Genomic DNA, 57,461 nt, shown 5'->3' on the forward strand with positions numbered 1-57,461 from the left:
GAGCGCGAGCCCCGGGCCCGTCTTCACGAGATCCACCGCGAAGAGGAGCGCCGCGACCGGGATGATGATCACCTCGACCGCGATCACGAACGCGCAGAGCCCGAGCGCCTTGCCGGCGAAGAGCGCGCTCCTCGCGATGGGCAGCACGAGCAGGCCCGAGAGCGCGCCGTCCTCGCGCTCCCGCTGCCACGTGCGGCTCAGCGCGAGCACCGACGCGAACGCCACGCTCACCCAGATGACCCCGGGCGCGACCCGCTCGGCCGCGTCCTGGCCCGCGTAGAACGCGAGCGACGCGATCACGGCGACGAGCACCGCGAAGAACCCGCTCGTGGTGACGATCTCGCCCGTGGCGAGCTCGATCGCGAGGTCCTTCCGCGCGACGAGCGCCGCCTGGCGCACCCAGCCGGGCCGGCGCCGGGGGAGCGACGCGCGGACCGCGGGCGCCGTGCTCTCCGACATCACGTCGGGGAGGTGAGGCTCAGGTACGTCTGGTCCTTGAGCCCCCGCTCGTAGTCGGCGAGGAGGCGCATGCCCTCCGTCGGCTTGAGCAGGTCCTGCTTGATCGCGCCGTCCACCTGGGCCTTCACCTTCCCCACGAGATCGCGGTTGTCGTACTGGGTCAGCGCCAGCACCTCGTGGATCTTGTTCCCGGCGATCGTCTCCTCGATGTAGTACCCGCTCTCCTCGTCCTCATCGAGGAAGACGTGCACCTCGTTGACCCGGCCGAAGAGGTTGTGGATGTCGCCCATGATGTCCTGGTACGCGCCGGTCAGGAAGATGCCGACGTAGTACGGCTGGTCGCCCGAGATCGGGTGCAGCGGGAGCGTGTCCTTCACGTCGTTGAGATCGATGAACTTGCTCACCTTGCCGTCGGAGTCGCAGGTGATGTCGACGAGCGTGCTGTCGGCCGCGGGGCGCTCGTTCAGCCGGTGGATCGGCACGATCGGGAAGAGCGCGCCGAGCGCCCAGTGATCGAGCAGTGACTGGAACACCGAGAAGTTGCAGATGTACTGGTCGGCGAGCTGCTTGCGGAGCTCGCCCAGATCGTCCGGCACCTCCTCCGGCTCGAGCGACGACGCGATCTTCTGCATGGCCTCGGCGATCTCCCAGAAGAGGATCTCGACCCGGGCCTTCACGTCGAGGTTGAGGAGGCCGAGCTCGAACATCTTCTGCGCCTCCTCCTTGATCTGGAGGAGGTCGTGCCACGACTCGCCGAGGTTCGGCCCGGAGATGTTGTCCTTGATGTAAAGGAGGTTCTGGATGAGCTTGTGCTCCTCGGTCTGGATGTCGATCGGCGACATCGGCGTCTTCTCGATCGACCCGAACGCCTGGACGACCAGCACCGAGTGGTGCGCGACGATCGCTCGCCCGGACTCGGAGACGATGTTGGGGTGAGGCACCCGCTCCTCGTCGCAGATGTCGGCGATGTTGTGCACGATGTCGCGCGCGTACTCCTCGACCGAGTAGTTCATCGAGGAGTGGAAGGTCGAGCGCGAGCCGTCGTAGTCGATGGCGAGCCCGCCGCCGACGTCGATGTACTCGATGCGCTGCCCCATCTTGCGGAGCTTCGCGTAGTAGCGCGTCGCCTCGCGCACGGCGCGCTTGATGATCAGGATGTCCGGCACCTGCGAGCCGATATGGAAGTGGAGGAGCTTGAACGAGGAGCTCATGCCCGCCTCGTCCATGATCCTGATCGCCGCGAGGATCTCGGCGGTGGAGAGCCCGAACTTCGCGTTCTCTCCGCCCGACGTCTTCCACTTGCCCGCCCCCTCGGTGAGCAGCCGCACCCGGAGCCCGATCATCGGCTCGACGTTCATCTCCTTGGCGACGCGGGTGATCATCCGCACCTCGGAGAGCTTCTCCGCGATGAGGATCACCTTCTTGCCGAGCTTGCGCCCGATCAGCGCCGTCCGGATGAAGTTGTCGTCCTTGTAGCCGTTGCAGACGATCAGCGACTCCGGGTCGCTATGGACCGACAGGCCGGCGAAGACCTCGGGCTTGGAGCCGACCTCGACGCCGTAGTGGTAGGTCTTTCCCGCGTCGAGGATCTCCTCCACGACCTCCCGGAGCTGGTTCACCTTGATCGGGAACACGCCGCGGTAGGTCCCGCGGAACTTGCTCTCGGCGATCGCCCTGTTGAAGGCCTCGTTGAGCGCCCGCACCCGGTGATGGAGGAGATCCTGAAAGCGGATGAGCAGCGGCGTGCGGAGCCCTTGCTCGAGCGCCGCGTCGACGACGTCGCGGATCGCGATCTTGCTGCCGCGCTCCTGGAGCGGCGCGACCGTGAGGTTGCCGTTCGGGCTCACGTCGAAGTAGCCGCGACCCCAGCGGTCGATCATGTAGAGCGACTTGGCGTCTTCGGTCGTCCAGACGTCGGTATCGGTCTCGTGCGCGCTGCTCACGGTCGTTCTCCTTGGCGGGGGCCGCGGCCGGCGGCGCCCACACCTTCTCTGGGAGGGCCCCCACGAGGGGGCTTCTGGCTCATCAGGGGGGACGTCAGATCGTCGGTCCGACGCAGGACGGCGGGAGGCCGCGCGCTGGCGACGCGGCTCATTACGATAGGAACGCCTGACCTTCAAGGGCAGGCAGCCCGGTCACGACCGGCGGGAGGGGGGCTCCGAGCAGCGCGCGCTCAGGCCTGGGCCTTCGAGGCCGCCTTCGCCCGCTTCGAGGCGGACTGGTAGAGATCGTAGAGGCGCGGAACGGGGTACGCCTCGAGGCGCTTCCTGTACCCCTGGTCCTTCGACCGGTTCAGGACGGTCAACGTCTCGTCGATGAGCTTCGCCCGCGTCCCGAACTTCTCCTTCACGACGCTGAACGTCGCGTGGAGACGGAGGAGCTTGGCGTTCGAGACGTGATCCAGGCCCTTCGTACCGCCCCGATCGGAGCTGACGCGCCCGAGCCAGAGGTCCTCGGTCGCGAACCCTTTCACGGCCTCGACGAGCTTCGCCTTGTCGCCGAAGCGCTCCTTCACGATCGCAAGCGGATTTTTGCTGGCCATTGCTGAGACTCCCACGGGCAGGCGAGGCCTGCGCCGGACATGCGCGAGATGACTCGCGCGGCTTTAGAAGAAGGGCGCGATCTAGCAGGTCGGGGCGGGGCGCCGCAAGGCCGCGCTGCGGAGGGGCGGCGCCGCCGGCGGTCGAGATCCCGCGTCGCCCGAGCGTCGCCGCTGTGCTGGGCCGCGGATCGTGGTACACGCGCGCCGATGCTCAACCTGGGGAGCTGGCTCGTGGCGCACGTCGACCGGCTCCGGCCGCTGCAGCCGCCCCTCTCGGACGTCAGCTCCCGCCTCGCCGCGCCCTCGTCGGCCCTGGGGAGCACCGTGCTCAAGGCCCTGTTCCCGGTCGTCGCGTTCATCGCGCTCGCGCCCGTCCTCTGGCTCTTCTTCCGGCGCACCTGGCGGGAGCTCGACGTCGAGGCCCACGAGCACCAGCGGCGCACCCTCGCCGCCGGCGGCTACGACCGCCGCCCCGCGGTCCTGTTCACCATCACCGCGGTCGTGCTCATGCTGCAGCAGTACTACGGCGGCCGCGCCGTCTACGACGAGCACATCCGGCCGTGGCTGCGCGAGCTCGAGCTCGCCCAGACGCTCTCGCCGGCCGGGACGCTGCTGCCCATCTCGCTCCGCCGCTACGACGAGCTCTACGGCTACGTCTGGTGGTCGTTCACCCGCGTCTTCGGCTACGTCGCCATCCCGATGGTCGCGTGGAAGGCCTGCTTCCCGAAGGACAGCCTGCTCGACATGGGGCTGCGCGTCCGGGGGCTCGCGAAGCACGCGTGGATCTACCTGCTCTGCCTCGCCGTCGTCGTCCCGGCGGTGTTCGTCGTCGCGAGCGCGCCCGACTTCGGGACCTATTACCCGTTCTACAAGCAGTCCTCCCGCTCCTGGTTCGACCTCATCGCCTGGGAGGCGATGTATTTCGCCCAGTTCTTCGCGCTGGAGATCTTCTTCCGCGGCTTCTGGCTCGCCGGCCTGCGGCACACGCTGGGCTCCGGCGCGATCTTCGCGATGATCGTCCCCTACTGCATGATCCACTTCGGCAAGCCGTACCTGGAGGCGGCCGGCGCCGTGGTCGCCGGGATCGCGCTCGGCTCGCTCGCGATGCGCACGAAGAGCATCTACTCGGGCTTCCTGGTCCACGTCACGATCGCGCTGCTCATGGACCTCGTCGCGCTGTCGAACCGCGGCGCGCTGCCGCGGACGTTCTGGGGGACGTGACGTCTCCTGACGTCTTCTGACATGTTCGCCGGCCGGCCGGCGGCGCGCCCGATGACGCGCCCTCGCGCCTTGGCTCAGCCGAGCGTCCGGGTCAGCTTGCGCATGATCTCCGCCCGGCTGCGGTCACGGATCCCGCGCCGGTAGAGCGCCTCCAGCCCGCCCGCGGCCGCGCGCACCGCGTCGCGGTGCTCGCCGTCCCACGGGAGCACCGCGAGCCTCCGCCAGAGGATCTTCTCGAGGAGCCGGGGTTTGCGCTTGGCCAGCGCGCCGCTCGCGAGCTCGATGACCCGAGCCGAGGTCGGGTCGGCGCGCATCGCGCGCACGAAGAACCCCACGGCCGCTGTCGCGCGGCGGCCGCCGTGCATCGCCTGTACGCCAGCGTCGCACAGGGCCTCGGCCCGCTCGCGCGGGGTCGCGGCGCGCCGCGCGCGCTCCCGCGCGGCCTGCACCTCGGCGCTCAGCGCGTCCCGGCGCCGCCGGGCAGGGCGCATCTTGACGACGAGGAACAGGATGAAGAGGGCCGCAACCCCCGCGAGCACATGCCGCCAGCCGATTTCCATGGCGCCAGCCTTACTACAGCGCCCGGGACGTGCTCACCAGACCGAGCTTCCACGACGGGGGGCGGCGCGCCGGATCGCCTCACGACGGCGTCCTCGGAATGACGGCGCGTGCCCGAAGCGTTGCTCTCCAATCCAGCTTCAGCTTCCTCCGATTCCACCGGCACGATTTCCGCCGATACGGTGCGGTTTGCGCGAGCGGACGATCGCAACCTATGCTGAACCGAGAGATGCCTGCCCCGTCGACCTCCGGGCCTTCCCTTCGCGTGCCCCTGCGCGCCCTCGCCGCCGCGCTCGGGCTCGCCGTCCTCGCGCTGCACCCGGGCAGCGCGCTCGCCGACATCTTCACGTACACCGACGCGGATGGAACGGTGCACTTCGCGAACCGCCCCAGCGGCGACGCGCGGTTCAAGCTGTACATCAAGGGCGACGGGCGCCGCTCTTCGACGACGCGCGCGGGGGTGACGCCCGTCGCGCCGAGCGACAAATCGCTCGAGCGCTTCAGCCGCTACGACGCGTGGATCCGGCAGGCCGCCGCGCTCTACCAGATCCCCGAGGAGCTCGTCCGCGCGGTGATCAAGTGCGAGAGCGACTACGATCCACGGGCCGTCTCGCCCGTCGGCGCGCAGGGGCTGATGCAGCTGATGCCAGAGACCGCGCTCCGCATGCAGGTGCGCGACGCGTTCGACGCGCGAGAGAACATCTTCGGTGGAACGCGGTACCTGCGCATCCTGGCCAACCTCTTCAACGGGGATCTCGATCTCACCATCGCCGGCTACAACGCCGGTGAAGGGGCGGTCATGAGGCACGGCGGCATCCCGCCGTACGAAGAGACCCAGGCCTACGTGACGCGCGTCCGGACCTACTACGCGCGCTACCGCACCACCCGGGACACCACGGTCGCATCGATCGAGCCCTGACCGGCTCGCCCGCCGCGCGCACGCGCGCGCCAGCCAACCAGCCAGCCAACCAACTACCCGCCCGCCCGCCAGAGGCGCCGCTCGGCGACAAGCGGCGCACATCGCCCCCGGGCGGGGTACCGCGATGCTACGCTCCCAGGAACCGCTGCCGCAGCCTCTCCCGGGCAGGCCCCGAGACGCGCAGGCGCAGGCACGCGGCCATCCCTCGACGCTCTCTTTGCTCCGCGCGAGCAAGGGTCCACGACATGACGATCACCTCGAGCCTCATCGAACTCAGCAAGCGAAGCCACGACATCGCGCCCCTCAAGCCGCCGGTGGACCCGGCGTCCCTCCAGCACGCGAACCTGCTCGAGCTGCCCGATTTCCGGAGGATCCCGGCCTACGCCGACGTGACCGACGAGCAGTTCATGGACCACCGGTGGCAGGCGAAGAAGTCGATCACCCGCCCCGACAAGCTGCTCGACACGCTGCGCGGGATGGTGTCGGACGACTTCATCCGGGACGCGACCGAGGGCTTCGCGCACGCGCCGATGAGCGTCCGGGTCTCGCCGTACATGCTCTCTCTAATCGACTGGAACGATCCGTACGGCGATCCGCTCCGCACGCAGTTCATCCCGCTGGCCTCGCGCTTCCTGCCGGATCACCCGAAGCTCGGGCTCGACTCGCTGCACGAGCGCGCGGACGCGCCCGTCCCCGGGCTGACGCACCGGTACGCCGACAAGGCGCTCTTCCTGCCGCTCGACACGTGCCCCGTGTACTGCCGCTTCTGTACGCGCAGCTACGCGGTGGGCATCGACACGGAGGAGGTCGAGAAGACCCACTTCAAGGTCGACGAGGAGCGCTGGAAGCGAGCGTACGCGTACATCGCGTCGCGCCCCGAGCTGGAGGACATCGTCGTCTCCGGCGGCGACGCGTACAACCTGCGGCCGGAGCAGCTCGGCGCGATCGGCGAGACGCTCCTCAGGATGCCGAACATCCAGCGCATCCGCCTCGCCACGAAGGGCCCGGCCGTGATGCCGCAGAAGATCCTGACCGACGACGAGTGGATCGACGCTGTCACGCGCACGGTCGAGCTCGGCCGGAAGCTGCACAAGGAGGTCGTGATCCACACGCACTTCAACCACCCGAACGAGATCACGGGCGTCACCCGCGACGCGATGAACAAGCTCTTCGAGCGGGGGATCACGGTCAGGAACCAGTCCGTGCTGCAGCGCGGGGTGAACGACACGCCCGAGACGATGAAGCTGCTCGTGAAGCGCCTGGGGCACGTGCACGTGCACCCCTATTACGTCTACATCCACGACCTCGTCCGCGGCGTGGAGGACCTCCGGACCACGCTGGCGACCGGGCTCACGATCGAGAAGCACGTGCGCGGCTCGACCGCCGGGTTCAACACGCCGACGTTCGTCGTCGACGCGCCCGGCGGCGGAGGCAAGCGCGACGCGCACTCGTTCGAGCACTACGACCGCACGACCGGGATCTCGGTGTTCGAGGCGCCGAGCGTCAAGCCGGGGCAGCGGTACACGTACTTCGATCCGATCGATCTGCTCCCGGCCGAGGGGCGCGCCCGCTGGGCGGACCCGGCGGAGCACCAGAAGATGATCGACGAGGCGCTCCAGGCCTCGCGCTGAGGCGGGCCAGCTCCGTGGGTCAGGGATCCCACCCGGGATCGCTGGACTGCGGAGCTAGGCCTCGGCCGGCGGCTCCTCGTAGCGGGCGAGCGCGCCGGCGAGCTCGCGCTTCACGCGGTCCACGAGGTCGGGCGGCTCGACGACGCGCGCGGTCTCGCCGAAGCCGAGGACCCACGTCGCGAGCTCCGTCATGTCGCCGATGAGCATCGTGAGCCGCACGCCGCCGCCGGACAGCGGCGTGAGCTCCTGAGACGGATGCACCTTGCGCGTCCGCACGAACTCGGTGACGCGCTCGTCGAAGTCGATCACGACGCGCCGGGGCTCGCCCCCGCGCCAGATGCCGAACTGGCCCTGGAAGTAGTCGTCGATGGAGAAATCCGGGGGCAGCTCGAACCGCTCGGTGACCGCGCACTCCGTGTCGCGCATGCGATCGAGCAGGAACGTGCGCACCTCGCCGCGCCCCACGTGGAGGCCCACGCAGTAGATCGCGTCCTTGTAGAGGACGAGCGCGTACGGGTGGATGAGCACCCGCTCCTCGCGCCCGTCCCGCGAGCGGCGGTAGCGGCACCGCAAGGGGCGGAGGTCGGCGACGGACTGGAACAGGTCGTCGAGCTCCTCGGTGCGCGCGGCGTAGTCCTTCGGGGCGAACGGGAGATAGAGGAAGCGCTCCTCCAGCCGCGCGTCGGCGACGCCGGCGTTCGGGCCGCGCCCGGGCCTGCGCGCGACGCCGAGGAGGCGCTGCGCGGCGAGGTCGATCTCCTCGAACAGGGTCGAGCCGCGCATCGGCTCGAACAGCCGGCGGGCGGCGAGCAGGGCGTACGCCTGCGTCCGCCGCACCTCGACGCGCCGGGGCGCCTCGCTCGGAGACAGCCGCCAGAGGCGAGGGCCCCCGGGGCGCGTGGCGACCGACACGAGATCGAGCTCGCGCTTGACCTCGACAAGGTAGCGCCGGAGCGAGCGCGGCGTGACGTTGAGCTCGCGCGCGAGATCGTAGATCGTCAGGCCTGCAGGGTGCTTCTGCAGCAGGCTGCGCAGCGAGTCGAGCCGCCGGTGCTGGGTGAACGGGCCGCGCGGCCGGCCGCGCTGCGCACCGCCCCGCACGTCGTCATCGTCGTCGTCGTCCGGCGGAGGAGGCCTCTTCGAGGCGGCCGCAGGAGCCCCCGCGTCCGCCCGCGGAGGGCGCACGCTCGGCGCGGACGCGGCCGCTGGAGGGCGCACGCTCGGCGCGGACGCAGCCGCTGGAGGGCGCACGCTCGGGGCCGCTGGAGGGCGCACGCTCGGGGCCGCCGTGCTCGATCTGACGTCGAGGGCCGCGTCGCCGGTGAGGCGCGGCGCCGCGCCCGCGCGCGGCTTGGAGGGCGGCGTCGCGCCGCTCGAGAACGGGTCGGCGGTCTGGCCGCCGCGCGGGCGCGGAGCAGCCGCTGCTCCGCTCGATTTGCCGGCCCCCCGCGCGCGAGTGGACGCGGTGGCAGGCGCATGGGCACCCCCAGGGCCTGTGCGAACAGCGCGCGCCATCAGCTCAGCGCTGTATCGCATCACCCCCTCCCGTCCAAGATGTTTGTCCCGCGCCCTGCCGGCCGAGCAGCGATCGCCGAGCGGGCGCGCGGCGGCGACGCTGGCCGCGCGCGGCGCGCCCGGAAGCGGCGCTCAGCGCTCGCCACGACGCCGTGTGCCCGCGAAAATGCCGTTCGGTTACGGGAACTTCGCCGCGGCGAGCCGCGGGGACGCAGCGGCGAGCGGCGCGGACCGGCGCGGACCGGTGCGGATCCGCCGCGCCGCCGGCGGGCGGCTCACCAGGGACGATCGCGCATCGTCTTCTTGTACTGCTCCTTGTAGAGGTCGTGGCACTGCTTGCAGCTCGCCTTCGCGCCGTCGACGTCGCCGGCCTTCGCCTTGGCGATGCCCGCCTTCGTGATCGCCACCCAGCTGCCCATGCCGGGCGGCGGCTTGCTGGCCACGTATTGCAGCGCCGTCGCGATCTTCGCGGCGTCGCCGCTCGAGGTCGCGGAGGCCATCGTGCTCTTCATCCAGGCCTGCATTGGGCACATCTTCTGGCCCTTCGCGCCGCACTCGAACTTCTTCTCGCCCGCCGGCGCGGCGCCGGTCGACGCTGGCCCCGCGGCCGCGGCGGCCGTCGCCTTCGGCGCGGCCGTCTCCGCCGGCTCGGCGGTCGCCGCGGCTGTCTCCGCCGGCGCGGCCGACGCAGCGGCCGTCGGCTCGGCGGTCGCCGCCGCCGGCACGGCCGCGGTCGCCACCGGCGCGGCCGTCGTCGCCGCAGGGGCGGCGCTCTCGGTCGGCTTGCCCTCGGCCACCGCTCCGGGGGCCGTCGCGTCGCTCCCCTTGCTATCGCAGCCGAGCGTGGCGAAAGACAGGCTCGCGAGCAACAGCGCGAGCGGCGTGATCGTTCTCCTCATGCAGTCTCCTTGGGTGATGAACGGAAGCGCTCCTGACGAGCGCGAGGCCGAGGGATGCGTGCCGCGGTCCTCTGTGCGCCGCGCAGTGTAATCGGGTCGCCGTCCGTCCGCTGCGGTCGCGCGCCATCGTCCCGCGCGGCGCTTCACTCGCGCGTGCCGGGCGTCGAGGCAAACGTCGACCACTGGAAGTTGTCGAGGAGGGCCACGGAATCGTTCCAGGGATCGCCGGTGTCCCAAAGTACGAAGCGCAGCTCCATGATCTCACCCGGGTTGACATTGCCGTTCATGACCAGCCATCCGGTCCCGCCGCCCGCGAGCTCGCTCGCTCCGCACCAGCCGGGCTCACCTCCGAACTGGGCGGGCGGCCTCGCGGCATCGAACCCCGTCCCGCGGAGCTGGGTGATGCTCGTGCAGGTGGTCGTCGTACCGGGGGTGGCGCCGCCGCCGCACCCGGTCGGCCCGTTCACGCACTGGGCGAAGAGCCCGGTGCCGCCGAACGCGAGGTTCGTGCCCAGCGGGTAGACCGGCGCCCCGGCAGGCGGCGGGTCATAGAAGGCGAGGTTCCCGTCCGCCGGGTTCGCCGTCTCGCCTGGAAAGGGCTCGAACGTCGAGTCGAGGAGCGCCAGAAAGAAGTCGTTGAACCGGCTGCACACCCACTCGGGATACTCGGAAGAGAGAAAGAACGTCGAGACGCTGAACGCGCTCGCGTTCGTCGGCACGCGGACGCGCAGCTTCAACATCACGGGATCGTAGGCTGTCGCGCCGCCCTGCGGGTCAGGGCACCCGGGCGCGTTCGGGAGGTTGTCACCGTTCGCGCCGAGCCAGTCCGCGGGCACCCTGCTCGACGTCCCCATGTCCTGGCCGCCCTGGAACGGGGCGAAGCTCGGCCTCGTGTCGTTCGGCGCCGCCTCGGCCGCGGCGACGCCGGTCGAGAGCACCGCGAAGCGCGCGCCCCGGAGCGGCGTGATGCCCGAGCCGAAGCCCTGGCGGATCGAGCGCTGGGCCGCGGCCGGCGCGCCCGCGCCGTCGGCGCGGTGGAAGCTCGCGGAGAGGACACCCCAGGTGCGCTGCGAGCGTGACGGCGGGCTCGCCGTCGTGGTGACGCAGAGGTCGATCGCCTTCGCATAATCGAGCGCGGCCGGCGAGTCGCTCGTGAGCCCGGCGTCGCAAGGCGCGATGTTGTCTGCCGCGCCGTCGCAGTCGTCGTCGATCCCGTTTCCCGCCACCTCGAACGCGCCGCGGTTCACGAGGGCCGGGGTGCCGCACCCGTCCGCCGGGGAGTCGCAGCAATCGCCGTCGCAGATCGTCCACCCGTCGCCGTCCCGATCGGGTGGGTTGTCGACGGCGCCGTCGCAGTCGTTGTCGATGCCGTCGGCGCACACGTCGAGCGCCGGCAGCACCTGGTGGAGGCACGGCCCCCACGAGAGGCCGCTCGGCCTGCAGGTGGAGACCCCGGCGGCGCAGGGAGCGACCCCCTCGGTGCCCGGCGGTCCCTCGTAACACACCCTCGTGTCGCCCGGCGCGCACGAGCAGGGCCCGCGCGCTGCTTCGTCGTGCTCGCACCCGTCCGCCGGGTCGTGGTTGCAGTCGAGGAACCCGTCCTCGCAGGCGGTGAGCGCGCACGCGCCCGAGACGCAGGCGATCCCGGCGTGCGAGAGCTCCGGACAGGCGCGACCGCAGGCGCCGCAGCTCAGCGCGTCCGCCTGGAGGTCCCGACAGACACCATCGCAGCACGCCGCGCCGCTCTCACACGGGTGCGCCGCCGAGCAGCCCTGAACGCACTCGCCCTCTCCGGCGCACAGCGCGCCCAGGGGACAGTCGCCGTCGACGATGCAGGCAACACAGGCGTGCTTCGCGGGATCGCAGGTGAGCGGAGCTGCGCAGTCGGACTCGGCTTCACAGCCCACCACGCAGCGCTTCGCCTCGGGATCGCAAACCTGACCGGGCGGGCACGCCAGAGGGCCAGGCAGACAGGCCACGCAGTCGCCCGTCTCCCGGTCGCACAGCGGGGCGCTCGGGTCCGCGGCGCAGCCGGCCGGACAGCCGGAAGCGCCCTCGCCTCCGGCGCCTCGCGGGATGTCGGGGCCTGCCGCGCCGGCGCAGGACGGCGCCACGCCGGACGCCAGCGCGAGCCCGACCACGGCGGCGAGCCCTCCGCTCCAGGCCAGCGGGCGGCGACGGACTGCCCGGGTTCTTGTCGACATCGGCAAGCGGCTCCCCTCCTCGGCGCGACGCACCCGAGGGGCGGCCGACCGCAAGGATCGTAGACTACCCGGTCGGTGCCTGGAACGACGGCCGATCGGCGGGGAGGACGCGCCTCGCCTGAACGTCACGTCATCGTCATCGACGCGCCCCCCACGACCACGGCGCGCATTGCGACGCGCGCCACACGACCACGGCGCGCTCGGCTGTGCCGAGCGGAGGGTGCGACCGGGGCGTCGCTCAACGCGTGTGCTCGTAGAGCGTGAAGGCGCCATCGCGCTCGATCCGGCGAAACGAGGGGTGCGCCGCGGTGAACACCGGCTTATCCGGCCGCTCGTTCCGGAGGATCACGTAATCGTACGCGACGCCATGGACATCCGGCTTGAACCACTCACCACGGTTCGACGGCGGCGCGGGGAGGCGACGCTTCAGCGTGAAGGGGAAGCCCACGTTGTGCCAGCCGTCCGCGCTGAAGCCCCCGTGCATGATCTGCACCCACGAGGAGAAGTGGTTCGTGCCCTCGATGATCAGCGATTCATCGGTCCGTGGAGGCAGCGTCAAGAAGAGGACCTCGGCGCCCGGCGGGATCCGCTCCACCATCCGGGCGAACGGCGCGACCCGCTCGTCGAAGCGCGCGTATTTCTCCGAGAGGTGGAGCGGCAGCACGAGCGCGGCCGCCACGGCGGGGGCCATCAGGAGGCGCGAGCGGCCCTGGAGCGGCGCCGTGATGGCCAGGAAGCCGAAGAAGCAGATGAACGGCGAGAAGCGTCCGCTCACGAACCACCAGTCGAACGGGCGAGCCAGGTGAAGCGGCACGAGGAAATAGCAGGTCGCCATCGCGGCGCAGAGGGCGAGAGAGCGATGGCGGTGAAGCCGGTCGAGGAACGAGCCGGCAGGCGCGGCGGGCTCGCGCGCGGGAAGGCTGCGGCCAGGGAGGAAGCGCCGGGCGACGCCGGCGAGGCCCAGCAGCGACGCCACCGCGACGAGCACCCAGAAGACCCGGGTGTCGAGATCGCCCGACACCGAGTCGAGCGTGTACTCGGGGAACGATCGGAGCATCTCGTGCCATGGCACCCAGACGCCCTGGAACCGCGGGCCGCTCCGCAGATCGACCATGGGGCTCTTGAAGGCGACGAGCTGCCACAGGACGAGCGCGACGGCGGGCGCGAAGAGCGGCAGCGCGACGGCGATCCGCGACCACCGGCGCAGGTGGCAGAGCATCAGCACGGCGACGCAGACGTAATAGCCGAAGAGGATGAGCGGATGGCTGAGGCCGCAGCCGACGCTGAGCAGCGCGACGGCGGCCCCCCGCAAGGGGCTCGGCCGATCGAGGTAGACGTCGAGCGCGACCACGCCGGCGAGCAGCAGCGCGACGCCGACGAGGAACGGCAGGAAGCCGCACGCCCAGGAGAGGGTGAAGGCCAGCGGGAAGGTGAGGACCGAGAGCCAGGGGCTGCGCCGCGTCTGGCGCGCCCAGCCGAGCGCCGCCGCGGGGATGGCGAGCACATAACCGGAGAGCACGACGCGATTCGCGTTCTCGAGGCCGACGCCATAGGCGATCACGTGCGTCAGGATGTGATAGGCGCCGTAGGGGGCGGGACGGAGGCTGAGCTCGTAGAAGTCCCTGAAGCGCGTCCACGGCTCATCGAAGCTGTGCCAGATATGGACGGCCGCGAGGTGGTTCGGCAGATCGAGCAGCGGCAGGAACCGCACCCGCCATATCGGTACGATGGCTGCGACGGCGAGGAGCACGAACGTCGCGACGAACGCCCTGTCGCAGGGCCAGCGATTCCCGCTCCCGACCGCGGGAGGCGCCTCCGCGCCGGGAGGTCGGGGCGGCGGGGCGGCGGGCGCGCCGGCCCGGGGCGTGGGATCGCTGTCGGACGGGCTCGAACCGGGCATTTCCATGAGAAGTGTGGCGCTCCCCTTCCCTCCGCTGCTGCGCGAGGAGCGGCTCGCGCGCCGCGACGACTGAACGCCGGTCCCCGGGAGCGCGCTTGCGTGGGACGCGCCCGCGTGGCCGGGCCGAACCCAGTCGGCGGTGACGTTTGCGTGCGCATGCCGGGGCACGTGCACGCAAACGCCGCTTGATCTCGGGGGAGGATCGGCCGGCCGCTCCGGCTGGGGCTTACCGGCCCTCGATCGTCTGCGACTTGATATGGAACTCGACGCGCCGGTTGCGCTGCCGGCCTTCCGGCGTGTCGTTGGACACGAGCGGCCGGCGGGAGCCATAGCCGATGGAGGTGAGCCGCTCCGACTGAACGCCCTTGTTGATCAGGTAGACCCTGACCGCGATGGCGCGGTTGTGCGCGAGCCGGTCGTTGTAGTCGATGGTGCCCTGGTTGTCGGTGTGCCCCTCGATGCTGAGCAGCTTGATCTCGGGGTTCGCCTTGAGCAGGCGCACGACCTCGTCGAGGATCGGATAGCTCTGCGGGAGGATCCTGGAGCTGTCGAACTCGAACTCGACCTGCTTCATGATCTCGATCTCGGCGGAGCCCGTGATCCTGCGGATGTAGAAGGGGCAGCCGTTCTTCTCCGGGTCTTCGACGACGACCTGCCCCGGCTCCTTCGGGCACTTGTCCTCGGCGTCGGGGATGCCGTCCTGGTCCGCGTCCTCCTCGGGGCAGCCGTCGCGATCGTCGATGCCGTCCATGTCCTCGGGGTCGTCCGGGCACTTGTCGACGACGTCGGGGATGCCGTCGCCGTCGCGGTCGGGCATGTCCGGGCATCCGTCGCTCGGCTTGGGCTGCTTGCCGTCCTCGGGGTCCTCCGGGCAGAGGTCGATGACGTCGGGGTAGCCGTCGCCGTCGGTGTCCTTCTCCGCCGTGATCACGTAGTTGAAGCCGGGCGAACGGGCGTCGGAGTCGGCGATGCCGAACGAGCCGCCGACGAGGGCGACCCCCCGGAAATCGGGCGCGTAGCCGCCGCTCATGCGGGTGCCGACGCCGGCGCCCACGTAGACCGCCTTGTCCTTGGTGAGGAACATCTTGCTGTTGAGCTGCCACTCGATGGGCGAGGCATCGAGCTCGCCCGCGGTCTCCTTGAGGAGGCCGAACGAGCCGAAGATCTCCGCCCCGAGGCGGAGCTTGCCGTCGAGGAGCGGGACGTAGCCGCCGACGCCGTACGTGAGCTCGCTGCCGACGACGAGCTCGTGGAGCTGCACGCGCGGCCGGATGGCGACACCGGTGTTCAGGGTGACGACGAAATCCTTGAAGTCGTACTCGGCGCCGAGGCCGAACGAGCTGCTCACGCCCCGGTCGCCGGCGAAGGCGTACGTGTTGCCGATGGGCGCGAAGACCGCGCCGGTGACGCCGAGCCGGAAGCGGCGCTCGTCGAGCTCGAGCGCGACGAAGCGCGCGTCGATCCGGAGGTCCATGGGGGCGGCAGTTTTCAGGTCGACGCTCTGGTTGAGGCCGAGCTCGCGGTGGTAGGTCTGGTTGCCGTCCTGGAACAGGACGATGGGGAACGAGACCTGGAGGGCGCCGCGGCCGAGGATCTCTACACCCGCGTTCAGGTAAGTGATGAGCTGGGAGGTGACGGGCCCGTCGCCCTCGACCCGCTCCTCGATGGCGAGGTTGTCAACGTAGTTGTCGTCGCGGAGCGGGTGGACCGACACCCCCAGCCCGAGCTGCCCGAAGAAGCGCGTCCGTTCCCCCATGTGCGGGCGCCAGACGCCGATCCCGTCGTCGGGGGCACCGGCCATCCTGAGGCGATCGAGGTAGAAGGTCCGATCCTGCGCGCGGGCGGCGGAGGGCGCCAGCGCGGCGAGGGCCGGTGCGGCCAGGGCCGCTGCGGTCAGCGCGCAGCGAAGGCGCGACGGGCGTCGCGGCGCACGGCCCGGCAGGTTTCGTCGATCCATCACGGTGAGCTGTCCTCCAAGCAACGCTCGAAAAACGAGGTTGACGCGGGCGTTCCGCCGCATGCGGGCCGGCGTCCGGGCGGGAGACTACTCGGGCCGGGGGAGGATGTCTCCTGGGTCGAACCAGGAGGTGCGAGGACCGCGGCGGAAGCGGGCGGCTGTGTCCGGGGCGCGCGGGGTTGAGGCGCTGGGCTGGCACGCGGTGCTACCGCGTTTTCAGCGCGGTGTGTAGCGTGGGCTGCGTGGCCAAGGTGAAAAAGCGGCGAACGGGCCACGGCGCGGGCGCGTGGATGGCTCCGCTGGCGATTGCGGCCCGGGATGACGAGCTGCGGCCGGGTGCTCGGGCTTGACGCCTTCAAGGACGCTCCGCGGGCGAGCGCCGGGGGAGGCGGAGGCCGGTGGCGACAGAGACTCGAGCCCCGGCGCCGGCGGTTGCGCGCACGGCGAGCGCGACTGCGTCCGCGATGCGCCCCGGCAGTGCGCAGATGGGGAGTGGGTTCACCAGCGGCCTTGCAGTGGAGAGACGCCAGTCTGTGCAAAGGGCCGATGCATACCATGCACCGAGGGCGAACGCGGGTGCTCCGGTGAGAGGCCGCGGCGATGCGAGGGGGGCGCATGGGTCGAGGAGGCGCCGTGCGCGACGCCGTTCCCGGAGTGCCGCGACGGGATCTGCGTCCCGACGAGCTGCCAGGGCGGCGACGCGCCTGGCACGGGACTGAGCTGCGGGGCCGACCGGGACAAGGATTGCTGCGCCGCTGACGTCGTGCCGGGAGGAACGTTCGACCGGAGCAATGATGAGAGCTATCCAGCCACCGTCAGCGACTTCGGGCTCGACCGATACGAGGTCACGGTAGGGCGATTCCGGGCGTTCGTGGAGGCGCTGAAGGGGACGCGCAGGGATCCCCCGGCGCTCCGAGCCGGGGAGCGCCCCGGCGTGACCGATAGCGGGTGGCGCTTCGACTGGACATCGTCGCTCTCTGCAAACACCGAGGAGCTCAAAGCACAGCTCGAATGCGACTACTACCCGACCTGGACCGCCGCGCCGGGCCCCAACGAACACCGGCCGATCCATTGCGTCACGTGGTATGAGGCCTTCGCATTCTGCGTATGGGACGGGGGCTACCTGCCCACCGAGGCCGAGTGGAACTACGCCGCCGCCGGCGGCGCGGAGCAGCGGATGTATCCGTGGGGTGCGTCGAGGGAGCGCGGGTTCGCTGCCAATGAGTGCAGAGGGAACGGTTCTTCCAGCGGATGCAGCGTCGCCGCGTTCCTGCCTGTTGGCTCGTTCTCGCCGTCCGGCGATGCGAGGTGGGGCCCCGCCGACATGCTAGGAAACGTCTCAGAGTGGACTCTGGATTGCAGCGATGATTATCCGGTGCCGTGCGACGACTGCTCGAACCAGCGCTGCTCGGGCTCAACAGGATACGTGGTTCGCGGTGGGAATGCCATCGCTCCGCTCTACGATACAGCGTTCAGAAACAGGGAAGATCGCACAACCCGGACCCAGGGCGTGCGCTGCGCCAGAAAGATCCAGGCTGAGTGACAAAGCCGGCCCATGAGGCAGAGATTTCGGATGTCAGCGTCGACACCTCCTACGAGAGCCGCGGACAGATGCTGACGCGAACGTTCCGCTGCATTCGGGCCGGCCGCCGGCGGCAGCCTTCTGCGTCGGCGAAGTCATCGAGCCCGAGGATCATGCCGCAGGCTTCCGCCCCCCTGATGGCCGTCGCGGTGGGTTCGGCTCACGCTGGCGATGGCCGTCTCGATGCTCGGCAGATCATGCGAGGACGGCCACCATTCACACAGCGATGAGCATCAGTCAAAGAGCTGACAGCAACATTGCCTCTCACTGAACCGTCGGGGGCACAACAACATCGTTGATTGGCTGAAAGCCGGCCCCTGCAGGATAGGCGTATGAGACCAACTGGTGGTTCTGGATCGCGCCCCACCCCCAAACAGTAACACCGAACGGAAGCTCACTAATCATCTCGCGGCGTCCATTCGAGCAGTCCGCAAATCCTTCGAAGTTCCCGCTGACGAGATTGACACGCGTATACTGGAACTCACCGATATCCTCCCAGCCCGTGAGCGGCCCAGCGCAATCGAGCTCCACGTCGGCAAACGAACCATCTCGCTTGGAAGGCGTCCGAACGACGACGAGGCTCGTCTCTGGAAAGTTCGGGTCGGTGAAGAACACGTAATAATCCAAGAATTGGCTCGGAGGCACAACGTTCACCCACTCAGGGTCGCCTTCTCTCTGGAACGGCACACCGCCTGTCATGTAGCCCCCAAGATAGAACGGGTTGTTCGGACTCTGGCTCTTGACCGTAAACGGCCCCCGCGCATTAAACTGGTATGTTTCCCCCAGCTTGAGCGACGTGGGAGCGCCTTCGGGAGCGCTCGGAATCCATGTCAACTCCGTGTCATCGACCATGCCGACAATTCGCCAAGGGGGCGCTTCCTCATCGTCCCCATTGCGCCCACGATAACGAACGCCTACATACTCATTACCCGTCGCGCGGACTGGGGCAATTTGCTGCTGAGCGGAATCACAATCATTTACATTGTCGGGCACCTTCATGCATTCATGCCCACCAAAGACCCCCACAGGCTTCGTTGACGCGATCGGGCTCCCAGTCAGCTCATCTTTCTGAGTGAGCTGCAAAAATTCACCCGCGCCGAGAGTGTACGTCACGGGCTCATTCGCTTCTGAGCCTGCCACATTCTCTCCTTCTTCTATCTTGGCTCGGGGCAAGATAGTCACCTCGGTATCATTCTCATAGGCGACGATGTCCAACGATGGGGAGCCATACGCAGGTGCGCCGGAGTAGCCATAGGCGTTGATTGCCAGGTAGTTGTTGTCCCACGCGCTCGTGGGCAGGAGCAGCGTCGCCGACGAGAGCGCCACGCCTGTGCTACTGAACGGAGCCATCTGATAAGCGACGACTGGATAGTCCGTCGAGATATGGAAGGCACTTCCTCGACCCGTCCCTCGAACGCCAGCCTCGTCCTGAATTGCTGCCACCGCAGGGTCGGGGCAATCGTCAGACGAGGTACCACCGAACGGATTCCTGGCAAGGAACAAGACCGCCACCTCGCCAATGCCAAGACCTTCAGAAGGAACATAAGGCCGATATGTGGTCGTTGCGCCTTGCGTCTCCGGAATAAAGATGAATTCGGAGGGCAAATCAGGGTCAGTGAGCTCGTCCCCCTGGTATTGCACGTTGATTTTGACGGGCATTTGCCATGTGTTCGCCACGAAAGCTGCGAAACATGTTCCGCTTCCGTTGTTCACCATTGCCGTCTTCAGCGCCCAATAGTCACATCCGTACGAACTCTTCGACCTCCTCGCCGCTTCGCATGGGTCCGGTATGCATTCCGCGTTGACGCACCCCTCTTCCGGCCCGCACGTGTCCAGCGTCTCCCCATTGCAGCTGAGGATCTTCTTCAGATCGTTGGAGCAGATCGGATCGCACCGCCCCCCCTCCCCGAAGGTCCCCGTGCTCCCCGCCTCCCCGCCGGCGCCGCCGGTGCCGCTGCCGCTGCCGCCGCCGCCGGTCCCGGTGGGGCCCGAGCCGGAGCCGGTGAGCCCGTGGCGGTACGAGTCCGTGCACGCGGCGAACGAGCCCGTCACACCGGCTGTCGCTGCAAGTAACCCCACAATCGCGTGTCGACGGTATCTAGCCATGTTCGCCATCTCTACAGGGCTCCTTCCCCCACAAGCATCCTGAAAACTTCGCGCCTTCGAGCGTAACACGGTTCGACCGCCGTGGGGAGGCCCGCGAAAGCGCTCGCATTTTTTCGGGGCGCCGCGAGAGCGGGTTGCTGCTCCCAGGAAGGCAATGGGCCGCCGGCATCCCGCCATCGCTCCCTAGCGCCCGGACGGACACAGAGCCACTGTTCAGCCAGCCGTCCTCACGCCTCTCCTGCGGGTAGGTCGAGGTGGTGCATCAGATTTGGCCGCCGCGACTTCCACGTACGTCGGCGCCACTCCCGCTCAATGGTCGTCGTCGCCGTCCGACGCAGCCCCCGCCCGGCCGCTGCCGAAGACGCGGAAGAGCACGTACAGCGATGGGAACAGCAGCACGGATCCGACGCCGAGCACCCAGACAAGCAATCGCAACGTCCTCGGGTTCGCCGCCGCGCCCTCGAGCGTCACGTCCGGCACCACCAGGAACGGGTACTGCGAGGCCGCCCAGCCGAGCAGGATCAGCGTGACCTGCGCCGCCGCCGCGAAGCGCGCCAGACGGAAACGGCGGGTCCACAACGCGAAGAACGCCGCGGTGGCCGCGAGGCCCGTCGTGACGTGGAGCGGCCACGTGATCGGATGATCCGTCAGCCCCTCTCGAATGAGCGGGGCGCCCCGGAACGACGCCGCGAACGACGCCAGCGCGAGCGCCGCCACCACGCAGCCCGAGGCGAGCGCGCGCCGCCGGAAATCGTCGACCAGCGCAGGCTCCTTCGCCTCGTTCGTCAGGTACACCGCCGCGAGGAACGCGAACAGCGCCAGCGCGAACAGCCCCACCACGAACGGAAACAGCGAGAGCCACGGCGCGAAGAAGCCGCTCGTCACCACCCCCGACGCCACCCGGATCCGCCCGGACGCCACCGCGCCGACGATCATGCCGAGCAGCACCGGCGCGATCACGCTCGCGAGCGAGAAGACGAACCCCCAGCGCTTCTGCCGCCGATCCCCCCGGGAATCGTAGCTGCGGAAGCTGAACGCCGAGCCGCGAAACACGACGCCCACGAGGAACAGCGTGAGGGGGACGTGCAGCGCGATCGAGATCGCGGCGAACGCGGGAGGAAACGCGGTGAAGAGCAGCACAACGACCAGGATGAGCCACACGTGGTTGGCCTCCCAGATCGGGCCGATCACCCGCTCGATGAGGGCGCGCTGCTCCCGCTTCCGCGGGCCGGAGGCGAGCAGATCCCACACGCCGCCGCCGAAATCGGCGCCCCCGAGCAGCGCATACAGCACGAGCGCCGCCATCATCACCCCGCCGAGGAGCCACTCAGCGCGCATCGGCCTCGCCTCCCCCGGACGCGCGCGGCGCGCCGCCGCCGCCCGTCAGCCCGAGCGGCGCCGCGCGGAGCTGGCGCACGAGCAGGTAGACCACCACCACGCCGAGGAAGACATACAGCACCGTGAACGTCCAGAACGGCGCCGCGAGGTACGGGAACGGGGTCACCGCGTCGCGTGTGCGCATCGCGCCCCGCACGATCCACGGCTGGCGACCGAACTCCGTCACAAGCCAGCCGGCCTCCATCGCCACGATGCCGAGCGGGCTCGCCAGGATCACCGCCCAGAGGAACGGGCGCTGATCCGGGATCCCCCTGCGGCGCCACGCGAGCACCGCCCCGACCACCGCGAGCAGCGCCATCGCGGAGCCCGCGCCCACCATCACCTGAAACGAGAGGTGCGTCGCCGTGACCGGCGGCCACTCGTCCCGCGGGACCGCATCCAGCCCGGGCACCACCGCGTCAGGATCCGCGTGCAGGAACACCGAGAGCCCCGCCGGGATCTCGATCGCGTAGTCGACCTCGCCCCGCTCCACGTCGGGCAGGCCGCCGACGAGGAGCGGCGCGCGGGCCGAGGTCTCGAAGTGCGCCTCCATCGCCGCGAGCTTGGCGGGCTGCCCCGCCCCGACCGCCACCGCCGCGTAGTGACCGACGAGCGGCTGCGCCAGCGCCGTCACCCCGGCGACCGCGAGCGTCACCGCGAACGCCTTGCGGAACAGCGGGCTCGACGGGTGCCGCAGGAGCACCAGCGCGTGGATCCCCGTCATCACGAACGCCGTCGCCTGATAACACGCGAGGATGCCGTGCAGCGTCTCGTGCTTCCACGGCGGGCTGAACATCGCCGCGACCGGGTCGATGTCCGCCGGGCGCCCGTCGACCATCGTGAACCCGGCAGGGTCGTTCATGCACGCGTTCACCAGGATGACGAAGAACGCGGACAGCGCGCCGCTCAGCGCGACCAGCGCACCCGAGAGCAGGTGCAGCCTCGGCGAGAGCTTGCCGCGCCCGTAGAGATAGATGCCGAGGAAGATCGCCTCCGTGAAGAACGCGAACCCCTCGAGCGAGAACGGGAGCCCTATCACCTCTCCGAACGTCCCCATGAAGCTCGGCCACAGGAGCCCGAGCTCGAACGAGAGCACCGTGCCCGACACGGCGCCCACGGCGAACAGGATCGCCGTCCCCTTCGCCATGCGCTTCGAGAACTCGAGGTAGTCTCGATCGCCCGTCCGGTGCCAGAGCGCGTCCGCGATGACCATGATCAGCGGCAGCGCCACCCCGGCGGCGGCGAAGATGATGTGAAATGCCAGCGACAGGCCCATCTGGGCCCGGGCGTAGAGGAGGCTGTTCATGAGGCCCAGGTCGGCTCCCTTCTCCCGCGCGACCGCGACCGGCCGCCGTGCCCGCTCTCCTGCGGGGACGGTCCGCGCGCTCCCGCCGACCATAGGGGGGCCCGCGCCAGGGACAAATAGGGGCGAACCCGGGTAAGCTCGACGCCGATGCAGACCCTTGTCGAGCTCGTCGCGAAGAAGCGCGACGGCGGGCGGCTGTCCGAGGACGAGATCGCGCGGATCGTCCGCGCCCACAGCGACGGCGAGCTCGCCGACTACCAGATGGCCGCGCTGCTCATGGCGATCTTCTTCCGCGGCATGGACGACGCCGAGACCGTCGCCCTCACGCGCGCGATGCTCCACTCGGGCGACGTCCTCGACCTGTCCGCCGTGCCCGGACGGAAGGTCGACAAGCACTCGACCGGGGGCGTCGGCGACAAGGTCTCGATCTGCCTCGCCCCCCTCGTCGCCGCCTGCGGCGTCCCCGTCCCGATGGTGTCCGGCCGCGGCCTCGGCCACACCGGCGGCACCCTCGACAAGCTCGAGGCGATCCCGGGGTTCGACGTCGCGCTCGACGCCGGCGCGTTCGCGCGCATCGTCCGCGAGGTGGGGACGTGCATGATCGGGCAGACCGCGCGGATCGCGCCCGCGGACAAGCGCATCTACGCGCTGCGCGACGTGACCGCCACGGTCGAGTCGATCCCGCTCATCGTCGCCAGCATCCTCTCGAAGAAGCTCGCGGAGGGCATCGACGCGCTCGTGCTCGACGTCAAGGTCGGGCGCGGCGCGTTCATGAAGACCCTCGGCGACGCCCGCGCCCTGGCGACCGCGCTCGTGCGCGTCGGGACCGCGGCCGGCAAGCGCGTCTCCGCGCTGCTCACCGACATGACCGCCCCGCTCGGGCGCACCGTCGGCAACGCCATCGAGACCCGCGAGGCGATCGAGGTGCTGCACGGCCGCGGGCCGGGCGACCTCGTCGCGTGCACGCTCGCCCTCGGCGAGGAGATGCTGATCGCCGGCGGCGCGGCGGCGAGCGCGGCCGAGGCGCGGCCGAAGCTCGAGGCCGCGATCGCGAGCGGCGCGGCGGCCGAGGTCTTCGCGCGGATGATCGCCGCGCAGAAGGGCGATCCGGCCGTGGTGCACGACGCCGACCGGCTGCCCCGCGCCCCCGTCGTGGTCGAGGTCGCCGCGCAGGACGAGGGGTACGTCGCCGCCGTCGATCCGCTGGAGATCGGCCTGTCGGCGGTCGCGCTCGGCGCCGGGCGGACGCGCGCCGACCAGCGCGTGGACCCCGCCGTGGGGATCGAGCTCGCCGCGGTGCGCGGCGATCGCGTGGACCGCGGCGCGCCCCTCGCCCGCATCCACGCGCGCCGGGCGGATGACGCGCGGGCCGCGGCCGATCGCGTCCGCGCCGCCTTCCGGCTCGGCCCGGCGCCCGCCGAGGCGCCCGCGCTCGTGCTGGAGCGGATCGAGGCATAGCCGCGCTCGCGGGCGCTCGCCGGCGGCGCGGGGCCCCACTAAGCTGCCGGCATGCGGACCCCGAGGCGCGACCTCACCACGCTCGGCTACCGGCGGATCATCCAGCTCCTCGTCTACCTGGTCATCATCCCCGGCGTGCTCCTGTCGGGCGTCGGCTTCCTCCTGCTCGTCCTCGGCGAGGCCCAGTACAACCTCATCATGGGGATCATCGTCCTCACGTTCTGCGGGACGCTCGCGACCGGGGTCATCCTCGTGTGGGTCTTCCTCCGGCGCGAGCGCAACCTGTCCGAGCTCCAGGCCGATTTCGTGTCCAAGGTCTCGCACGAGCTGCGCACCCCGCTCACGTCGATCCGGATGTTCACCGAGACCCTCACGCTCCGGCGCGGCGACACGAGCAGCGAGGATCGCTGCATCGAGGCGCTCACCAAGGAGAGCGCCCGCCTCCAGCAGCTCATCGATCGGCTGCTCGACTGGGGGCGGATGGAGAGCGGCCGGCGCGTCTACGAGCTCTCGGAGCACCACCTCGGGGAGATCGCCGACGAGGCGATCCACGCCTTCGAGCCGACGCGCGAGAAGCGGAGCGTCGACCTCGACGTCTCCATCGACGCGAACCTCCCGCCCGTGCTCTGCGATCGCAGCGCGCTCGTCGACGCGATCGTGAACCTCCTCTCGAACGCCTACAAGTACGGCGGCCAGCCGAGGAAGATCAGCGTCTCCGCCCACGTCCTCAACCGGTCGGCGCTGCTCACGGTCCGCGACAACGGCAAGGGCATCGCCCGCGCGGAGCACAAGCGGATCTTCGAGAAGTTCTACCGGGTCGACGATCTCCTGGCCCGGCAGCAGGAGGGCTCGGGGCTCGGGCTGTCGATCGTCAAGCATGTCATCCGGGCGCACAGCGGCAAGATCCTCGTCGACAGCGAGCCCGGGAAGGGCAGCACGTTCACCCTCGTGCTCCCGCTCCGGAGCCCGCCCAAGGCGAGCGCCGCCGAGCGACGCGCTGCGCACGCTGCGCACGCCGCGCGCGCCGCGCCGGCGATCGCCGCGGCGCACAACGACGCGTCGGATCACGGCGCCGACGCGAGCGCGCCGCCGTAGCGCGGCCGCCGCCGGTCAGGACATGGACATGCTAGAGGACCTCCCCAGGATGACCCGAACCCCTCAGACACCGGCGCGGACCGTCCTGCTCGTCGAGGACGACCCCAGCATCGCGATGGGTCTCGAGATGAACCTGACCGCCGAGGGCTACCGCGTCGTCGTGGCCGAGGACGGCGAGCGCGGGCTCGCGCTCGCCCGCGGCGGCGGGATCGACCTCATCATCATCGACGTCATGCTCCCCCGGCTGAACGGCTTCGAGCTGCTCCGCATGCTCCGGAACGAGCGGCGCACGCTGCCGGCGATCATGCTGTCCGCGCGCGGCGCCGAGATGGACAAGGTCATGGGCCTCGAGCTCGGCGCCGAGGACTACATCACGAAGCCGTTCAGCCTGGCCGAGCTGCTCGCGCGCGTGAAGGCCGTGCTCCGGCGCGACGCGATCGCGCGCGCCGACGGGGCGCAGCTGCGCGCCGGCGACATCGTGATCAACGCGGCGACGCGCGAGGTCCGCCGCGGCGACGCGCTGATCGAGCTCACGGCGACCGAGTTCGACGTGCTGCTCTGCCTCGCCGAGGCGGGCGGCAGGGTCCTGTCGAGGGAGCAGATCCAGGCCAAGGTCTGGGGCCCGACGCACCACGGGACGCCGCGCACCATCGACAATTTCATCCTCCAGCTCCGCAACAAGCTGGAAGAGAACGCGACGACGCCGCGCCACCTGCTGACGGTGCGCGGCGTCGGCTATCGCTTCGTCCCCTAGAGCGACGGTCACCCGCACAGGAGACGGGCCCACCTCGACGTTTTCGGTGCTCAGCGCACCGGAGTGCGCTTCCGCGCCGAAAACGCCGATCTGGGCCCGTCTCCTGTGCGGGAGACCGTCTCTCTGTTCGGCATGTGGGCGGAAACCGCTGTAAGGCCGCGCCGCGCTGCGGGCGGGGCGGGCCGAGCCCGCGGCGATCGGAGGGCGAGCGCTTCGGGGGCGCGCCCCGTCAGGGCGCCTGACAGAACTTGTTGATGTTGTCGACGAGGGGATCTTCCTGCTTGATCGCCTTCTCGATCGACGCCTGGGCGGCGTTGCTCTTCTCCGCGTCGTTGGCGTCCGCCGCGGTCGCGAGATCGCGCGCCGCCTTGGCCACGTCCTTCGCCATGGCCTGGTACTCGCCCGAGAACTTCTGCAGCTCCGGGGTGGTCAGCTTCACCTGCGCCGCGTCGGCCGCCACCTTGTCCATCGCGTCGGCCATCGCCTTCAGCTCGCTCGAGCCGCCCTGGTCGGTGCCGGCCTTGGTGCCTTTCTCGATGCTCTGAACGCCCTTGTTGATGACCTCGATGAGCGCGTTGCACTCCGAGACCTTGTTCTGGCCGCAGCCGCCAGCGCCGGCGACGAGCCCGAGCGCTGCGACGAGCGCTGCGAGGGTGACCTGGGTGCGCATTCTGCTGTGTCTCCTCATGTGGTGAGCGAGGCCGGTCCGCCCATCCCTAAACGCCAAGGCATGAACCCACATTTTGCGGGTACGTTTCAACATGGAATCGGCGCTCGGCGTGCACGGCCGCCGCGTGGGTCAGGACCGCACCCGCCAGTTCCCCTGGAAAGTTCGGCCGATGTCGTCGGCTGTCGGATCGGTGATGATGAGCTCCGGCCGGCCGCCTTGCGCGAACACGATCGTGTTCTGCCGGAAGACGCGGCCGAAGGCGATCGCCTCGTCCCGGTCCATGCCGTGGACGAGCCACGCCGGCTCACGCCAGATGCCCTCCGGCTCCGCCTCGGAGCCGACGCACGGCTCCACCCGGTAACAGCCGAGGATCAGGAGATCGCGGAGGACGTGGTGGCGCTGATCGTTGACCCGGCGGGGGATGAGCATCGAGCGCGGGTTGTAGGCGGTGAGCACCGCGAACTTGCGGGTCAGGAGCTCGGGGAGCCCGGCCTGATCCTGGACGATCTCGCCGTCCAGCGAGACGCGCAGCGTCCCCGCCGGGGAGGGGAACTCGTAGATGGTCGAGAAATACGACCGGAGGAGCGTCTGATCCATCGTGCAGCGGTGGGTGTGAGGGGGCCGCGGCGCTCGGCGCACCGGGTGCGTCGCCTTGCAGAGGGGCCCGTGGCGTGAGCGCCCGGGCCGCCGGGCGCGACGGCGCAGGGTTACCAGAGACGCGCGGCTCTGGCTACTCGCCGGCGCCGCTCGTCGCCAGACCACCCCGCCAGACCACGCCAGACCGGCGCGCGCTTCCCCTGCCCCGCCCGGTGCGCTAAGCGTTCCGCGCGATCGACCGGCCTGCCCGCGCGCACCGCGCCGGCGGCCCTGACCCCCTGCGCCCGATGCCACGATGATCGAGGTCGAGCACCTCTCCAAGTCCTACGGCCCCCACCAGGCGGTGAGCGACCTCTCGTTCCAGGTGAGCCAGGGGGAGATCGTCGGGTTCCTCGGGCCGAACGGCGCGGGCAAGAGCACGACCCTCCGCATCCTCGCGGGGTTCCTCGGCGCGACGTCCGGCCGGGTGCGGATCGCCGGCCACGACATCGCGGAGGAGCCGATGCGCGCGCGGGCCTCGCTCGGGTACATGCCCGAGACCTCGCCGCTCTACCCGGAGATGCGCGTCTCGGAGTACCTCGCGTTCCGCGCCGAGCTGAAGCTCGTGCCGCGGCGCGCGCGCGGCGAGGCCGTCGCGCGCGCCCTCCGCGACGCGCGCGTCGAGGACGTCGCGAGCGTGCTGATCGGCCATCTCTCGAAGGGCTACCGCCAGCGGGTCGGCCTCGCGGACGCGCTCGTCGGCGACCCGCCGCTGCTCATCCTGGACGAGCCGACGGCGGGCCTCGATCCGAACCAGATCCGCGAGGTGCGCGCGCTCGTGCGCCGGCTCGGCCCGGGCCGCACGGTGCTCCTCTCGACGCACATCCTCTCCGAGGTCGAGGCCACGTGCACGCGGGCGCTCGTGATCGCCCGCGGGAGGCTCGTGGCGGAGGGCTCGATCGACGAGATCCGCGCGATGCGCCGGTCGTCCGGCGCGCGCGTCGTCGTGCGCGGGGCGGCGGACGCGGCGCTCGCGGTGGCGCGCGGCGCGGCGCAGGTCCGCTCGGCCGAGGCGGAGGACGCCGGCGGAGCGGCGCGGCTCACGGTCGAGTTCGACGCCGGCGCCGACGCGGGCGAGGCCGCCGAGCGCCTCGTCGCCGCGCTGGTCGCCGCGGGCTTCGGGGTGCGCGAGCTCGTCCCCTGGGCCCCTTCGCTGGAGCAGGTCTTCTCCGAGCTGACCGCGGCCGACGACGCCGGCGCGCGGGGCGGCGCCGGAGAGCCGGCCGAGCCCGGGGCGGAGGGCGGCGAGGCGCCTCGGCCGGCAACCGGGGACCGGAAGAAGAAGGGCAGCGCGGCCCGGCGGGGCGAAGGCGGCGCGGTGAAGGAGCGGCGGTGAGGGGCTTCTGGCCGATCTTCAAGCGGGAGCTCTTCTCGCTCTTCGTGACGCCGCTCGCGTGGGTGCTGATCACCACGTTCCTGCTGGTGCAGGGCGTGCATTTCTTCCTGATCGCGACGCAGTTCGCCGGCGAGGTGGAGCTCTCCGCCGACACGGGCCCGGTGCAGGTCTTCTTCGGCCAGACGATCCTGATCTACCTGCCGCTGCTCTTCGTCTGCCCGCTGCTCACGATGCGCCTCTTCGCGGAGGAGCGCAGGAGCGGCACCATCGAGGCGCTCCTCACGGCGCCGGTCGGCTCCGCCGGCGTGGTGCTGGCGAAGTACGCCGCGGCCCTCGTGACGTACGTCGCGATGTGGGCGCCGACGCTGCTCTACGTCGTCCTCATCGGCAGGACCGGCGAGCTCGACTGGCGGGTCGTGGGGGCGAGCTACCTCGCCGTCTTCGCGGTCGGCGCCGGCTACCTCGCGATCGGGACGATGACCAGCGCGCTCACGAAGAGCCAGCTCATGGCCGCGGTGCTCAGCACGATGGCGGTGATGGGCATGTTCATCCTCGGCATCGGCGAGTTCATCTTCCCGGACGGCCCGGCCCACGACCTCTGCGCCTACGTCTCGGTGTGGACGCAGATGAACGACTTCTCCCGCGGGATCGTCGATCTGCGCCGCCTCGTCTTCGACGGGACGGTGGTCGCGCTGCCGCTGTTCGTGACCGTGCGCGCGGTGGACGCGTGGAGGTGGGGCTGATGTCCGGAGAGCGGCCCGCGCAAGCCGGGGCTCCGCGGCCGGGCACCTCGCTCGGCGAGAAGCTCTCGACGAGCGTCGGGATCATCGCGGCGATGGTGCTCGCGGTGCTGGTCAACCTGCTCGTCGCCCGCCACTACAGGCGCTGGGACTGGACGCAGGGCGGCCTGTACACGCTGAGCGACGCGACCGTCTCGACGCTGCGCTCGATCGAGGAGCCGATCCGCGTCTACGTCCTGCTCTCGGAGGGCGACCCCCTGACGCTCTCGGTGCGGCACCTGCTCGACGCGTACCGGGCCGAGAGCCCGCGGATCGAGGTCCAGGTGACCGACCCCGACCGGCGCCCGGCGGAGTTCCTGGCGGTGCAGCAGCGCTACGGCGTCGTCGCGGGCAAGACGGACGACGGGCGCATCGTCACGGACGCGGCGATCATCGTCGCGCGCGGCGATCGGCCCCATTTCCTGACGGCGAGCGACCTGGTCGAGGTCGAGGACGAGGACGACCTGCGGTCGCGCCCGCGGCTCGAGCAGGCGCTCACCGGCGCGCTCCGGAGCGTCCTGCGCAGCGAGCGGCCGCTGATCTGCTTCGCGGCCGGGCACGGCGAGAAGTCGATCCAGGCCGGCGGCGCCGGCGGGCTCGCGGCGCTCAAGGACCGGCTCAACAAGAACAACTACGAGGTCGTGGAGCTCGGCGGCGGCCGCGGCGCCGACGGCCACGACGAGGAGGAGGAGGCGTTCGCCGCGCCGGCGGAGCCCGCGCCGGAGGTCGATCTCGACCGCTGCAGGGTGCTCGTCCTCGCCGGGCCGAGCCGGCCGGTGCCGGCCAGCGAGGTGGCCCGCTACCGCGCGTTCATCGAGAAGGGCGGCAGCGCGCTGATCGCGCTCGGGCCCGTGCCGGACGAGCGCGATCAGCGGTACGTCGACCTCGGTCTCTCGGGCCTGCTCGCCGTGGCGGGGGTCGAGCTCCGCTCGGACTTCGTGTTCGAGCTCGACCCGAAGCTCCGGTCGACGCAGGGCTTCGGCGAGACCTTCGCGCCGATCGTCAGGCCGCACCCGATCACCGAAGGGCTCATCAAGGCGGCCGATCTCGGGCTCGGCCCGGTGCTCACGGTGGCGAGCTCGCTCGCGCCCACGGCGAGCGGGCCGGTGGTCCCGGCGCCCCTGCTCGTGACGAGCGACCAGGCCTTCGGCATGGTCGATTTCTTCGGCTGGGCCCGGGATCCGTCCGAGCCGAAGCCGCGCGACGGCGATCACCCGGGTCCGCTCACGATCGCCTGCGCCTCGGAGCTGCCGAAGCCCGCGGGGTCCAGCGCCGCGCACGGGCCGCGCGTCGTGGTGGTCGGCTCGCCCGGCGTGCTCTACGGCGCGAACTGGCAGAGCCCCGAGCTCCGCGGGACGGCCGTGCTCGTCGAGAGCGCGCTGTCCTGGCTCGCGGCGAGCCCGCCCATGCTCGACATCCCGGACAAGCCGGCGTTCACGGCGGGCCTGCGGATCAGCGAGGACTCGCTCGCCGGGATCTTCCGCTACGTCATCGTGTACATGCCGCTCGCCGCGGCCCTCCTCGGCCTCGCCGTGTACCTGGCGCGGCGCGGCTCCGAGCGCCGCCCCGGTGACAAGGGGGGCCCCGGCGCGCCGGGCGGGGCCGAGCGCGAAGGATCGCCGTGATGCGGCCGCTGCGCCGGCACGCGACGACGCTGCTCCTGGTCGCGCTCGCGGCCGCGGCGGCCGTCGCGCTGCTCGTCCTCGACCGGGGCTCGGTGTCCACCGACGAGGCCGAGCGCCGCAAGAAGCACCTGATCGAGGCGTGGCGGCCCGACGAGATCACCGAGCTCACCGTGACGATGGCCTCGCCCGGCGCGCCGCGGACCGCGCGGCTCACCCGCGGCGAGGTCGACGACGCCGGCCAGCGCCCCTGGAACGTCGAGATCGACGGGCAGCGCACCCCGGCCGACGAGCCCACGGTCGACCAGCTCCTCGGCACGCTGGAGTTCGCGACCGCGGAGCGGCGCGTCTCCGCGGAGGCGAGCGACCCGGCCGCGCTCGGCCTGGCCTCGCCCAGGCTCTCGATCGCGCTCGCGATGGGCCCGCGCCGCGAGCGCCTGCTGCTCGGCGGCGGCGCCCCGACGCCGCCCGGCGCGGTCTACGCCGAGGTCGCGGGCCGAGGCGTCTTCGTCATCACGAAGCAGCTCGCCTCGGCCCTCGACGTGGCGCCGGATCGCTTCCGCTCGCGGAGCTTCGTCCCCTACGTCGCCGCGGAGCTCTCGGGCCTCACGCTCGACGGCGACGGCGGATCGCGGCGGTTCTCGCGCGCCCCCTGGGGCGGCGGCCGCGGGGCCGGCTTCCGCTTCGCGGAGGGCTCGCCCGGGGGCAGCGGCGTCCGGGTCAGCGCGCCGGCGCTCGATCTCGTGCTCTCGGCGCTCGGCCGCATGCAGGCCGACGCGTTCCTCTCCGAGGAGGAAGCGCGGCAGGCCGCGTCCTCCGGCGGCCCCCGGGTCACGCTGACGCTGGAGCCGAGCGATCCCGCGGCGAAGCGCGGCGTGATCGACGTGGGCGGCGCCTGCCCGGGCCGGCCCGATCACGTCGTCGCGGTGCGGCGCGAGCCCGCGCGCGCGGCCGCCTGCGTGCCCGCGAGCGTGCTCGATCCGCTCACCGAGGAGGCGTCGCGCTTCGTCGATCTCGCGCTCGTCGCCGCGCCGCTCGACGAGGTCGCCGAGGTGAAGCTCACCGCCGGCGAGCGTTCGCTGGAGCTCGCGCGCGCCGGCAGCGAGTGGCACCTGCGGGCCCCGCAGGACCGGCCTGTCCCGACGGAGACGGGCCGCGCCCTGGTCCACGCGCTCCTCGACGTCCGCGCCACGCGCCTCCTGCCCGCGGCGAGCGATCTCGCGGCGCTCGGCCTCGCCTCGCCTCGGGCCACCCTCCGCGTCGTCTCGACGCCGCCGGGCGCGGTCGCCGAGGGCGAGCCGCAGGAGCGGATCGAGACGCTCGAGATCGGCGCCGAGCAGGCCGGCGTGGTGCACGTCCGGCGCCTCGAGGACGGCGCGATCGCCGAGATCCCGGCCCTGGCCGCCGGCGCGCTCCTCCCGTCCGAGGCGTCGCTGCGCTCCATGAAGGTGTTCGATTTCACCCCCGATCGGGTCAGCGCGCTGCGGATCGAGCATCTCGGCCTGGTCCAGCGGCTCCGCCGGACGGGCGAGGGCGCCTGGCGGCTCGTCGAGCCGACCGGCGAGGGCCTCGCGGCCGACAGCGAGCTGGCGGACGAGCTCGCCGAGCGGCTCGCCGGCCTCCAGGCCGAGCGCTGGTTCGCCGAGGATGCTGGCCAGAGCCACGGGCTCGGCGCGCCCCGGCTCGTGGTCGAGGCCGAGCTCGACCCCGCGCCGGAGCCCGGCGGTGGAGGCACCGGCGCGGCGACGCGCGCGGCCCGGGTGGCGCTCGGCGCGCGCGCCGGCGCGGGCTCCTTCGCGCGCGCCGGGGACGGCGCTGCGGTGTTCGTCGCGCCGCCGGCGCTGGAGGCCGCGGCCGGTCGCCTGCTGCTCCGCCGCGATGTCTTCCTCGTCCCGCCAGACGAGATCGCGCGGGTGACGCTGGCCCCTCGGGGCGCGAAGCCGGTCGTGATCGAGCGCTCGCCGGAGGGCTTCACGATCGCGGGAGCGGCCGATCGGGCGAGCGCCGCCGCGCTGGCCACGAGCGTCCGGGACGCGCTGGCCGATCTTCGGGCCGAGGGCGCCGTCGCGCTGGGCGAGCCGGAGCGGCGCCATGGCCTCAGCCCGCCGCGCCTCCGGGTCACCGTCGAGCTTTCCCGGCCGCAGACCGCCCCGGCGGAGGACAGCGACGCGGTCCCGCCGCGGGCGCCGGTGGGGTCGTTCACGATCGCGATCGGCGCGGGCGACGCCTTCCGCGGCACGAACGTCGCCTACGCCCGGCGCGACGGCGTGCGCGCGGTCTACGCCATCGCGCAGTCCCGGGTGCGACCGCTCCTCGAGGCGGCGGGCATCGCGGGTGACTGAGCGGTCCGCGGCCCGATCGAACGGACTATTTCGTTCTGATGGCTCACCTGTGCTAGGCGACGTGCTGGACATGGCGAAGGCGGACATGGCGAAGAGGCAGCGCCCGCTGACGGTCGACATCCCCCGTCCCGGCGATGAGCAGCCGGTCTGGTCGCGGGTCGGGGTGATCGCGCTGGTGGGGTTTGTCGTCGGCGTCGCGTGGCCCAAGCTCGCCGGCGTCCGCGTCGGCCCGACCGTGCCTTCCGACGTCAAGGCGACGGCCGAGGCCACGGCGGCGCCGGCGTCCCCTCCCCCCGCGGCGGCGGCGCCCGGGACCGCGGAGCCCGAGGGCAAGCCTCCCGAGGCCGCCGCGAAGAACCAGCAGCAGGTCGTGGTCGGCCCCGGCAGGATCACGCGCTGCTCCGACAAGAAGAACAAGAAGGTCGAGGACTGCGGACAGCTCCAGTTCGATCCGATCGCCCTGCCCCGGCTGAAGGAGCTCGCCCAGTGTCCGGCGGCGCTCGGCGTGGACGGCAAGCTCCCGATCGGCTTCGAGCTCAACTTCGAGAAGAAGGAGGTCCAGGTCGTCAAGGGGAAGAAGACGAGCCTGCCGGCCGCGACGGTCAGCGGCATTCTCCAGTGCGCAGCGCGGGAGTTCTCGAACGTGTCCCTCGAGGAAGTCCCGTACAAGTACCGCCGGTACTCCCTGGTTTACACTGCCACCTTCTATCCCCCCGGCGCGCAGGCCGACGCCGCCAAGGCAGAGGCCGGCGGCGGCGAACAGGAGCAGGCCGCCGGCACGACCACGAGCGAGACCGCCGTGAGCGGCCTGGCCACGGTGAGCTGGGATACTGCGCTCGTCCGCGGCGCGCCCAAGGAGGGCGATGTGGTGATGCGGCTGGTGCGTGGCACTCGGGTCAAGCTCGTTGGCCGGCAGAACGATTGGTACAAGATCGACCACCGCGGCAAGACGGGGTGGATGTACCGCGGCGCCATCGGCCTGTGACCGGGAGCCGCGAGCGTCGGCCTGATTGGAGACACGCAGGCGGCTTCAGGCGCGGATTCCAGGGCCGCGCCCGAGCGAGGGCGCGTCGGTTCGCGTAGAATGGTTGGGGCCGATGACGCGCAAGCTTTCGCTCCCCGTGCTCCATCTGGCCCGCGCCGACCGCGCGACGGGGCCTGCGTCGGCCACGCCCACGGTGGACGCGGTGCGTGAGCGCCTCGGCGGGCGCGCGTCGACCGAGCCCGGCGTGGGCGAGCTGGTCCTGCTGACCACCGCCGCGGGCAAGGCGCTCCCCGGCGTGGTCCTGTACCGGGGTGGCGCCACCGTCGATGTGTGGATTGACACCACAGCGGCATCGTCCACCCCGAACGAAGCGCGAGGCCTGGGCCTCGCGAGCGCTGTGCCCCGCCGGGGCGTGGTTCACCGAGCGCGCCCTGCCGACCTCGCGCCGTTGCGCGTGGCTGCGCCGGAGTCGCTCCTCGCCATCGCGGCCGACGCGCGCGTCTTCGCGGCCCTGAGCGAGGGCCAGCGCATCCGGCTTCAAGACGGCGGCGATCTCGCCGAAGGCACGCTGGTGGAGAAGTGCCGCTTCGGCGGCCTGGTGCGGCGCGACGACGGCACCCTCCTCGGCGTCGGCTTCCGCCGGCTCTGGCCAGCGCAGGCCGATGGTGCCGCGAGGAACTGAACGGAACTGAACGGAACTGAACGGAACTGAACGAAACCGCGCGGGAGTCGAACAGAACGAAGCGAGGGAGGGCGGCTCCGGAAATACCTGCGTGAGAAGGGGCCCGTGGCCAACACTGCTTGTACCCCCTCCGCGGACGCGATAGACAGGCCACAACATCGTAGCTCGCGCGACGCGCGACCAGGTCGGAGGTACAACGTTGAAGCTCGCTTGCTCGTTCACGGTCGTCCTCGCGCTCGCCATGCTTCCGGGCTGCGGGCCCTCCATCTCGGGTCTGTGCGAGGACAGGTGCGATTGCACCGGAGACTGCAGCCCGGACGACGAAGAAGACTGCGTGGACAACCTCGAAGACGCCGAGCGTGAGGCGGCTTCGCAGGGCTGTGAGGAGCAGTTCGACGAGGCCCTCTCCTGCGTGGATGACGAGTTCGCGTGCCGCAGCGGCGCGGTCGACGTCGACGGGTGCCGCGAACAGGTCGACAACCTGAGCGGCTGCGCCGATCTGGCGACCGGGCTCAAGTTCTGGGCCGCCTTCAATCTTAACTGAGGGTTGACCGCGTGACGGGCGTCGGGCGCCTGTGTGCGTGGAGGCTCGGCTCCCGGATCCCGGCCTCTGGCGCCCCGCGCGCGCCGAGAGGGCGAGATCGCTTATTCGCCTAGGTGGGTGCGGACCTTCGTGAGCAGCGTATTGCTGTCGAAAGGCTTGATGAGATAGTCGGTACACCCGTTCGCGAAGCCGATCTTGATGCTCGTCTGATCGCTCCTCGTCGTCATCATGATGATCGGCACGGTCTTCGTCGCATCGAACGCGCGGAGCCACCTGCAGGCCTGGAAGCCGTCCATCGCCGGCATGACGACGTCCATCAGGATGAGATCGGGGCGCTCCGAAATCGCCTTCGCGATGGCCTCCTTGCCGTTGCGCGCGATGACGATGTCGTAGTCGTCCACGCCGAGCGTCAGCTGCTGTGACAGCAGCGAAGTCAGCGAGTCGTCGACGACGAGGATCTTCTTCTTTCGAGCGGTCTCGCTGGGCTGGCTACTTGGCGCGGACGGCCGGCTCCGCGGCGCCGAGTCGGAAGCGGAGGCCGTTTCCGGAGAGCTCTTTCGCGAGGAGTCGACACGACGATCGGCCATGAGGGAGCCTCCATGAGGAGGCGCCGTTCCCTGGGGCGCCTCCGGAGTGTTCAGGTTGCAACGAGTGATCCCCCCGTCACCTTATCAGGATCGCTACCGCACCGGAACCAAGTTCCACTGTCACCCGATGTGGCCAAACCCGCGAAAGTACTCCTGAACAGACCGCTGCGCGCTCCCCCGCAGCAAGCTGCCGAGGCCAGCAGGCGAGAGGAGGAGTTGCCCGCAAACCTGCGAACCCACGACAAGCGGCTGCGCCGTACGGAACGGCTGCTCACGCTGGCGTGTGAGGACGGCACGGCGGCGTTTGCTCGCCGGTCTAGGCAAGAGAACGGTAGTGCCCAGGGACGGAATCGAACCGCCCACACGAGGATTTTCAATCCTCTGCTCTACCAACTGAGCTACCTGGGCTTGCTGCGGGCCCCGCGCTTACGCCGGAAGCGTCGGTCACGGGCGGGCTACGATACGCCGATGTGGCCGAATGTCAAGGAATTCTTCAGGGCGCGGAGCGATCGAGCAGCCGGAAGGCGGCCGCGAGCCACGAGGCGCGCAGGTAGGCCGCGGCGGCGAACGCCGCGAGCTGCGCGGCGAGCGCGGCCGCGACGCGCGGGCCGGTGCTGACCCCGGCGAGGTGCATGACCCACGCCCCGCCGGCGATGGCGACGACCGCGAGGGCGCCCCGGGACGCACAGGCCCAGACGGCCGCGAGCGGAGCGACACGCAGCGCGTCGAGCCCTCTGGAGACGGCGGTGTAGAAGCCCCGCTGCTCGCCGACCACGGCGACCCGCGCGAGATCATGGAGCAGGGCGATGGCCGCGACCGGCACCAGCGCGACAACGGCGACGGCGATCGCCGCAAGGTCGCGGCCGCGCGGCAGGATCGGGAGCTCCGCGCAGAGCTTCGTCCCGGGGAGCAGGACGAGCGCCGCAGCGGCGACCTGCGCCGCGAGCGCGAGGCCCCAGAGCAGCGCGAGCGGGCCCAGGGCGCGCGCCGCGCGGCCTCCCAGGTCCTGCGCGGAGAGCGGTCCCTTCCGGCTCAGCGCGGCGAGGAGCACCGCGAGCGGGAGCAGCCCGAGCGCAGCGGCCAGCAGGGTGCCCAGGCCGAGCTGCGTGGCGAGGGCAGCGGCGGCGTGCGCCGAGAGACGCGCGAGCTCGCTGAGCATCAGGCCGCCGGGATCGAAGAGGATCGCGTCGCCGCGCGGGTACTCGCCGACGATCTGGGCCACGAAGACGGAGAGCGGCGCCGCGACCACGAGCGAGGCGAGCGCCCGGTAGCCGAAGTACAGCGCGACCGCGGCTGGCCGCTCGTGCGCGGCGGGGCGCCCCGCGCGCCCTGGCCCGGCCACCGCGGCCCCCTGCGAGCCCGGATCGCTCGCGCCCCGCTCCGCCGGCGCGCTCATGGCCCGAGGAGCGTGAGCGCGAGCCCCACGGCGAAGCTCGCGCGCGAGAGCACGCCGGGCGCGAGGAGGTCGGGGCGCGATCGGCGCGCGTTGTTCGCGAGGTCCTCGTCGAGCAGCACCCGGTGGTCGGGGTCGATCACCACCGCGACGAGCGGAGAGGCGCCGGCGTAAGGGATCGCGGCGGTGCTCTCGCGCGCATCCCACCGCGCCCGCTGCACGCTGCCGTCCTCGCCGTGCAGCGCGACGTCGACGGGGAGCACGAGCGAGCCGCGGCGCCGCACGACGGCGCGGCCGCGGTAGCCCGCCGCCTCGATCCCGGCCTCGCCCGGCGCAGGCGCCGCGCCGTCCGCGGGCCATGCGTCGAACGCCTCGACGGCGTAGTCGACCCACGCGCGCTCGAAGAGCCCGGCTCGGAGCGCCTCGGCCGCCTCATCGCCCACCTCACGACGCATAGCATCAAGAAGCGCCTCGGGGCCGGGGTGGCGGAACCGGTTCTCGCGCGCGTAGCGGCCGACGGCTCGCCGCACGAGGTCCTCGCCGTACACGCCGGCGAGGGTCGCGAGGAGCACAGCGGGCCTCCCGTACACGAGCCCGAGGTAGTCCTTTCCGTCGACGAAGCCCGCGGCCGGCTGGGCGACGGCGCCGTTGTGGCCCGACCTGAGCGCGTCGGCGCGGTACTGCGCGCGGAGGTCGATCTCGAGCCCGAGCAGGCGCGCCCACGAGCCGTCGCCGTAGCGCGCGCGCAGCGCGTCCGCTTCCGCGTAGGTGGTGAGGCCCTCGTCGAGGAACGGGTAGCGGTGCTCGTTCGTCGCGACGAGGCCGTAGAACCACTGGTGCGCGAGCTCGTGCACCGTGACCGCCTCGACGTAGCGCACGCCCACGGCGGGCCAGAGCCAGCTGCCGCCGGTCGTGATGAGCGTCGGGTACTCCATGCCGCCCGCCTCCTCGGCGCCCTCCGGCGGGTGCACGATCGTGAGCGTGCCGTACGGGTAGCGGCCGAACGCCGCGCCGAAGCGCTCGAGGCCGAACCGGACCAGGTCGATCTCCAGCGCCGCCTCGCGCTCGCTCCCTTCGGGGAAGAGGCACCGGATCGCGACGCCGTCGCCGGTCGTGGCGCGCAGCTCGCGGAAGCGGTCCCACGCGGCGAAGGCGAAGTCGTGCACGTCCTCCTGCACGAACCGGCGGATCGCTCGCCCGTCGGCCCGCCGCTCCTCCGCGAGCCGGCCCGTCGCCCCGACCGCGAAGCGCTCCGGGACGTCGACCGTCACGTCGTACGCCCCGAAGTCGGCGTAGAACTCCGAGAGCCGGTGGTAAGGGAAGTGCGCCCAGCGCCCGTCGGGCTCGAGGCGCGCCATCTTCGGGAACCACTGCCCCACCATGTGGAAGCTCCCGTGGTGACCCGTCCTGAGCGCGAGCGACGGGAGGTCCGCGTCCCACGCGAGCTCGATCGTGATCGCCTCGCCCGGCGCTACGGCCCGCGGCAGCTCCACCCGGATGTCGGTCTCGTCGTCGGGATCGCCGGGCGTCGTGGGTTTCCCGCGGGGCCAGACGTCCGCGCCTTCCATCTCGCGAACCGCGAAGCGGGTCACCTGGATATGACCGTAATCATACAGCATTTCGCTACCGCGAAAGCCGTCGACGGACGAGCGGAGGAACACGGTGCGCGGGTCCTTGAAGGCGTTCAGGTAGAGGTGGACGAACAGCTCGCGCTGCGGCTCGCGCGACGCGTTCCGCCAGACCAGCGTGCCCTCGCCGTGCATCGTGTGCTGCGCCGGATCGAGGCTCGCGCGCAGCGTGTAGCTCGCGATCGGATCGGCGTGGGCCGCGAGCTCGGCGTCCGGCGGAGGCGCGGGCGCCGGAGCTGCCAGCGCCGGCGCGGCGCTCGCGCCGGAGGGAGCGGCCGGGGACCCCGGCGCCGGAGCGTCGGGCTCGATCGGCTGGACCGTCGACAGGAGCGACGCGCCCATGCGGCCGGCGAGCAGCGCGAGGAGGAGACCGACAGCGGCCTGGAGAGCCGTGCGCACCGGTGCAACCTAGCGAGCTTGCGGCATCGCGGAAAGGCGAGTCTGGGGACGCGGCGGTCCGCTCGCAACGATGACGCGACGCCGCGACGTCAGGCGAGGCCGGCGCCTAGGCGCTGCAGACGATCCCCTCCTGCACGAGCTCGTACAGGAGCCGCAAGGCCTCGAGCGACTGCATGCCCGACACGTCGAGGATCTCGTCGATCGAGCTGTAGCCGTCGATGCACGAGAGCAGGAAGCCCGCGCGGTGATCGAGGTTCAGCGAGCGGAGCTGATCCGGCGACACAGCGAGCCGCAACACCCGCGAGCCGTCTCCGAGGCGCGACTGGTACATCTGCCGGAGCGTCTCGACGCAGCTGTCCGCGTACTGCCGCGCCATCCAGTCCTTCGGGTTCTCCTCGAGCAGGCCCTCCGCGAGGACGAGCGCGCCGCCGAAATCGCCCTGATCGAACCGGTGCTGCATCTGCTCCCGCGGCCCCTGGGCGCTCAGGTGGGGCTCGGTCGCGCGTGAATGAACCCCCGTGTCGACCTTCGCGACGGCCGCAGGCGCGCGCTCGGTCTCGGATCGGCGCGGAGCGCGCGCCGCGCCCTGCGCCTCGCCCGAGACCCTGTACGAGGTCGAACCGGCGAGCGCCCCCGTCCCGCCGCGGAACGCGGGCTCGTCGTCCTCCACGAGCAGGCCGTAACGGAGCGTGCCGGGCGGCGGCGTGATCGGCGGCTCGTCCATCGGAGGGCCCGGCTCCTCGAACCCGAGATCGAGGCGGAAATCGATGCCCAGCGGCCCGCCGTCGTCCGGACGAGGGACGCGCCCCTTCGCCGCCGGGGGGATGTGGACGTCCCGCGCATCGACCGGCGGGCCACCGAAGACGTCGATCTCGCCAAAGCTGCGCGGGTACGACTGGCTCGGATCGCGCAGGAGATCGTCATCGAGCTCCGATCCGAAGTCGCGCTCGGCGTCGAGCGATCCGAACCCCATCCGCCCGCCGGGCCGCGACGGGACCCCGGGCTCGTCGCACTCCAGGCCGAGCCTCGCGGTCTCTCGGCCGAGAGCGCCGTGTTTGCCCGAGAACGAGGAGCCGGGCGGCGGCTCCCAGGGGATCGTCCTGCGCGGCGGCGGGGCGGGCGGGTACCCCTCCGGCGGAAAGGCCTCCGGAGGGCGCTGCCGCTGGGCGGTGATCTCGGAGCTCGAGTGAGGGCGGCGGGTCATCATCTTTGCCACGTAGTCGCTGACCGGGATCGGCGGCGGGAGCGTGATCTTGCCCTCGCCGTCCGGCTGCAGAGGCATGCCGGCGGGCGGGGTTTCCATGCGGGGTGAGCCCTTCTCCTCGCGGGCGAGCGCGGCGAGCGCGAGGAGCTCCTCCGAGGCGACCGGTTGGGTGTCCTCGAGCTCGTCCACCTCGTCGAGCCCCCAGGAGGAGTCCAGGGTCTTGGAGTCAGGCGGCACCGACCGCATCGTCTTCCCTCATCGCGGCCATCCCTCACCCCTGTGGCCTGGCTACGACACCCTTGAACATCCGGTGGGTGCGCGAGAGCGCCTCCATCTGCTCCTTGACCGCGGCAGCGTCGCGCCGGCCGATGGCCTGACGCGAGCGCTCCACGATCCCGCGCGCCTTGCCGATGGCGTCGCGGCCGAAGTCGCTGGACGCCACGATCTGCTCGACCTGCGGGAACATCCGCTCGATCTCGGCGATGAGCTTCTCGGCCTCCTGCCGGACGCCCTCGAACTGGTCGCTCGCGCGGCGATCGACGAGGTACTCCTTCGCCGCCTCCATCATCTCGCCGACCTCCTCCTTCGTGAGGCCGCTCGACGCGGTGACCTGAATCGACTGCTGCTGGCCCGTCTCCAGATCCTTCGCGCTCACCGAGACGATGCCGTCGCTGTTGATCTCGAACGTGACCTCGATCTCGACCTGCCCCTTCGGCGCGCGGCGCAGGCCGGTGAGGATGAACTCGCCGAGCAGCTCGTTGTCCGTCGCCTTCTGGTGCTCGCCTTGCATGACCAGGATCTTCACGGCGGTCTGGTTGTCGCGGCTCGTCGTGAAGATCTTCGACCGGCTCGTGGGCACCGTGGTGTTCTGCGGGATGAGCTCCTCGAAGTTCGACCCGAACGTCATGATGCCGAGCGCGTGCGGCGTGACGTCGAGCAGGATCATCTGCTTCGTCTCGTCCACGAGCGCGGCGCCCTGCACCGCCGCGCCGAGCGCGACCACCTCGTCGGGGTGCACCCCCTTGCACGGCTCGCGCTCGAAGAAGTCGCGGACGGCCTCCTGCACCCTCGGCATGCGCGTCATGCCGCCGACGAGCACGACGTCCTCGATCTCGTCGCGGTCGAGCCGCGCGTCCTCGAGCGTCTGGCTGCAGATCTCGATGCACCGCTCGACGAGGTCCTCGCACAGCTCCTGCAGCGTGGCCCGCGAGAGCGTCCGCTGGAGGTGCAGCGCCTCGTTCCGCGCGCTCGAGATGATGAACGGCAGGTTGATCTCGGTCTCCAGGACGCTGGACAGCTCGCACTTCGCCTTCTCGGCCGCGTCCTTGAGCCGCTGGAGCGCCATCCGGTCCTGCCGCAGGTCGACGTCGTGCTGCTCCTTGAAGCCCTGCACCAGCCAGTCGATGACGCGCGCGTCGAAGTCCTCGCCGCCGAGGAACGTGTCCCCCGCCGTGGCGATGACCTTGAAGACCCCGCCCGCGCCGATCTCGAGCACGGAGATGTCGAACGTGCCGCCGCCGAGGTCGAAGACGGCGATCGTCTTCTCGACGTTCTTGCCGAACCCGTACGCGAGCGCCGCCGCCGTCGGCTCGTTGACGATGCGGATGACGTCGAGCCCCGCGATCTGGCCCGCGTCCTTCGTCGCCTGCCGCTGGTTGTCGTTGAAGTAGGCGGGGACCGTGATGACCGCCTTCGAGACCGGTTCGTTGAGGTAGTCCTCGGCGAACAGCTTCATCTCCTGGAGGACCATCGCGCTGATCTCGGGGACCGAGTACGTCTTGTCGCGCAGCTGGATGCGGACGTCGCCGTGCGGCCCCTCGACGATCTTGTACGAGGCGGTCAGGATCGCGTTCTTCACCTGCGGGGACGACCACTTCCGGCCGATCAGCCGCTTCGCGGCGTAGACCGTGTTCTCGGCGTTGGTGATCGCCTGCCGCTTCGCGATGTGCCCGCAGAGCCGCTTGCCGGCCTCGGTGATCGCCACCATGGACGGCGTCGTCTTGTACCCACCGCGATTCGGGATGACGGTCGGGACGCCCTCCTCGACGATGGCAACGCACGAGTTCGTGGTGCCAAGGTCAATGCCGATGACACGCTCCATCGATGCCGCTGCTCCTCTTGTGATCTTCGGCCCGAACGGCCGCTGAGGCCACGATGCTAGACCGTTTCGCGGAGCCGAGCGGGCCAATCGTGCGCCGGCCATGCGGAAGGCGCCGCCCCGGGCCTGTCCGAGGCCGGCGCGCCTTCTGTAAGGGCCGGCGCTAGACTTGCTTCCCCTGCTGTTTGGCCTGCTCGCGCGCCTGCGCGACGAGACCGCGCAGCCTACCATCGTTCCCTGCGAGCTCGGCGGCGCGTTCGAGCTCGCCGGCCGCGCTCTTTGCGAACCCCGCGGCCGCGTACGACAGCGCGAGCGTGATCCTGTACTCCACGGAGGCGGGCGCGAGCTCCACCGCTCGCCGCGCAAACTCCACCGCCCGCCGCGAGCTCTCCCCGGCCTGGAGCGTCGCATACGCGACCCGCTCGTGCGCGCCGGCGTCGTCCGGGCGGCCGTTGCACACCTTCACATAGCTCAGCGCCGCCTCGACCCAGCGGCCGTTCTGTGCCTCGTACTCGGCCTGCTTGAGGTACCCCTCCGCCAGCGCCACCGCCGCGAGGCGCTCCACCTCGGCCGACGCCCTCTGGAGCTCGGCGTCCTCCGGGGCCAGCGACGCGGCGATCCGGTAGGCGTTGGCCGCGCTCGCAAACTCGCTCCGCTCGAGCGCGGCCCGAGCCACGTCGGAGTACCGCGCGATCTGGCTCCGGAGCGCCTCGTTGCGGGCGCTCTCGTAACGCGCCTTGAGCGCCTCGACCGCCCGTATCGACTCCGGCGAACGCACGCCGGAAGGGGTCTTCGGCGGCGCCGCAGGGGCGCCTGCCGAGGCAGCCGGCGCGACGGCCGTTCCAGGCGCAGCGGCCGGCGCAGCCGGCGCGACGGCCACCCGAGGCGCAGCGGCCGGCGCAGCCGGCGCGGCGGCCGCCCGAGGCGCAGCAGTCGCCGCGGCCGGCGCTGAAGCCGCTCCGGACGCAGCGGCCGCCGAAGCAGAGGGCGCCCCCGGCGGAGCGCGCCTCAAGCCTCCGGTGAGCTTGCGCGCGAACGTCTCACGCCGGTCCTTGGCGGTGGGAGCAGGCGCGACAGGCGAGGCCGGCGCTGCGCTCCGCGCCGGCGCGCCTCCGTTGTCGGGCGAGCCCCGTCCTGCGGGAGGCTGCGTCGGCGACGGCTGAACCGGCGCGGCGGCGCCGGAGAACACAGCGGACGCGCCCTGCTCTGCGGGCGCGCGCTCGGAGGAATAACGCCCGGGCGACGCGCCCATGTCGCGCGGATCGGCGAACGCGGCGCGCACCGTGGCGTCGACGGCGGTCGTTATCGTGGCGATGTCGCGCGGCGTCTGCTCGATCAGCGCCGCCATCGTCCGGTTCTTGTGGGTCTGCTCGAGGTACGCGTCGTACTCGGCGCGCCGCTGCTTCGACGTCAGCGTGTCGTGCGCCAGCGTGATGCGCGTGAAGATGGCCTCGATCTTCTGCTTGTAGGAGCCGAGCTGCTTCCGGAAGTAGGTGTCCGGATGGAACTCCGGCGCGAGCTGGTAGTAGGCGCTCTTGATCTGCTTCTTGTCCGCCTGATCCGCGACGCCGAGCAGCGCGTAATAGCTGAGATCCTCGAGGCGGTAGTAGAGGTCGAGGATCCGCCGCTTCCGGTCGGAGGCGAGCTCGACCGGCTCGTCGAGCTCGGCGGGATCGTAGAGCGGCAGGGACTCCATCTGCTGCAGCGCGCCCCGGCCGAGCGGGGCGGCCTCGGACCCGGACGGCATCGTCTTCTCCGGATCCACCGCGGCCGCGCGCCGCGCGGCGTCCCGCGGCGGAGGCTGTCCGGAGGGCTCCCCGTCCAGGAGGATCGCGCCGAGATCGCGCAAGCGGCGCAGCGCCTCGACGGTATCGCCGTGCGACATTCCCGTGATCAAGGACAGATCCCGATCCGTCAGGACGCCGTCGATGCGGGACAGGAGGAACGCCTCCGCGGGGTTCAGCGGGAGCGACTTGAGATCGTACCCGGGCTTCGGCCTTGGAACACGGAACGTCATCGGGTCGAGCGGCGGCCCCCTCCCGCTCGAGTCTAACGACGAACACGCGCCCGTCGCAATTGCAGACCACGGCGAGCGCGCCCTTCAGCGCGGCTTTTCCCCGGGGCCCGTCAGGGCCTCGGTGATCACCCGGTCCTGGATCGAGATCGCCCGCTCCAGCAGCCCGACCGCCCGCGCGCGGGCCTGCGTCGCCGCCTCGCGATCCCCCTTCGCTTCGAGCGCCTTCGCGCGGCGCTCCTCGACCACGCCCGCGACCTCGTAGAGGTGGCCTTGATAATGAGAAGGCGCCGGCGCCAGCCCGAGGCCCGCGTCGATGTCGCGCGCCGCGGCGTCGAACTCGCCGGCCTCGCTCCGGAGCTCCGCCAGCCGGGCGTACGTGTCCGCCGTCACCTCGGCGACCTCCGGCGGCGCCCCCGGCGGCCTCGGCGCGGCGATGATCCCCTCCAGGGCGCGGAGCGCAGCGGCGCGATCGCCCGCGCCGAGCGCGACGTCGGCGGCATGGTGCGCCGCCCGCGCCCTCGAGAGGAAGGCGAGGAGCGTGGGATCGACGACCTGGGCCGGGGCGCACGCGCACGCCGGATCGCCCGGGCCCCCGGCAGCGCGCGCCCGCTCGTCGCCCGGGGCGCACCCGAAATGCGCCGCCGCGACGAGCCCCAGGCAGACGGCGACGAGGCGCGAGCCCCGCATCAGCGCACCCCCCACGCCGCGTAGCGGTTCTGGCGCAGATCGGACGCGCGCGCGGCGGCGATGCGATCGATCCGCTCCGTCTGACCGCCCTCCCGCGGAAAGGGCGCGGCCGGATCGAAGAGCGCGGCCGTCGAGCGCGCCTCGATCAGCAGGGGCCGCGCGGCGAGCGCCGCGGCAGGAGCAGCGGCCTCCGTCGCGGGCGCGCGCGCGACGGAGGCGCGTTCCTCCCTGATCTGGCCGACGATCAGCGCCACGGCCGCCGCGGCCGCGGCGAGGGTCGAGAGCGCCGCCATCGTCACCGGCGCGATGCGCCGGGGGCCGCGCGCGGGCGAGGCGCGGAAGGCCTGGTCGATGAGCGCGCGCCCCGGGAGCTCCGGGAGCGCCGCCGGACGCCACGCGGACCGGAGCGCGACAGCGAGCTCCGCGAGCTCGTCGCGCGCGTCGGGCGAGCCGAGCGCCCCCTCGCCGCCGGAGCCGCCACCCCGCCCCGGCCCGCCGCCGGAAGTGGCGCGGGGCTCCAGCGCCTCCCGCAGGCGCTCGGCGGCGCGCAGCTCGGCCTTGGTGGGCGGCGCGCCCTCGTCGCCGAGCGCGCGCGCGAGCAGCGCCTCGTGGTCCGCCCTGTCGAGCCCGGCGGGGCGGGCCGCCGCCCTGAGGGCGTCCGCGAGCGGGACCTCGCCGCGCTCGAGCGCCTCCGCGAGCCCGCGCGCCGCGCCCAGCTCGTCGTCGGACGCAGGCGCGACGGGCTCCACGCCGGGCACGACGAGCGCGAGCCGCCGGCCGCGGTCCGCGCCGGCGCGGCGCTCCGGGGGCCCGTCGCCGGTCGTCGGCGAGCGCGGATCCGAGGGCAGCCGCGGCTTCATCGCGCTCCTTCCTTGCGCTCCGCGCGCGGCGCGGCGAGCGCCTTCTTCAGCGCGGTCATGGCGCGGTGCAGGACGACATCGAACGTCGCCACGCTGACCCCGAGCGCGAGGGCCACCTCGTCGCGGGGCCGCTCGTCGAGCACCCGGAGCCGGATCGCCTCGGCGTAACGGGGGTTGAGGCGCCCGAGCGCGTCCTCGACGCGCGCCCGCGCGTCGGCGAGATCTCGCTTCTCGCAGAGCTCGGCCTCTCCACGCGCGGTGAGGTCGGTCTCCGCGGCGTCGATCTCGCGCTGAAGATCCTCGGGCCCGAAGAGCGCCTCGCGGCGGCGCGCGCGGAGCATGTCGAGCGCGATGCGCAGGGCGATTACGCGGAGCCAGGGATAGATGCCGCAGCTCTGCCACTGGAACTGGTAGAACCGCTCGATCACGCGCGCGTACGTCTCGGCCAGAGCGTCCTGCGCGGCCGCGTCGGAGCCGAGGCGGGGCAACAGCACCGCGCGGTAGAGCGCCGGCCCGTACTTGCGGAGCAGCTGCCCGAGCGCGAGGCGATCGCCCTGCGCCGCGCGCTCGCACAGCAGGCGCTCCGCCTCGAGATCGGGCCTCGCTGCTGCCACCGCCGTCACAGCGGCGACGATACCCGGACGCAGAACGGAGCGCACCGGTGTCCGCCTCGCGCCCCTCTCGGGCCGGCGCGCCCCGCGGCCCAGGAGCGCCTGCGCGCCGCCTGCGCGCCCCCCGTGAGGAGGGCGCGCGCCCCCCGCGAGGAGGGCGCGCGGCGGCTCGCCAGCGACAGGCGGAACCGAGCGCGGGAGGGCCACGGCATTCACCCCTCGACAACGGCCCAAACCCGTGGACCTTACGGCCAGGAGCCGCCACATTGTGCCGGCCTCCACGCCGAGCGTCCGGCGTGAAAGGAGCCCAGGTGACCCTCGATACAGCGTTCATGTCCCCCCCACACCCCGGCGCCGGGCAGCGCTTCGGGGCCGCCCTGTGACGGCGGGGCCGTCCGGAGAACGGAGGCGCTCGCTGCACTGCGCGCGCTGCGGCGCCCTCAACGGCGGCGACTTCAGCCGCTGCATCCGCTGCGGCGCGCCGCTCCTCGCGCCTCCTGCCCACGCCGCGCCCACCAGGGGACGCCTCGACGGGCGAAGCCTGCTCGCGACCAAGATCCTGGGCGGGCTCACGGCGTTCGTGTTCGTCGGCCAGCTGATGGCCGCGCACTCCCGCGATCTCGGCCTCCTCTCGGCGTGGGACGCGTCGAGCTACCTCCGCTTCGGCGCGCTCCTCCTCGCGCCCGGCGTGCCCTTCGAGCCGTTCCGGCTGCTCTCCGCGGTCTTCGTCCACATGGGCGTCCTCCACTTCGGCATGAACATGGTGACGCTCGGCATGCTCGCCCGCGCCGCCGAGCCCGCCGTCGGCTCGGCGCGGTTCGCGATCGCGTACGTGCTCACGGGCCTGTTCGGCTTCTGCGCGAGCGCCGCATGGAACCTCTTCGTGCAGCCCGAGGTCGTGTGCACCGCGGGCGCGAGCGGCGCCGTGTTCGGCGTGATGGGCCTCCTGCTCGGCTGGCTGCTCCGCCGCCGCGACCCGCGATGGAAGGACCTCGCGCTCCAGGCCGTGTTCTACATCGTCCTCTTCGGCTTCGTCGTGAACGCGTCGAGCACGGGCATCCGCATCAACAACGCCGCGCACATCGGGGGCCTCGTCAGCGGCGCCCTGCTCGGGCTGAGCTACGCGGGCCCCGCGCGGGGCCGGTACGAGGGCGTGATGAACGCCGGCGCGCTCGCCAGCGTGCTCGCCTGCCTCGCCGCGCTCGCGCTCGCCCAGCGCTCGCCGGTCTGGCGCGCCGTGGAATCGCTCGACGGGAACGCGCGGCAGGAGGCGCCCGGGCCCGTGCTGCACGGCCAGCCCAAGGGGCCTCCCGAGGAGGCGCTCGGCCCTCGACCTGCGGGCTCGCTCGTGCCGGGGGCTCCTGACGCGACGTGACGCTGATTGCGGCGCACGGCTCGAACGTCTAAGCGCCATCCTCGCATTCACGTGGGGGCGGGCCGATCCGTCCGTTCCCTCTCAGGAGACGTCATGGTCCGAACCTCGTCGCACATCGCCTCGTGCGTGCTTGCCGCGTCTCTCCTCAGCGGCTGCCATGTCACCATCCAGAGCGGCAACACCCCGGCAGAGGCCTCGCCGCCGCCCCCGCCGCCCGCAAAGAAGGCCTCCCGGTCGCGCAAGCCGGCCAAGCCCGACCCGGAGCCCGAGCGGCGCAGGACCCCGAAGTGGCGCCTGCCCACGAACAACGCGCCGCGCATCACCGCCCCGAACGCGTTCGGCAACGGGGAGGGCGGCGCCTTCCGGGGGCTCGCGTACGTGATCCCCGAGAACACCCAGAAGCTGCCGACCTTCGACGGGCTCGTGCCGTTCGCGGTGCTGTTCACGGACAAGTTCGAGGTGAAGTCGCAGGACTTCTCCGGCGGCTTCCCGGGCGCGCTCACGCAGAACGAGTGGTTCGCGATCCGGTTCGAGGGCGAGTTCAAGGCGCCCCAGGAAGGCGTGTTCCAGCTCAGGCTCACCTCGGACGACGGCGCGGTGCTCTACATCGACGACAAGCGCGTGGTCGCGAACGACGGAGTCCACAGCGCGAAGACCGTGGACGGCGAGGCCCGCCTCACGGAGGGGACGCACCGGCTGCGGCTCGATTACTTCCAGGCGCAGCGGGGCCAGGTCGCGCTCACGCTCCAGATCGGCCAGAAGGACAAGTTCGAGCCGCTCATCGGTCTCCGCTGACGGCGCGCCGCGCCGGCCGCGCCTCCGGCGCCCCGCCCTGGCGGGCACGCGGGGCGCGCGCCTGGCTTTCATGCGCCCGCGCACACGCCGGCGCTCTCGTTCGCCTTTTCGTGTATCGTCGCCGCCGCCCATGGCGTCGGTGAACCCACTGTCGCGCGAGCTCGTCTTCAAGATCGTCTATTACGGGCCCGGCCTGGGCGGCAAGACGACCACGCTGGAGTACTTGCACGCCACGGCGAAGCCCGAGTACCGCGGCAAGCTCGTCTCCCTCGCGACGCCGGTCGATCGAACGCTCTACTTCGACTTCTTGCCGGTCCGGCTCCCGCAGCTGCGCGGGATGAACGTGAGGCTCCAGCTCTTCACGGTGCCAGGGCAGGTCTACTTCAACGCGACCCGAAAGCTGGTGCTCACGGGCGCCGACGGCATCGTGTTCGTCAGCGATTCGCAGGCCGTTCGCGCCGACGCCAACATGGAGAGCATGGAGAACCTGCGCGAGAACCTCGCCGAGCAGGGGCGGGCGCTGGAGCATGTCCCGCACATTTTCCAGCACAACAAGCGCGATTTGCCCGGTTTGCTGCCGATCTCGGAGCTCGACGCGATGTTGAACCCGTCCCGCGTCTTCTCGCTGGCCACGTCGGCGAAGACGGGGCTCGGCCTGTACGAGGGGCTCGAGGAGATCAGCGCCGCGGTCCTGCGCGCCTTCGAGAGCCGCCTGCCCGACGCGATGGGGAGCGGGCTGGGCGGGTTCGACGCGATCGAGGGCGGGCTCGCCTCCGCCCTGCGAGACGCGTCGCCGCCGCCGTCGGCGCCGCTCGACGCGGTGATCTCGCGGCTCGCGCCGCCCAGCAAGCCGTGGTCGACGATGCCGCCGGACTCGACGATCGGCGACCCGAGCGAGGGCGCGGCCGCGCCCGGCGTCACCGCGTCGCCTGGCGGCGAGCTCGCGCCGCGCAGCGCCGGCGCCAGAGATCCGGTGAGCCGCGGGCTCCCGTCGTCGCTGCGGCTCGCCGCCCGGAGGCTGGCCGCGCCGGCGGACGCCCCGGCGACCGCGCGCGCGGACGGCCCGTCCGCGGCGACGAGGCACCTCACCCAGGCGGGCCTCTCGTTCGCCGCGCTCTGGCCGACCGCCGAGCGGGAGGCGATCGCGGAGATCGAGGCGACGATCGCCGCGGAGCGGTATGCCGTGGCGCTCGAGCGCTGCGACGCGCTCGTCGCGGGGATCTTCGACAGAGCGGCGGAGCTCGCGGGCTCGAGCGGCACGGCGCGTGAACCAGCGACGGTGCCGGCGCTGCTCGGCCTGGACGGGCGCCGCTACCTCGGCTTTCGCGCCGTGGTCCGCAGAGCGCGCGCAGGCGGCGAGATCACCGAGCGCGACGCGCTCAAGGCCTTCGCGTTCGTCATCGAGGCGCGGCTCGCAGAAAGCGCGATTTGACGCGGTCCCAACGGCGGGAGCACGCCCGCCGCGCCGTCACAGGCGATCGAGCGAGGCGACGCCGGAGTAGCGGCGCATCGACACGCTCATGAGCAGCGAGATCGCCACCATCACCGTGGTCACGCTCGATCCGCCGTACGAGAACAGGGGCAGCCCGACGCCGACGACCGGCAGAACGCCCGAGGTCATGCCGAGGTTGATGACCGCGTGCCAGAAGATGATCGCCGCGCAGCCGACGCCGAGCACCGCGCCGAAGCGGTCCTTCGCCATCGACGCGATGCGGATCCCCCACACGACCAGGAACGCATAGAGGCACACGAGCACCACGCCCCCGACGAACCCCCACTCCTCGGCGAAGACAGGGAACGGGAAGTCGGAGAACTGATCCGGCAGGAAGAGGAACTGGTTCTGCGTGCCCCGGAGGTACCCGTTGCCGAACAGCCCGCCGTTGCCGATCGCCACGCGCGAATGGTGGGCGTGCCAGCCGCGGTGCAGGAGGTCCTCCTCGGGGTGGAGGAACACGAGCACGCGCGCGCGCTGGTAGTCGAGCAGCACGTACTCCCAGATGATCGGGATCGCCACCGCGATGGACACGACGAACAGCGCGGCGCTCCTCCACCGCACGCGCGTGACCGCCGCGATCGTCAGGAACACGAACACGAGGATGGTCGCCGTCCCGAGATCGGGCTGCTTGAGCACGAGGAGCGCAGGGACCGCCGTCAGCGCCGCCGGGATCGCCAGATCGCGGAGGGTGCGGCCCTCGTTGCGCGGATCGTCGTGCAGGAACTTCGCCAGCGCGATGACCAGGAACAGCTTCATGAACTCGCTGGGCTGGAACCGGAACGCGCCGAACTCGATCCACCGGGCGGAGCCGCGCACGTCGCGCGCGAGCACGAAGACCAGCGCCAGCGAGAAGACGCCGAACGTGTAGAGCACGTAGCCGAGGCGCTCGAGGTGCCGGTAGTCGAGCGCGATCAGCACGCCGCCGATGATGCCGCCCATGAACAGCCAGTACACCTGGCTGATGTAGAGCTCCGCGCGCGCGCCGGAGTAGACGCTCGTCGCGCTGTAGAGGTTGACGACGCCGAGCACCGCGATGGCCACCGCGGCGATGAAGAGCGGCCAGTCGAAATGATCGCGTTCGCGCGAAGAGAGAGAGTCACCCCGGATCATGGCGCGCGCCCCGACGCGGCGGGCGCGCGGCCCGCGCTGCTCTTGCCCGCGCGCGGCCCCTCGTTCGGGCCGCCGCGGCGCTCCTTCGCGAGCTCCTGATACGCGCGGACGACCTCGAAGGCGACCGGCGCCGCGTGCTTGCCGCCCGTGCCGCCGTGCTCGACGAGCACGACAACGGCGACCTCGGGCGAGCGCGCCGGCGCGTAGCCGGCGAACCAGGCGTGCTCGCGGTTGAAGTACCAGACCCGCTCGGCCTCGACGCCGCGGGTGAGCCGGTGCGAGACCTGCGCGGTCCCCGTCTTGCCCGCCATCTCCACGCCCGCGACGCGCGCCTTGAACGCCGTGCCGCCCTCCTCGTTCACGCCGGCGACCATCGCGCGGTGCACGAGGGAGAGGTTCTCCGGCCGGATGTCGATCTGGCGGCGCACGCGCGGCGTGAACTCCTGGACGACCGTGCCGGCGCTCGTCTCGACGGCCCGCACGATCTGCGGCTGGTACAGGGTACCGCCGTTCGCGAGCGCCGCGTACGCGAGCGCGAGCTGGAGCACCGTGACGGTCGTCGCGCCCTGGCCGATCGCCGCGTTCAGGCCGAACCCGAGGCGGAACTGGCCCTTGTTCCGGAGCGTCATCCACGCCCGGGTGGGCATCCTGCCCCCCGCCTCGGCGTTGATGCCGAGCCCCGTCCGCGCGCCGAGCCCGTAGCGCTGGCCCATCTCCGCGATGACGTCCATGCCGACGCCGTACTCCGCCGCGAGCCGGTAGAAGTAGACGTTGCACGACTCGGCGATCGCCTGCTGCATCGCGACCGGCCCGTGCACGTGCGTGCACCGGAAGGTGCGCTTGCCGAACGTCAGCGCGCCCCTGCACCGCGAGGACTGGCGGGGATCGATGAGCCCCTTCTCGAGCGCCGCCAGCGCGGTGAACGGCTTGAACGTCGAGCCGGGCGGGTACGCACCGGACAGCGTCTTGTCGAGCGCGGGCTTCAGCGGATCCGAGTAGAGCCGCCGGAACGCGTCGCGGATGACCTGCTTCCCCGAGCCGCCGGAGAGCGCGTTCGGGTTGTAGCCGGGCTTCGAGTACAGCCCGAGGATCCGCCCGGTGCGCACGTCGATGACCGCGACGCCGCCGGCGAGCTCGCCGCGCATCGCCTTGTCGATCGCCTTCTGGATGTCGGCGTCGAGCGTCAGCCGGAGATCGCGGCCGGGGATCGGGTCCACCCGCCGCGGCTCCTCGATGATCCCGTCGCCGCCCGCCCTGCGCCGCCCCCTGGCGTCGACGAGCACCTTCTCCCAGCCGCGCGTGCCGCGCAGGTAGCTCTCCCAGGCGCGTTCGATGCCGGTGACGCCGATGCGATCGCCCTCGATGTACCCGATGCTGCGGAGCGACGCGAGCCGCTCGGCGTCCACCTCGGCCATGTAGCCGAGGACGTGCGAGCCGACCTCCTCGTACGGGTAGTAGCGCACCGGGACGGGCACCACGTCGATCCCCGGCAGCTCGGCGTCATGCGTCGCCAAGGTCGCCACGGCGTCGCGCGAGATGTCCTCCTTGAGCAGGATCTGCTGGTTCTTGCGCGGGCCCTCGTCGGCACGGATCGAGGTGATCAGCGCCTCCAGCCGCGCGCGCTCCTCGATCCCGATGCCGAGGTACTCGACGAGCTTCGGCCAGGTCGCCTCCATGTCGAGGCGCCGCGGGACGACGTAGACGTTGTACGACGGCCGGCTCGCCGCGAGCACCTTGCCGTTCTTGTCCCGGAGGATCCCGCGCGTGGTCGCGAGCGTCACGCGCCGAACGATGTTCTCGCGAGCGATGGCCTTGTTCTCGTCGACCTCGAGGATCTGCAGGTAGAACAGGCGAACGAGGAGCACCATGAATCCGACGACCATGCCGAGCGCGATCCACCGGAAGCGCCGGCGGAACTCGCTCACGTCGGAGCGCTGGACGAGCAGGCTCACCGCGGGCTCTCCCCTGGCCGCGGGACGTTGATCGTCGCCTGGTGCACGCGCTCGGCCAGCTGGAAGACGAACGGCGCGAACAGCGCCGTCGAGACGGCGTGCGGCGCGACGAGCCGGGCGAGCGCGCGGGTGCGCGCCGCGTCGCCCCCGAAGATGGCGGTGAGGATCACGATGAGCACCCCCTCGACGAGGCCGAAGACGAAGGCCAGCGCGATCTTCGTGAGGAGCGTCTGCGCGGCGAGCCGCACGCCGGCCGCCCGCGAGACGACGAAGGTCGCGACGGTGATGAAGGTGAACAGGCCGACCGGCGCGCCGGTGAAGAGATCGAGCAGGTACCCGAGCAGGAACGCGAGCGCGGCGCCCCGCGCGATCGAGTACTCGTGCACCCCCATGAACACGACGAGCGGCAGGAGCAGGCTCGGCGTGGAGCCCGGGATGTTCAGCTTGCCGATGAGCCGGAACAGGTTCGACTGAAGGATCAGCAGAGCGGCCCCCATCGCCAGGAACGCGGAGTTTCTCATCGCGTCACCTCCGCTGCGCCTGGGGGGGCGTCTCCTCCGGCGAGGTCGTCGTCACGATGAGCACCTCCTCCAGCCGGGAGAAATCGACCGCCGGCGCGACGTACACCTGCTGGTAGATGCCGAAGTCGCGACGGACGACCTGCGTCACGGTCCCGACCGGGATCCCCTTCGGGAAGCGCCGGCCGACGCCGCTCGTCACGAGGAGGTCGCCGACCTCGATCTCGTCGGTGCGCTGCACGTACTCGACGCTGCAGGAGTACTTGCTCTCGTCGCCCGTGCCGCGGACGAAGCCGCGCGCGCCGGTGCGCTCGACCACCACGTCGACGCCGCTGCCCCCGTCGACGACGAGCCGCACGTCGACCGTGTCGCCGGCGCTCTTCAGCGTGGTGCCGACGACGCCGTCCGCGGAGAGGACCGGCAAGTTGGAGCCGATGTCCCGCGCCTCGCGATCGAGCGTGACGCGAACCACCCGGAAGAAATCGTTGGTGCTCTTGCCGACGACCAGGGCGCTCACCACGTCGGTCCGGAGGCTCTGGCGCAGGTCGAGCAGCCTGCGCAGACGGCGGTTCTCTTCCTCGAGCGCCTCGAGCTTCCGCACCCGCTCTCGGAGGCGGGCGATCTGCGAGGCCTGCCTGGCGTTGTCTTCCTTGACGTCGACCAGGTAGATGTAGTCGCCCCAGAGGTTCGAGATCCCGCGCGCCAGCGTCGCGGCCGCGTACTGGATCGGCGCCGCGATGCTGATGATGATCCGGTCGGCCCCCGTGTTCTGCTTGGGGTCGCGCATGCTGGCGCGCAGGAACCAGAACGGCACCGCGAGCGCCAACAGCACGATCACGAAGTCGCGGTAGCGTTTGAGGTTCACCGTGGCTCCCGGACCCAGGTAGTACGAGGCGCCCCGCGAGGCCACCCCTCTCGACGCCGCGCGCGGCACCCACCCCGGCGGGGCGGCTCGCCGCGCGCCGCAAACACCCCCGCCGGCGTGCTCACGGGCGGGACACGAAGACGACCCTCAGCTGATCGTGACCTCTTTCAAGAGCTCGAGGTGATCCAGCGCCTTGCCGCTGCCGAGCACCACGGCGCTGATCGGGTCGTCGCACACCATCACGGGCAACCCCGTCTCCTCGCGGAGGAGCACGTCGAGGTTCTTGAGGAGCGAGCCGCCGCCGGTGAGCACGATGCCCTTGTCGACGATGTCGGCCGCCAGCTCGGGCGGCGTGCGCTCCAGCGCGATGAGCACGGCGTCCACGATGGCGTTCGTCGGCTCGCTCAGCGAGTCGCGGATCTCGTCGGAGTTGACGATGACCGTCTTGGGGATGCCCGCGACCATGTCGCGCCCCTTGACCTCCATCGTGAGCTGCTGCTCGAGCGGGTACGCGTTGCCGACCGTGATCTTGATGCGCTCCGCGGTCTGCTCGCCGATGGCCATGTTGTACTTGCGCTTCATGTAGGCCATGATCGACTCGTCCATCTTGTCGCCGCCGACGCGCACGCTCTGCGAGTAGACGATGCCGGCGAGGGAGATCACGGCGACCTCGGTCGTGCCGCCGCCGATGTCGACGACCATGTTGCCGCTCGGCTCGGTGATCGGCAGCCCGGCGCCGATCGCGGCCGCCATGGGCTCTTCGATGAGGTAGACCTCGCGCGCGCCAGCGCCCTCGGCGCTCTCCTTCACCGCCCGCTTCTCGACCTCGGTGATGCCGAACGGGACGCAGATGATGATGCGCGGCTTGACGAGCGTGCGGCGGTTGTGCGCGCGCGCGATGAAGTACCGGAGCATCGCCTCGGTGATCTCGAAGTCGGCGATGACGCCGTCGCGCAGCGGTCGCACCGCCTGGATGTTGCCGGGGGTGCGACCGAGCATCTCCTTCGCCTCGCGGCCGACGGCGAGCACCTTCTTGCCGCCGCGAGCATCGCGCTGGACGGCGACCACCGAGGGCTCGCATGACACGATCCCCTTGCCCTTCACGTAGATGAGGGTGGTTGCGGTGCCGAGATCGATCGCGAGATCGTTCGAGAACAGGCCGTAGAGCCAGTCGAAGATCATCGCTTCGCCCTAGAAGGAAAAAGGTTAAGCCGAGCACCGCGGAGGACGCAGCAACCCGACCAGGTGCCCGCTCGCGCGGGCCCGGCGGCGGCGGCCAGCGGTGCAGCGTGGCCTAGCCCTTCGAGATCTTGCCTTCTTTGTGCTCGGTGTGCTTGCGCTCGGTCGGGCAGAACTTCTTGATGACGAACTTGTCCGTCATCGTCCGCTTGTTCTTCGTCGTGTGGTAGTTCGCGCGGCCGCAGTTGCCGCACGTCAGCTTGATGATGTCGCGCATCGGAGGTCTCCGAAGGCAGGGCCGACCTGTTTCCACAGGCGGCCCTGGTTGAACCTAGGCACGGGCAGCACGGGAAGCGCTAGCACCGCAACCGGCGGGGGGCACCAGAGGACGTGTGCCGGATCAGCGACGCCCGACCGCCCGTCTGGAGGGCGCTACCCTACGAGAAACGATGCAGTTGTCAACCGGGAGCGCTCATTCGTCGTCCCAGTCGTCACCGGTGCGGCCGCGATCCCAGTTCTTGTTGTTGCTGCGCCGGCCACCACCACCGGCGCCGCCGCCGGCGCCGGGAGGACCGTCCCCGTCGTGGGCGCCGCGCCGCCGGCGATCATCGAAGGTCTTGCGCGCAGGCGGCGGAGGAGCTCCGCCACCACCACCACCACCACCGCCGAAGCCACCGCCGCCGCCGCCGACGAAGCCGCCGCCGCCGCCGGCGAAGCCGCCGCCACCACCGCCGAAGCCGCCGCCACCGCCGCCGAAGCCGCCCGGACGCTCCTCGCGCGCCGGCCGCTCCCCCTTCGGGTGAGCGAGGTTGACGACAAGCCGTCGACCGCGCACGTCCACGCCGCGCAGGGCATCGATCGCGGCGCGCGCCGCCTCGGCGCTCGCCATCGTCACGAAGCCGAACCCGCGCTTGCGACCGTCAGGATCCATGGGGAGGTGGACCCGCACCACCGGACCGGCGCCGGTCGAGCCGATGAGCCCCTCGACTTCCTCGACGCTCGCGTCGTAGGGGAGATTGCCAACGTAGAGGGTGCGATCGGGCGCTGCAGCCAGCCCGCCGCCGCCCATGCCGCCACCGCCGCCAGGGCCACCTGGACCGCCGCCGGGGCCACCGCCGGGGCCCATCGGGCGCCCCTCGCGCCGCGGCGGCTCGGCCTGGAAGGGGCGGACCGAGATGGACTTGCCGCCCTGAAATGAACCGTCGAGCGACTCGCGCGCGGCGTTGGCTTCGCCGGTCGTCGAGAGTGTGACGAAGCCGAACCCGCGCGGACGACCCGTCGCGCGATCTTTCGGAAGACTGACCTCGACGACGTTGCCGCCGGTGGCCTCGAAGAGCTGCCGCAAAACGTCTTCGGTGATGGAGTCGGGCAAGCCCGCCACGAACAACTTACGCGAATCTTCAGCCATTGTAGAAAAACCTGGGGTTGGCCCCTGCGTTCCCTCTTATTTGGTCCACTCGCTCCGTGATCGATGTCGATGACGCGGAGCTTTTCGCGAGCGCGCCTCTCGATCGCCTCTCTCGCCCCTCCGTCGGCGGAAGGAGCGACCGAGCTCAATCGAGCGAAGGTCGGCGGGCCGACCCTCTGGTGCAAACTCCACCCCACGATA

The 57,461-nt window shown here is 71.4% G+C and carries 47 protein-coding genes and 1 tRNA gene (1 of these 48 running past the window's edge); 17 read left to right on the forward strand and 31 right to left on the reverse strand.

The genetic code is table 11. The features are described from left to right. From ACSRUE_RS35880 to ACSRUE_RS35890, 3 genes are all read right to left on the reverse strand, one after another. On the reverse strand, positions 1-459 hold the 5' portion of the coding sequence (locus tag ACSRUE_RS35880) for a heme exporter protein CcmB (protein ID WP_437768696.1). It extends 270 nt beyond the left edge of the window; the window shows 459 of its 729 coding nt (coding positions 1-459); the start codon lies at positions 457-459; its stop codon lies beyond the left edge, outside the window. After that, the gene (gene speA / locus ACSRUE_RS35885; RefSeq protein WP_441287512.1) at positions 459-2,402 is read right to left on the reverse strand and encodes a biosynthetic arginine decarboxylase; all 1,944 of its coding nucleotides are present in this window, start codon (positions 2,400-2,402) and stop codon (positions 459-461) included. Before speA ends, ACSRUE_RS35880 begins: the two co-directional genes overlap by 1 nt. Positions 2,403-2,632: 230 nt before the next feature. Further along, a complete protein-coding gene (locus tag ACSRUE_RS35890; RefSeq protein ID WP_012235084.1) occupies positions 2,633-3,001 on the reverse strand; it encodes a hypothetical protein in 369 nt (122 codons plus the stop codon). 207 nt (positions 3,002-3,208) lie between these two features. Between ACSRUE_RS35890 and ACSRUE_RS35895 the strand changes: the two genes are divergently transcribed. Then, positions 3,209-4,222: a CPBP family glutamic-type intramembrane protease gene (locus ACSRUE_RS35895; RefSeq protein WP_437768698.1), complete on the forward strand. Its 1,014-nt coding sequence runs from the start codon at positions 3,209-3,211 to the stop codon at positions 4,220-4,222. A gap of 74 nt (positions 4,223-4,296) precedes the next feature. Here the strand turns inward: ACSRUE_RS35895 and ACSRUE_RS35900 are convergent, their stop codons facing one another. Next, positions 4,297-4,782, reverse strand: coding sequence for a hypothetical protein (locus ACSRUE_RS35900; RefSeq protein WP_437768699.1), 486 nt, complete (start codon positions 4,780-4,782; stop codon positions 4,297-4,299). A gap of 212 nt (positions 4,783-4,994) precedes the next feature. On the opposite strand from ACSRUE_RS35900, the gene ACSRUE_RS35905 reads away from it, so the two are divergent. After that, positions 4,995-5,699 (forward strand): transglycosylase SLT domain-containing protein, encoded by a 705-nt coding sequence (locus ACSRUE_RS35905; RefSeq protein WP_441287513.1) that lies wholly within the window; start codon positions 4,995-4,997, stop codon positions 5,697-5,699. A gap of 245 nt (positions 5,700-5,944) precedes the next feature. Next, positions 5,945-7,330, forward strand: coding sequence for a KamA family radical SAM protein (locus ACSRUE_RS35910; protein ID WP_441287514.1), 1,386 nt, complete (start codon positions 5,945-5,947; stop codon positions 7,328-7,330). A 54-nt stretch (positions 7,331-7,384) separates the two neighbouring features. Here the strand turns inward: ACSRUE_RS35910 and ACSRUE_RS35915 are convergent, their stop codons facing one another. The 5 genes from ACSRUE_RS35915 to ACSRUE_RS35935 form a co-directional block, all read right to left on the reverse strand. Then, a complete protein-coding gene (locus ACSRUE_RS35915; RefSeq protein WP_441287515.1) occupies positions 7,385-8,515 on the reverse strand; it encodes a helix-turn-helix transcriptional regulator in 1,131 nt (376 codons plus the stop codon). Positions 8,516-9,120: 605 nt separating this feature from the next. After that, positions 9,121-9,744, reverse strand: coding sequence for a hypothetical protein (locus ACSRUE_RS35920; protein WP_441287516.1), 624 nt, complete (start codon positions 9,742-9,744; stop codon positions 9,121-9,123). Between the two features lie 143 nt (positions 9,745-9,887). Then, positions 9,888-11,948 (reverse strand): MopE-related protein, encoded by a 2,061-nt coding sequence (locus tag ACSRUE_RS35925; RefSeq protein WP_441287517.1) that lies wholly within the window; start codon positions 11,946-11,948, stop codon positions 9,888-9,890. Positions 11,949-12,186: 238 nt separating this feature from the next. After that, the gene (locus ACSRUE_RS35930) at positions 12,187-13,854 is read right to left on the reverse strand and encodes a hypothetical protein (RefSeq protein ID WP_441287518.1); all 1,668 of its coding nucleotides are present in this window, start codon (positions 13,852-13,854) and stop codon (positions 12,187-12,189) included. 220 nt (positions 13,855-14,074) lie between these two features. After that, positions 14,075-15,805, reverse strand: coding sequence for an OmpA family protein (locus tag ACSRUE_RS35935; protein WP_441293164.1), 1,731 nt, complete (start codon positions 15,803-15,805; stop codon positions 14,075-14,077). A 763-nt stretch (positions 15,806-16,568) separates the two neighbouring features. Between ACSRUE_RS35935 and ACSRUE_RS35940 the strand changes: the two genes are divergently transcribed. Then, complete coding sequence (locus ACSRUE_RS35940) at positions 16,569-17,348, forward strand: formylglycine-generating enzyme family protein (RefSeq protein WP_441287519.1); 780 nt, start codon at positions 16,569-16,571, stop codon at positions 17,346-17,348. Positions 17,349-17,651: 303 nt separating this feature from the next. On the opposite strand, the gene ACSRUE_RS35945 is transcribed toward ACSRUE_RS35940, so the two are convergent. The 3 genes from ACSRUE_RS35945 to ACSRUE_RS35955 form a co-directional block, all read right to left on the reverse strand. Beyond that, on the reverse strand, positions 17,652-19,046 hold the full coding sequence (locus tag ACSRUE_RS35945) for an IgGFc-binding protein (RefSeq protein ID WP_441287520.1): 1,395 nt from the start codon (positions 19,044-19,046) through the stop codon (positions 17,652-17,654). A 756-nt stretch (positions 19,047-19,802) separates the two neighbouring features. After that, complete coding sequence (locus ACSRUE_RS35950; RefSeq protein WP_441287521.1) at positions 19,803-20,831, reverse strand: cytochrome d ubiquinol oxidase subunit II; 1,029 nt, start codon at positions 20,829-20,831, stop codon at positions 19,803-19,805. Next, positions 20,821-22,176: a cytochrome ubiquinol oxidase subunit I gene (locus ACSRUE_RS35955; protein ID WP_441287522.1), complete on the reverse strand. Its 1,356-nt coding sequence runs from the start codon at positions 22,174-22,176 to the stop codon at positions 20,821-20,823. The genes ACSRUE_RS35950 and ACSRUE_RS35955 overlap by 11 nt, the downstream gene beginning before the upstream one ends. A gap of 147 nt (positions 22,177-22,323) precedes the next feature. Here ACSRUE_RS35955 and ACSRUE_RS35960 point away from each other — a divergent pair, with 147 nt between their 5' ends. From ACSRUE_RS35960 to ACSRUE_RS35970, 3 genes are read left to right on the forward strand one after another with little or no spacing between them, the layout of a single operon-like run. Next, positions 22,324-23,634, forward strand: coding sequence for a thymidine phosphorylase (locus ACSRUE_RS35960; RefSeq protein WP_441287523.1), 1,311 nt, complete (start codon positions 22,324-22,326; stop codon positions 23,632-23,634). Between the two features lie 51 nt (positions 23,635-23,685). Further along, on the forward strand, positions 23,686-24,729 hold the full coding sequence (locus ACSRUE_RS35965) for a sensor histidine kinase (protein WP_441287524.1): 1,044 nt from the start codon (positions 23,686-23,688) through the stop codon (positions 24,727-24,729). 49 nt (positions 24,730-24,778) lie between these two features. Continuing rightward, complete coding sequence (locus ACSRUE_RS35970; protein WP_441287525.1) at positions 24,779-25,483, forward strand: response regulator transcription factor; 705 nt, start codon at positions 24,779-24,781, stop codon at positions 25,481-25,483. Positions 25,484-25,712: 229 nt separating this feature from the next. Here ACSRUE_RS35970 and ACSRUE_RS35975 read toward each other — a convergent pair whose 3' ends face one another. Beyond that, entirely contained in the window at positions 25,713-26,153 is a 441-nt protein-coding gene (locus ACSRUE_RS35975; protein ID WP_437299476.1) for a hypothetical protein, read from the reverse strand. A gap of 129 nt (positions 26,154-26,282) precedes the next feature. Beyond that, complete coding sequence (locus tag ACSRUE_RS35980) at positions 26,283-26,750, reverse strand: DUF3293 domain-containing protein (protein WP_437768715.1); 468 nt, start codon at positions 26,748-26,750, stop codon at positions 26,283-26,285. 295 nt (positions 26,751-27,045) lie between these two features. Here ACSRUE_RS35980 and ACSRUE_RS35985 point away from each other — a divergent pair, with 295 nt between their 5' ends. From ACSRUE_RS35985 to ACSRUE_RS36015, 7 genes are all read left to right on the forward strand, one after another. After that, positions 27,046-28,125: an ABC transporter ATP-binding protein gene (locus ACSRUE_RS35985; protein ID WP_441287526.1), complete on the forward strand. Its 1,080-nt coding sequence runs from the start codon at positions 27,046-27,048 to the stop codon at positions 28,123-28,125. Further along, complete coding sequence (locus ACSRUE_RS35990) at positions 28,122-28,868, forward strand: ABC transporter permease (RefSeq protein WP_437768717.1); 747 nt, start codon at positions 28,122-28,124, stop codon at positions 28,866-28,868. The genes ACSRUE_RS35985 and ACSRUE_RS35990 overlap by 4 nt, the downstream gene beginning before the upstream one ends. Further along, complete coding sequence (locus ACSRUE_RS35995) at positions 28,868-30,529, forward strand: GldG family protein (RefSeq protein ID WP_441287527.1); 1,662 nt, start codon at positions 28,868-28,870, stop codon at positions 30,527-30,529. The genes ACSRUE_RS35990 and ACSRUE_RS35995 overlap by 1 nt, the downstream gene beginning before the upstream one ends. Continuing rightward, the gene (locus ACSRUE_RS36000) at positions 30,529-32,868 is read left to right on the forward strand and encodes a DUF4340 domain-containing protein (RefSeq protein WP_441287528.1); all 2,340 of its coding nucleotides are present in this window, start codon (positions 30,529-30,531) and stop codon (positions 32,866-32,868) included. The genes ACSRUE_RS35995 and ACSRUE_RS36000 overlap by 1 nt, the downstream gene beginning before the upstream one ends. A 70-nt stretch (positions 32,869-32,938) precedes the next feature. Further along, a complete protein-coding gene (locus tag ACSRUE_RS36005; RefSeq protein WP_441287529.1) occupies positions 32,939-33,853 on the forward strand; it encodes an SH3 domain-containing protein in 915 nt (304 codons plus the stop codon). A 112-nt stretch (positions 33,854-33,965) separates the two neighbouring features. Continuing rightward, complete coding sequence (locus ACSRUE_RS36010; RefSeq protein WP_441287530.1) at positions 33,966-34,535, forward strand: hypothetical protein; 570 nt, start codon at positions 33,966-33,968, stop codon at positions 34,533-34,535. Between the two features lie 199 nt (positions 34,536-34,734). Then, positions 34,735-35,079 (forward strand): hypothetical protein, encoded by a 345-nt coding sequence (locus tag ACSRUE_RS36015; protein WP_437768721.1) that lies wholly within the window; start codon positions 34,735-34,737, stop codon positions 35,077-35,079. 101 nt (positions 35,080-35,180) lie between these two features. Here the strand turns inward: ACSRUE_RS36015 and ACSRUE_RS36020 are convergent, their stop codons facing one another. From ACSRUE_RS36020 to ACSRUE_RS36065, 10 genes are all read right to left on the reverse strand, one after another. Then, positions 35,181-35,666, reverse strand: a complete 486-nt coding sequence (locus ACSRUE_RS36020; protein WP_437299468.1) for a response regulator — start codon at positions 35,664-35,666, stop codon at positions 35,181-35,183. 335 nt (positions 35,667-36,001) lie between these two features. Then, a tRNA-Phe gene (locus tag ACSRUE_RS36025) sits at positions 36,002-36,074 on the reverse strand. 85 nt (positions 36,075-36,159) lie between these two features. Further along, entirely contained in the window at positions 36,160-37,062 is a 903-nt protein-coding gene (locus ACSRUE_RS36030) for a hypothetical protein (RefSeq protein WP_441287531.1), read from the reverse strand. Beyond that, complete coding sequence (locus ACSRUE_RS36035; RefSeq protein ID WP_441287532.1) at positions 37,059-39,086, reverse strand: M1 family metallopeptidase; 2,028 nt, start codon at positions 39,084-39,086, stop codon at positions 37,059-37,061. The genes ACSRUE_RS36030 and ACSRUE_RS36035 overlap by 4 nt, the downstream gene beginning before the upstream one ends. Before the next feature lie 106 nt (positions 39,087-39,192). Continuing rightward, positions 39,193-40,527, reverse strand: coding sequence for a hypothetical protein (locus tag ACSRUE_RS36040; protein WP_441287533.1), 1,335 nt, complete (start codon positions 40,525-40,527; stop codon positions 39,193-39,195). 34 nt (positions 40,528-40,561) lie between these two features. Further along, positions 40,562-42,391, reverse strand: a complete 1,830-nt coding sequence (gene dnaK / locus ACSRUE_RS36045; RefSeq protein ID WP_012235052.1) for a molecular chaperone DnaK — start codon at positions 42,389-42,391, stop codon at positions 40,562-40,564. Between the two features lie 160 nt (positions 42,392-42,551). After that, positions 42,552-44,405, reverse strand: a complete 1,854-nt coding sequence (locus ACSRUE_RS36050; RefSeq protein WP_441287534.1) for a DnaJ domain-containing protein — start codon at positions 44,403-44,405, stop codon at positions 42,552-42,554. A gap of 84 nt (positions 44,406-44,489) precedes the next feature. Beyond that, positions 44,490-45,092 carry a hypothetical protein gene (locus tag ACSRUE_RS36055; RefSeq protein WP_437768726.1) on the reverse strand — a complete coding sequence of 201 codons (603 nt, stop codon included), beginning with the start codon at positions 45,090-45,092 and terminating at the stop codon, positions 44,490-44,492. After that, positions 45,092-45,952, reverse strand: a complete 861-nt coding sequence (locus ACSRUE_RS36060; RefSeq protein WP_441287535.1) for a hypothetical protein — start codon at positions 45,950-45,952, stop codon at positions 45,092-45,094. Before ACSRUE_RS36060 ends, ACSRUE_RS36055 begins: the two co-directional genes overlap by 1 nt. Then, a complete protein-coding gene (locus tag ACSRUE_RS36065) occupies positions 45,949-46,611 on the reverse strand; it encodes an RNA polymerase sigma factor (protein ID WP_441287536.1) in 663 nt (220 codons plus the stop codon). Before ACSRUE_RS36065 ends, ACSRUE_RS36060 begins: the two co-directional genes overlap by 4 nt. A gap of 331 nt (positions 46,612-46,942) precedes the next feature. On the opposite strand from ACSRUE_RS36065, the gene ACSRUE_RS36070 reads away from it, so the two are divergent. The 3 genes from ACSRUE_RS36070 to ACSRUE_RS36080 all read left to right on the forward strand — a co-directional run bounded on the left by ACSRUE_RS36070 (position 46,943) and on the right by ACSRUE_RS36080 (position 50,165). Beyond that, positions 46,943-47,938, forward strand: coding sequence for a rhomboid family intramembrane serine protease (locus tag ACSRUE_RS36070; protein ID WP_441287537.1), 996 nt, complete (start codon positions 46,943-46,945; stop codon positions 47,936-47,938). A gap of 93 nt (positions 47,939-48,031) precedes the next feature. Next, the gene (locus tag ACSRUE_RS36075; RefSeq protein WP_441287538.1) at positions 48,032-48,733 is read left to right on the forward strand and encodes a PA14 domain-containing protein; all 702 of its coding nucleotides are present in this window, start codon (positions 48,032-48,034) and stop codon (positions 48,731-48,733) included. Positions 48,734-48,863: 130 nt separating this feature from the next. Continuing rightward, positions 48,864-50,165, forward strand: coding sequence for a GTP-binding protein (locus ACSRUE_RS36080; RefSeq protein ID WP_441287539.1), 1,302 nt, complete (start codon positions 48,864-48,866; stop codon positions 50,163-50,165). 36 nt (positions 50,166-50,201) lie between these two features. On the opposite strand, the gene rodA is transcribed toward ACSRUE_RS36080, so the two are convergent. The 7 genes from rodA to ACSRUE_RS36115 form a co-directional block, all read right to left on the reverse strand. After that, the gene (gene rodA / locus ACSRUE_RS36085; protein ID WP_441287540.1) at positions 50,202-51,338 is read right to left on the reverse strand and encodes a rod shape-determining protein RodA; all 1,137 of its coding nucleotides are present in this window, start codon (positions 51,336-51,338) and stop codon (positions 50,202-50,204) included. Beyond that, on the reverse strand, positions 51,335-53,290 hold the full coding sequence (mrdA, locus tag ACSRUE_RS36090) for a penicillin-binding protein 2 (protein WP_441287541.1): 1,956 nt from the start codon (positions 53,288-53,290) through the stop codon (positions 51,335-51,337). The genes rodA and mrdA overlap by 4 nt, the downstream gene beginning before the upstream one ends. Next, positions 53,287-53,811 carry a hypothetical protein gene (locus tag ACSRUE_RS36095; protein WP_437768734.1) on the reverse strand — a complete coding sequence of 175 codons (525 nt, stop codon included), beginning with the start codon at positions 53,809-53,811 and terminating at the stop codon, positions 53,287-53,289. The genes mrdA and ACSRUE_RS36095 overlap by 4 nt, the downstream gene beginning before the upstream one ends. Before the next feature lie 4 nt (positions 53,812-53,815). Further along, positions 53,816-54,673, reverse strand: a complete 858-nt coding sequence (mreC, locus tag ACSRUE_RS36100; protein WP_437768735.1) for a rod shape-determining protein MreC — start codon at positions 54,671-54,673, stop codon at positions 53,816-53,818. 147 nt (positions 54,674-54,820) lie between these two features. Next, positions 54,821-55,855: a rod shape-determining protein gene (locus ACSRUE_RS36105; RefSeq protein ID WP_441287542.1), complete on the reverse strand. Its 1,035-nt coding sequence runs from the start codon at positions 55,853-55,855 to the stop codon at positions 54,821-54,823. 112 nt (positions 55,856-55,967) lie between these two features. Further along, positions 55,968-56,129: a 50S ribosomal protein L33 gene (gene rpmG, locus ACSRUE_RS36110; protein WP_012235039.1), complete on the reverse strand. Its 162-nt coding sequence runs from the start codon at positions 56,127-56,129 to the stop codon at positions 55,968-55,970. A gap of 195 nt (positions 56,130-56,324) precedes the next feature. Next, a complete protein-coding gene (locus tag ACSRUE_RS36115; protein ID WP_441287543.1) occupies positions 56,325-57,260 on the reverse strand; it encodes an RNA recognition motif domain-containing protein in 936 nt (311 codons plus the stop codon). Between the last annotated feature and the right edge of the window lie 201 nt (positions 57,261-57,461).

Origin of the sequence: Sorangium sp. KYC3313, from assembly GCF_052075895.1 — a bacterium.
Classification (GTDB): Bacteria; Myxococcota_A; Polyangia; order Polyangiales; family Polyangiaceae; genus Sorangium; species Sorangium cellulosum_B.

Bases quoted from the DNA above. Each gene is read 5' to 3' on its own strand.
- ACSRUE_RS35890 (WP_012235084.1), bottom strand. From the start codon at position 3,001: ATGGCCAGCAAAAATCCGCTTGCGATCGTGAAGGAGCGCTTCGGCGAC.
- ACSRUE_RS35895 (WP_437768698.1), top strand. From the start codon at position 3,209: ATGCTCAACCTGGGGAGCTGGCTCGTGGCGCACGTCGACCGGCTCCGG.
- ACSRUE_RS35900 (WP_437768699.1), bottom strand. From the start codon at position 4,782: ATGGAAATCGGCTGGCGGCATGTGCTCGCGGGGGTTGCGGCCCTCTTC.
- ACSRUE_RS35905 (WP_441287513.1), top strand. From the start codon at position 4,995: ATGCTGAACCGAGAGATGCCTGCCCCGTCGACCTCCGGGCCTTCCCTT.
- ACSRUE_RS35910 (WP_441287514.1), top strand. From the start codon at position 5,945: ATGACGATCACCTCGAGCCTCATCGAACTCAGCAAGCGAAGCCACGAC.
- ACSRUE_RS35920 (WP_441287516.1), bottom strand. From the start codon at position 9,744: ATGAGGAGAACGATCACGCCGCTCGCGCTGTTGCTCGCGAGCCTGTCT.
- ACSRUE_RS35925 (WP_441287517.1), bottom strand. From the start codon at position 11,948: ATGTCGACAAGAACCCGGGCAGTCCGTCGCCGCCCGCTGGCCTGGAGC.
- ACSRUE_RS35930 (WP_441287518.1), bottom strand. From the start codon at position 13,854: ATGGAAATGCCCGGTTCGAGCCCGTCCGACAGCGATCCCACGCCCCGG.
- ACSRUE_RS35935 (WP_441293164.1), bottom strand. From the start codon at position 15,805: ATGGATCGACGAAACCTGCCGGGCCGTGCGCCGCGACGCCCGTCGCGC.
- ACSRUE_RS35945 (WP_441287520.1), bottom strand. From the start codon at position 19,046: ATGCCCGTCAAAATCAACGTGCAATACCAGGGGGACGAGCTCACTGAC.
- ACSRUE_RS35950 (WP_441287521.1), bottom strand. From the start codon at position 20,831: ATGCGCGCTGAGTGGCTCCTCGGCGGGGTGATGATGGCGGCGCTCGTG.
- ACSRUE_RS35955 (WP_441287522.1), bottom strand. From the start codon at position 22,176: ATGAACAGCCTCCTCTACGCCCGGGCCCAGATGGGCCTGTCGCTGGCA.
- ACSRUE_RS35960 (WP_441287523.1), top strand. From the start codon at position 22,324: ATGCAGACCCTTGTCGAGCTCGTCGCGAAGAAGCGCGACGGCGGGCGG.
- ACSRUE_RS35965 (WP_441287524.1), top strand. From the start codon at position 23,686: ATGCGGACCCCGAGGCGCGACCTCACCACGCTCGGCTACCGGCGGATC.
- ACSRUE_RS35970 (WP_441287525.1), top strand. From the start codon at position 24,779: ATGACCCGAACCCCTCAGACACCGGCGCGGACCGTCCTGCTCGTCGAG.
- ACSRUE_RS35975 (WP_437299476.1), bottom strand. From the start codon at position 26,153: ATGCGCACCCAGGTCACCCTCGCAGCGCTCGTCGCAGCGCTCGGGCTC.
- ACSRUE_RS35980 (WP_437768715.1), bottom strand. From the start codon at position 26,750: ATGGATCAGACGCTCCTCCGGTCGTATTTCTCGACCATCTACGAGTTC.
- ACSRUE_RS35985 (WP_441287526.1), top strand. From the start codon at position 27,046: ATGATCGAGGTCGAGCACCTCTCCAAGTCCTACGGCCCCCACCAGGCG.
- ACSRUE_RS35995 (WP_441287527.1), top strand. From the start codon at position 28,868: ATGTCCGGAGAGCGGCCCGCGCAAGCCGGGGCTCCGCGGCCGGGCACC.
- ACSRUE_RS36000 (WP_441287528.1), top strand. From the start codon at position 30,529: ATGCGGCCGCTGCGCCGGCACGCGACGACGCTGCTCCTGGTCGCGCTC.
- ACSRUE_RS36005 (WP_441287529.1), top strand. From the start codon at position 32,939: ATGGCGAAGGCGGACATGGCGAAGAGGCAGCGCCCGCTGACGGTCGAC.
- ACSRUE_RS36010 (WP_441287530.1), top strand. From the start codon at position 33,966: ATGACGCGCAAGCTTTCGCTCCCCGTGCTCCATCTGGCCCGCGCCGAC.
- ACSRUE_RS36020 (WP_437299468.1), bottom strand. From the start codon at position 35,666: ATGGCCGATCGTCGTGTCGACTCCTCGCGAAAGAGCTCTCCGGAAACG.
- ACSRUE_RS36030 (WP_441287531.1), bottom strand. From the start codon at position 37,062: ATGAGCGCGCCGGCGGAGCGGGGCGCGAGCGATCCGGGCTCGCAGGGG.
- dnaK (WP_012235052.1), bottom strand. From the start codon at position 42,391: ATGGAGCGTGTCATCGGCATTGACCTTGGCACCACGAACTCGTGCGTT.
- ACSRUE_RS36050 (WP_441287534.1), bottom strand. From the start codon at position 44,405: ATGACGTTCCGTGTTCCAAGGCCGAAGCCCGGGTACGATCTCAAGTCG.
- ACSRUE_RS36055 (WP_437768726.1), bottom strand. From the start codon at position 45,092: ATGCGGGGCTCGCGCCTCGTCGCCGTCTGCCTGGGGCTCGTCGCGGCG.
- ACSRUE_RS36060 (WP_441287535.1), bottom strand. From the start codon at position 45,952: ATGAAGCCGCGGCTGCCCTCGGATCCGCGCTCGCCGACGACCGGCGAC.
- ACSRUE_RS36075 (WP_441287538.1), top strand. From the start codon at position 48,032: ATGGTCCGAACCTCGTCGCACATCGCCTCGTGCGTGCTTGCCGCGTCT.
- ACSRUE_RS36080 (WP_441287539.1), top strand. From the start codon at position 48,864: ATGGCGTCGGTGAACCCACTGTCGCGCGAGCTCGTCTTCAAGATCGTC.
- rodA (WP_441287540.1), bottom strand. From the start codon at position 51,338: ATGATCCGGGGTGACTCTCTCTCTTCGCGCGAACGCGATCATTTCGAC.
- ACSRUE_RS36095 (WP_437768734.1), bottom strand. From the start codon at position 53,811: ATGAGAAACTCCGCGTTCCTGGCGATGGGGGCCGCTCTGCTGATCCTT.
- ACSRUE_RS36105 (WP_441287542.1), bottom strand. From the start codon at position 55,855: ATGATCTTCGACTGGCTCTACGGCCTGTTCTCGAACGATCTCGCGATC.
- rpmG (WP_012235039.1), bottom strand. From the start codon at position 56,129: ATGCGCGACATCATCAAGCTGACGTGCGGCAACTGCGGCCGCGCGAAC.
- ACSRUE_RS36115 (WP_441287543.1), bottom strand. From the start codon at position 57,260: ATGGCTGAAGATTCGCGTAAGTTGTTCGTGGCGGGCTTGCCCGACTCC.